This window comes from Streptomyces sp. x-80, from assembly GCF_046549095.1.
GTDB lineage: Bacteria > Actinomycetota > Actinomycetes > Streptomycetales > Streptomycetaceae > Streptomyces > Streptomyces celluloflavus.
On sequence record NZ_JAJPWM010000003.1, the window covers coordinates 1 to 55,308 of the forward strand.

A 55,308-nucleotide genomic window follows, 5' to 3' on the forward strand; every position below is an offset into this window, starting at 1 on the left:
GACCACGGCCTGCCACGGAGCGGTCAGCTCGACGACCAGATCCGCCAGATGCCGCCGCGAGATACCGGTCAGCATCCGATGGCTGAGGACCGCACGGTTCACCTTGATCGCCACACCGTCAGATCATGCCGTCCACAACACTGCTGGTCACATCGACACTGCAATCACGCACCAGGTCGTTAGGGCGAGCATCCTCGTCCTTGGCGGCATCCTCTGTGCGGTCCGTAGCCATGCTCTGCCTCCTTGGGCTGACTGGAGCCGGCTCGGTAGTCACTTCTGCTGACGGTGTATCAGGGAGTGTGCGGCCGAAGGGCTGTTCATCGGCTTCTGAGGTTCCCGAGCCGGTGACCGGTGGCAGCACATGAAACCGCCCTGGCGCGTGCGCTGGTGGCTCGTACCGGGGCCGGCGGGGCTGCGCTTTGCGGACGAGCCGCTGCAACTGGCGTCGTTCGGGCTGTGGAGTGAGCGACCGGTTCTCCCGCGGAACGAGGACACACTCGCCCAGAGCGCGGCGCAGGCTCTCGGTGTTGCCGCAACTCTCTTCTTGCTTGAGTGGTTCCGGGTCGCTCATCTGCCGGCGGCAGCCACCGCGCTCTTGATCACCTCGGGGATCTCGCGCTCTGGTCCGCCGTTGTACGGCATGGTGACCGGTCCGGCGCTGACCGTCGTCCTCTCAGCGCTGTTCGCCCAGTTGCCGGTGCCGGTGCCGGGTGTCCGGCGCCCGTCGGTGACGGGGTAGGGCAGACCCCCGCTCCGCTCCCTGCGCCCGTCAGCTTCCCCGCAGGTGGGCGGTACCGGCTCAGAGCACGTTCACGCGTCTCTCGTACGTCGCAGGAGAGCGGTTCTTGCGGCCTTGATGAAAATTCCGAAGCCGCAGGTCAGCGGCTTGCCTCAGAGGGCCGGGGGACGCCTCTCCCACTTTTGTGGGAGCGCGTGGAGCATTTTCGCAGGCCAACAGGGTTGCTATGTGTGGCTCATCGATGGCCGCCGCCGGTGGGGCGGGTTCTGCGTCCTTGGGCGTCGGCAGGGTACCGGCATACGGAAGCGCAGTCCGGCGGATGAGATTCGCCGCGAGCGAGCTGGTCACCTGCCGGTGAGGGCCTGGAGCGGTACGGCGACGCGTTGGTCGTGCTTGTCGACGAGCCAGCGGTCGATGTCCAGAAGCCACCACTGTGTCACCTCTAGCGTGTAGAAGCGTCGTGGTCCCTCGTCGCGGAACTCGGGTGGGGGAAGCAGCCACTGGCGGCGGTCGTTCTCGTCGGGGAAGTTGAGTGTGTAGTAGAGCTGGTGGTGTTCGGTCAGTGTGTTGGTCTCTATGGGGCGGCAGAGGCCGGTGAACTGTGCGCCGTCCAGTCCGAATCCGGGAAGGCCCGTCAGGAACATCGAGCCCGCTACCCGGGGGTGGTGCTCGATGTTCAGTGAGTGGCGGGCGGTGCGCAGGGAGTAGTAGAGGAGCCGCAGGGGGGCGTGGAGGGCGACGAAGTTGACTGTGGAGGCCCAGGGTGAAGTGCCGTCACAGGTGGCCAGGGTCATGAAGCGCGCGGTGGACAGCAGATGATGGCTGCGTTCGGCCAGCCGTTCCAGGTCGTCCATGGCTCATTCCCGTGGCCCGGCCGCGCGGTCGAAACCGAGGGGGACCGGGGGGTCGCTGAGCAGTGTGGCGTCGAGCAGTTGCCACCAGTGTCCCTGCTCGGTGCGGCGGTGTTCCCATGCCGGGTCGCGGCTGCGTTCGGAGAGCTGCCGGCGGTAGCGGCCCCAGGCGGCTTCGTCGGCGAAGGTGACGGTGTGCTCCAGGGTATGGACGTCCGCGCCGACCGTGCGTACGGCCCAGCGCGTGGCGAGCACGGTGTCAAGGCCCTCGTAGAACCATTGTTCACGTTCCTCCGCCCAGGCCCAGAACCCCGCGGGATCGCTTTCCGCGGCAGCGGTCAGGCGGATGCGGTAGACGAGGTGCAGCATGGCGGGTTCTCCTTTCAGGAGACGGCGTCCCAGATGTCCCACTCGGAGCCGGTGGCCCATGGCCGTGTGGGGTACCGGCCGCGCCATCGCCGGGCCGTTCGGGCGTTCACGGCAGCGGCGTGCTCGGGGGTGCACACCGCGGTGTCGAGCGGGAGCAGGACCGCGGCGAGAGGAGCGAGCGCGGCTCCCCGGCGCACCTTGATGTCCGGGGCCGAGACGGCCATGCGGTAGCGGCGGAAGCCGCAGGTCGCGGCGTAGTCGAGGGGAGCGCAGTAGGTGAGGACGAAGTATTCGCAGGCCGGCCTGGCCCGCTGGTAGTCGAATCCGTAGTACCGGGCGTAGAGCCGGTCGTAGTGGGTGTAGCAGATGGTGACGGCCACGGGTCGGCCGTTGCGGACGCCGAAACAGGCAACGGCCCGCCGCAGTGCTCCCGAGGCGAGCTGTGCGGCGAAGGACCGTTCCATCCGGCCGACGTCCGTGGTGCCGCCGTAGCGGGCCCGGTTCTGGGTGACCAGATGGGCCGCATGCCGGGTGTTCTGCCTGTCGAGCGGGAGCCATGCGATCTCGGTGCCACTGCGTGCGCAGGCCCGCAGTTCGGCACGGCGGCGCGTACGAGCGCGCTGACTCGAACGGGCCTGGTACTCCGCGAATCCGCCTACGGGGACGTCCATGTTGGCGTCCGCGTCGTGGAGCAGCACGCGCGCCCTGGGGTGCAGGAGCGCGAGCTCGCGGGCGTCGTCCGCCGACAGGTAGGGCATGACCACCCCGGCCGCGGCATGGGAGTCGGCGAGCCTGAGCGCACCCCTCAGCAGCGCGTCGAGCGTCGCCCTGCGGAGCTCCCCTCGTACGCAGAGGAGTTCGTTGAAAACTGAGCGCCTGGCTCCCAGCCACAGGTAATCCGCCGACCGGTCGACGGCCACGTCCGGAAACATCTGCGGCAGGCAGAACAGGCCGGGGGCGTCGCCCTCGCCCGGCCAGGTGGGCAGCGCGCCGAGCAATGTCCCGTCCCGGAAAGCCGTCACGATGTCTGCGGAGCCGAACGCGAGCTCCAGGCCGCGCAGCCATCTGTGGCTGTTGTAGAAGTTGTCCGGTCCGACGAGCGTGTCCCACTGTCCTGGTCCGATACGGCCGAGGGAGGGGATGACACGGAGCTCCGTGTCCCTCGCATCTGTCTCTGCTCTTGCGCACACAGTGGACCTTCACGTCCTGCGGCAGGTGACGATCGCGGCGTGCGGGCAGGTCAGGTACGGCTGCCAGAAGTCCTCCCCGTACCGCGTCATCCCTTCCTCGGACACACCGAACGGGGGCCAGGCGATCGCCTCGAACCCGGTCTCACGCAGCGCCTTTTCCACAGTGGGCCGGCTCCAGTAGCGGGCGGTGATCTGCTGGTCGTACCGGCCGAAGTGCAGGTGCAGCGTCACGCGTGAGCCGTCGCCTCTCGGCTCGGCGTCGAAGAGCCGCAGTCCGTAACGTTCGTAGTAGTCGTGCCGGCCGTCGAAATCCGGATTGACCGGCAGCGTGACGAACCGCCCTCCGGGCCGCAGCGCGCGAGCGGCTACGGAGCACAGCCCGACGAGGGCGGGGTAGTCCTCCGCGTACGGCAGGACGTACACGCCCAGGGCGACGCCGAAGGTGCCGGCCTCGGAGACGGGCGGGCTCGTCACATACTCGATGCCCAGCGGCTGTTCGGCTTCCGCCTCCCGGGCAACGGCCAGCATGCCCTCGGAAATGTCGTAACCGACCACGCGTGCGGCGCCCCGCCGCTTCATCTCCCGGCTGTACACGCCGGTGCCGCAGCCGATGTCAAGGACCTGCTCGCCCGAGAGATCGCCCAGAGCGCGCCACACACTGAACGTCTCCACGTGCGCTCGCCACGGCAGGCGGAACATCTCCTCGTACATGTCGCCGAAGTCGTTGAACCGACTGACCATCTCTCGCCCCTCCCGCTGCGAGTGCCCCGGCCGTCCCCGCTCCTTCGCTGTGCCTGGCCGCCACGCGCCTGCGGCTTCGCCGACCCTCAGGAGAGCGCCTCGTGGCGCAACGACGAGAGCGCTCCTCCTCACAGGAACGCAGGCACACCTTCAACGTAACCGTGGATGCGGAGCCGGGCCAACGGAAGCCCGGGGCCGCGGCAACTCGCCTTCGGCACTGAGGCACCCTCCGGGAGCAGTGCTGTGATCACGCTGAATGCTTCAGGCTCCCATGGCGAGTCGCCCTGGGACGGACCGGCCGGAGGGCAGCGGCGGACCGGAGGGAGCCCAGGATCTCGCTACGTGTGGATGGCGTCTCGCGCAGGGTATCCATCCACGTTTTCCGCAAGGCCCGTGCTCGTCAGCCGGGGGCGCGCTCTGTCCAGCCCAGCGGATAGGCATCCGGGCCGGTGGTGGGGGCGGCGGGTTCGCCGGCGGCGGCGGCGAAGGCGGTGAGGGCCTCGACCAGGGCCTTGCCCTGGGCCGGGTCCATGCGGCTGACGATGGTGGCGATCTCCTCCCCGCGGCGGGTGGTGACCTCGTCGACGATCCGGCGCCCGTCCTCGGTCAGTTCGACCAGGGATTCCCGCCGGTTGGCGGGGTTGGCGCGTCGTTCGGTCAGGCCGGCGGTGGTGAGCCGGTCGATCATGCGCATGGCGGTGGAGGGGTTGACGCCGAGGAGTTCGGCGACCGTGGAGAGGTTGGCGTCGCCGTGCATGGACAGCGCGACCAGCAGGCGGAACTGCGGCAGCGTGACCGTGTCCTCGGTGGCGGCCAGCGACCGTGCGGAGACGCCGACCAGGACCCGTGAGGCGGTCAGCACCGCCCGGGTGACCGCGTCCACTTCCGCCATGTCCCTTGCCTTTCCCGCGCGTTCGATCATGTTCCTTTCTACCCCGCCCGCGCGCACCCTTGACAGCGTTTGCGTAATGCAAAAAGAGCGAGGAGAGGAAAAGTGTGACTGGTTTACCTGCGATACCGGCTGCCGACGCCTCCTTGGGGACACCGGCCGTCGAGCCCCGGCCCGCTTCCCCGGCGGCGCGGCTGCGCGGGGCGCCGTGGGGCGTGCCGGCGCTCGCGGTCGTGGTGGGAGCCGGCGCCGGTCTGGGTTCGATCGCGTTCCGTTGGCTGATCGCGACGTTCACCCATCTCTTTTCCGGCCACCCCGACTACGCGGCTGCCGGCCACGCCGCCCACCCGGAATTCCCTTGGCTGGGGCCGTACTTCGTCCTGATCGCCCCGGTGGCGGGCGGGCTGCTGTACGGGCCGCTGGTCGACCGGTTCGCCAAGGAGGCCCGTGGCCACGGGGTCCCGGAGGTGATGCTCGCGGTCGCGCAGCGCGGTGGGCGGATCAATCCGCAGGTCTCCGTCGTGAAGGCGCTCGCCTCGGCCTTGTGCATCGGATCCGGCGGCTCTGTCGGGCGGGAGGGGCCCATCGTCCAGATCGGCTCGGCCCTCGGTTCGACGCTGGGGCGGGTGGCGAAGGTACCTGCGGACCGGCTGCGGTTGTTGGTCGCCTGCGGCGCGGCCGGTGGTATTTCCGCCACCTTCAACGCCCCGCTGGCCGGCGTCTTCTTCGCGATGGAACTGATCCTGGGAGCCTTCAGCGCCGAGGCGTTCGGCGCCGCCGTGCTGGCCAGCGTCACCGCCGGCGTCATCGGACGTGCGGCCTTCGGCAACACCGCCTTCCTCACCTTGCCGCCGTTCCACGTCGAACACCTGGGCCAGTACGGGCTGTTCGCGGTGCTCGGTGTGGTGGCGGGCGTCGTGGGCGTGGGCTTCACCCGCATCCTGTACTGGGTCGAGGACGCCTGCGACTGGGCCTGGCGCGGCCCGGAGTGGCTGCGGCCGGCGGCCGGCGGTCTGCCGCTGGGCCTGATGCTGCTGGCGCTGCCCGAGATGTACGGTGTCGGCTACTCCGTGCTGGAGAAGGCCACCCAAGGCGGCTACGCCGTCGCCTTCCTGCTGCTCCTGCTGGCCGGCAAGGTCGTGGCCACCAGCCTCACCATCGGCATCGGCGGATCCGGCGGTGTCTTCGCCCCCAGCCTGTTCATCGGGGCCATGCTGGGCGCCGCGTACGGGGCCGTCGCCGGTCACCTCATGCCCGGCACCGCGGGGGACGCCGGCGCCTACGCCCTGGTCGGTATGGGTGCGGTCTTCGCCGGCGCTTCGCGGGCACCGATCACCGCCGTCGTCATCCTCTTCGAACTCACCGGCCAGTACACGATCATCCTGCCCCTGATGCTCGCCATCGTCCTGGCCACCGCCACCAGCCGCCTGCTGTCCCACGACACCATCTACACCCTCAAACTCCGGCGCCGCGGCATCGACCTCCACGCCCCCGCGCCCCAGGCCCCCCTCGGCACGCAAACCGTGGACACGGTGATGGAAGCCGCCCCGCCACTCCTCTCCGTCAACACCGAACTCGGCACGGCAGCAGACCTGTTGACCCGCTCGGACCACGGCGCGCTCCCCGTCGTCGACGACCACGGCCACTGTGTGGGCACGCTCACCGCCCGCGCCGTCGCCGAGGCCCTCGCCGCCAGTCCCGACGCCCGGCCGACTCGGGTGAGCGACCTCGCCCAGCCCGCCCCGGCCATCACCGCGGACATGCCGCTGGCCACCGCTCTGCACGCACTGGTGACCGCCACGGGCACCGGCCTGCCTGTCCTCGACCCGGGCACCGGACACCTCGTCGGCTGGCTCACCCACCAAAGCGCCCTCCGAGCCCTGCATAGCGCCCCCACGCCAACGGCCACCATGACCTGATCCCCCGGCCCTGCGGCCCCGTCCCCGCTGAACCTCTGCAACCGGAAGGGGAATCGCCCGTACATGCAGGCCGTCATCCATGGCGCAGGCATCGCCCTCGTCCAGCGCCTGGACGCCCTGGGCCGGTCCGTCGTCGTCCTGAAGAACGTGTCCGGCCCGCGCACACGGGGCTGCGTGACCGACTTCTACGGCCCCGGATACGACCGGACGGGCTTCTACGGCCTGCGCGACGGACGGGTCGCCGCCTTCGCGGTGCACCACACCCCGGGCCCCGCGCTCCCCACCGATCCACGCGCCACACTCCCGCACCACTACTCCGGCCTCGGCTGGATCACCACCCGGGCACGCGGCCGATGCCCACCCTCCGGCTACGTCGACTACGACCAGGTGGCCCGAGCCGACCTGCCCGCCTGGAGCCGCGGCCGCGTCACCCTCGTCGGCGACGCCTGCCAGGCGGTGTACCTCCCCGCCGACCAGATGCCTCCCAGGCCCTGGCCGGCCCGGCCGGACTTACAAAGCAGGTGTCGGCGGTCCAAATCCGTCGGTGCCCACCAGCGCTACCAGTGCGAATGACACCGAAGGCCCAGGTCAGGACGTATCTCTGGCCTGGGCCTTCGTCATGCGCTCGCGCCCTGCGTACCGTCTCGGACGGCCCCCAGCACGTACTCGGCTCACCGCATGGCCCGTCCCTGCAAGGGGAGGGGCGCTGTCCCCGCCGAGCGCCGGCGAAGATGCCCCCTGCGCTGGAGCTCGGCCGACTTGATCCGCCCCGGGCGATCTTCTGTCTCGCCGTGCAGCCCCACGTGGAGATCGTGGCGCTGGGCGCGCTCCACGGCAACGTACGGACGGCCCAGACCGGGGAGAACGTGCTGCGGATCCCCGTCGTAGTCGGCCGGAAGAATGTTCCGGTGGCAGTCGGGCACCCCACACCCCTTGACCGGCCCGCTGTCCTCGCGGAGGCCGGTGGCGTGGGCAACTGGTACGGCCGGCCCGTGAACGGCCGGGCGAACTCACCGTGCCGGCGCTCGCGCCGTCGACGGACATCGCACCGGCGCTGCTACGGCGTGGAGCCCACGCTCCCCGCGCTGCTGCGCGGCATCGTCTGCATGGGCGGCGCATCCAGGGTCCCGGCCAACATGAGTGCCTGGGCGGACGCCAACACCTGGCACGCCCCCGAGGCCGGCGAGGAAGTTCTCCGCACAGGCTTCGCCATGACGATGGTGCCGCTGGACGTCACTGAACTCCGGCGTGGGTGGACGGAGACCGGTTGGACGATATCGCCACCACGCGCCCCGGCTGCCCGGTACGCGTCGCAGGTCCTGGATACCTAAGGGCTGTCCCGTAATACCTGGTGGATCAGCGCGCGGCGTCAGATGCGGTGCATCGCAAGGCGGAGGAGCGTCCGCATACTGGGTGTATGTGGACGTGCCGACAACGCGGCGAGGTGCCGTAGCTGTCGTCGCGCGCCCGCCAGGTATGACGGGACAGCCCTTACGTCTGGAAGACCTGACCGGCAGGCGTGCCGGAAAGACCGACTGCCGATAGGGCGGCGTGGGAGTGCCCGTCCCCTGGTGAGCGGGTACTCCCACATGCCTTTGCGGCGGTGAGTCGGTTGCGGTGAGTGCTTCGGCGGTCGTTCATTGGCGCGTATGCGTCGATCGCGTTCGTCACCCTCCTACTGGCGGTTCATCAGATAGCGCGAACTTGCGTTTGTCGGCTGGTTGGGCCGGAGGGGCGTGGATACGGTCGCTTGCGCCGTCCGGAGGGGGCGGCGCTCGTCGCGTGCTGCACGCGCCCAGGCGTCCCGGCCGTCATGCGCTGGTACGGGATCACGCTCGGGCGGTTCCATGGGAGTGGACATGAGCTTTGTAGGGCGTAAGACCGTCGCGGTGATGGCCGCGGCTTTGGCGTCGCTGGGTGCGGGGAGCGGTGTCACCGCGTCGGCGGCCACCCCATCGGCGTCGTGCAGCGGGGCGGAATGCCCCAGCCTGAAGCCGGCCAGGCTCACGACCAGCCAGGCCACCCTGAACGTCACCCAGATGCAACTGGAGAACATCCAGGCGATGGCGTCCGACGCGGTGACCGGGGAGCCCATCCGCGGTGCGAAGATCGTGTTCGCCACCATCGGCGGCCGGACGCTGGGGGCGGCCTACACCGACTACGACGGCGTGGCCGCGATCACCGCTCCGGAGAACCTGGGTCCCGGAACCCTCCAGGAGCTGCTGGGCGGCTACGAAGCCGCGATGGTCGGAGACGGCATCCATGCCCCGGTCGGGGCCCACGGAGCGATCACGGTAGGCACCGACCAGGGCCCCGGTGTCCCGAACTCCCCGTGCGCCATTTGCAGTGACCGCGGGCTCAAGCAAGACGTGGTCCCGGTCGACTGGAGCCGGTGAGGATGCGGATCTTCCACCGGCGGTCCCGGGCGGCCGACCGCGGTGCCCCGGCCCGTCGTCCGGCCGGTGCGCGGGAGAGCGGCGCGGTGGCCCCGGTCGGTGCGGTCAACGGCTACGCGGTCCTGGAGACCGTGGCCGCGCTGCCCGTCAGTACCTGGCGCTATCTCTGGGAGCCCGAAGGCGTCCGTCACCTCGGGCCCATGGCCCAGGACTGGCATGCAGCCTTCGGCTTCAACGAGGACGACACCACCATCCCCGTCGTCGACGGCCTCGGCGTCGCCCTGGTGTGCGTCCAGGCACTGCACCGCCGCGTGGCAGAGCTCACGGCCGAAGTGGATCGTCTGCGGGAAGCCGCGAGCGTGAACTCGCCCGAGGCCGCGTGATGACGCAAGACGGCCCGCTGTGACGCTCCAGCGGTCGGAGGGCCGGAGGGCCGGTGGCCACGGGCGCGTCCCAGGCCGAGCGTGGCCACCGGCCGCGGCCCACTCGGGGGAGCCGGCCCGGCGGAACACTCACCGCAATCCAGAAGGCAGGACACCATGACAGAGCGGGACACCTCGGCGCGACACGACACCGCGGTGGGACCGTCCGAGGCGGTGGATCAGCGGTCGCCGGTGTGTACGGACGCGATCTGGCGGCTTCCGGTGACGGTCTGCCGCATCACCCAGTTCCTGGGTGAGGAGACGGCCGGTGCCTTGCTGGAGCGCGCCATCGCCTCCGCCGGCGACACGTCGAAGCCCTCCATGATCCGAGACCGGGAGGTGATCCCCGACGTTCGCCGGTCCCGGTCGTGCCAGGACTTTGCCGCGCCGGAGTTGATGGCGGCCATCGATGAGGTGCTGGGGGCGGTCGAGCACACTCTGGGAGTCTCCTGCCGGTACACCGAACCCCACTACAGCCTCAACCTGCACAATGACGGCGACTTCTACCGGCCGCACCAGGACACCAGCGCCGAGTTCGCCCCCCGGCGTCTGCTCACGTTCGTGTACTACCTGCATCGCACACCCCGGCCTTTCGACGGGGGCGGGCTGCGCGTGTTCGACGTCGCCATGCCGCTGCACACCGAGACAACCGGAAAGTGGGAGGAGCGCACCTGGCGGGAGTGGGAGCCCGAGCACGACAGCATCGTGTTCTTCCGACCCACCGCCTGGCATGAGGTACGGCCGGTCAGCTGCCCGAGCAAGCAGCACGCGGACAGCCGCTTCGCCGTCAACGGCTGGCTGTGCAGCCCTGACCCCGCGAACCGCGGGAATGACGCGAGCCTGTGAGACTCGTCGTCCCCGACGCCGGCTGACGGGCGGATGCATCCCCCCGTCAGCCGGGCTCGTTCGAAGCGGGGCACGTGAGCTCCGGGGAGTGTGTGAACGTCCCGCCGGGCGTGTTCGGTTGGGTGTCTCTCCGTCGCGCGTGGGCAATCCGCGATGCCGGATCCGTTCCGCGCGGTGGGCCGTTGCCGGGCGGTGGGCCCGCTTCGGGCCGTCGGGGCCGGGCGCCGATAGAGTCGCGGGGTGAAGATTCCCCGCCTTCTGGACGGCCGGCTGAAGTTCCGCCATCTGGTGCTCGTCGATGCGCTCTGCCGGCAGGGGAGTGTCGTCGGTGCCGCCGCGGAGCTGCATGTGACGCAGCCGGCGGCGACGCGCAGTCTGCACGAGCTGGAGGACATCCTCGGGGTTCCGCTGTTCGAACGCGGGCCCCGGGGGATCACCGCCACGGTTTTCGGGGAGGCGTTCACCGAGCACGCCCGTGCCGTGCTCGCCCAGCTGGCGCAGGCCGGCCGTCATGTGGTCGAGCTGGCCGACGCCGACCGCGGAACGGTGATCGTCGGCACGCACCTGGCCGGATCCAATGTGCTTCTCCCACGGGCCATCGCCGCGCTCAAGAAGGAGCGCCCGTATCTGACGGTGGTCGTCCGGGAGGCGTCGCCCGAGGCGCTGCTGCTGGAGCTGGAAGCGGGCCGGGTCGATTTCATCGTCGGCCGGCTGACCGTCCCCTCCGACGAGCGGATCGTGCGCCGCAAGCTCTACGACGAGTCGGTCGAACTGGTGGTACGGGCGTCGCACGCCCTCGCCGGGCGGCCGAATGTGGATCTCGCGGATCTGGCGGACTATCCGTGGATCCTGCCGGGGGCGGAGACCGCCCTGCGGCGGGAGATCGAGGAGTTCTTCGCCCGGCACGGGATCGCGCTGCCGATGAACCGCGTGGAGACCACGTCGTTCCTGACGGTGCGCCAACTGCTGCTGGAGACCGATGTCGTCGCGGCGCTGCCCAGCCTGATCACCCGGGACGACACCCGGATCGCTCGCCTGTCGGTCCCGTTGGAGCCGATCGGGCACAGCGTCGGGCTGACCCTGCCGGCCGCCCGTACGCTGAGCCCGTCCGCCGAGGCCCTGATCCGGAGCCTTGAGGAGGTCGCGGCCGGGATGGCACCCCAGGACACGACCGCGGACGTACCCGGAGAGGCCCCCGGAGGAGCGTCCGGGAACGCGGGCGGAGGTGCCTCCGGCGGCGATTCCGAAGGCACCTCCCGTTAGCCCGTTGGCCTGTTGGACCGGCCAAGGCACCTGCCGTCAGCCCGGCGTTCCGTCAGCTCCCGGCAAGGCCCAGGAAGCGTTCCGCGTTGCCGCGGGTGATCAGTCGGCGGCCGGTGTCGTCGAGGAACCGGCTCTTGCGGACGACGTCGCCGACCGGGCGTTCGCCCAGCGGATACGGGTAGTCGCTGCCCACCATCACGCGGTCCGCGCCGACCGTGTCGACCAGCAGCCGCAGGGCGCGGTCGTCGAAGACGACCGAGTCGACGTAGAAGCGGCCCAGGTAGTGCGAGGGCGGGAACTCCGAGGTGCCGATGACGTCGTGGCGGCCGTGCCACGCGTTCTCCATCCGGCCGAGCCAGAAGGCGAAGGATCCGCCGCCGTGGGCGAAGCAGATCTTCAGGCTGTCGTCGATCCGGTCGAAGACGCCGCCCAGGATCAGGGCGAGGATCGACAGATGGGTCTCCGCGGGCATCGCGGTGAGCCACTGCGCCATCCAGCGGTCGAGCCGCGGCGAGCTGGCCATGTCCCACGGGTGCACGAACACCGGCACGTCCAGCGACGCGCAGTGCTGGAGGAACGTCACCACGCCCTCGCTGTCGAGGTCGAGATCGCCGACGTGGTTGCCGATCTCGACGCCGCGGTGCCCGTTGGCGACGCACCGCTCCAGCTCACGGCAGGCCGCGTCGGGGTCCTGCAACGGCACCTGGCAGAACGGGATGAGCCGGTCCGGCGCGGGCGCGACGATCTCCAGGGCGAGGTCGTTGAAGATCCGCGAGACCTTCGCCGCCTGCTCGCCGCTGCGCCCGTAGGTGAAGAACGCCGGTGTCGGGGAGACGACCTGGGTCTGTACGCCGTCGGCGTCCATGTCCCGCAGCCGCGTCCCGGCGTCCCAGCAGTCGGCCCGGATCCGGCGGAACTCCTTCGAGCCCATCATGATCATCGCTTCGGACTCGGACTCGATCCGCAGCCACGGTGCGTCGGGCCCGGCCTCGGCCCGCAGATCGGGCCAGCCGCGCGGCACATAGTGGGTGTGGATGTCGATCATGCGGTCCACGGTCAGCCTTTCCCCGGATGCAGGGCGCCGCACTGGGGGCAGACACGCGCCTTCTCGTTCTCGTAGAACTCGGTGAAGACCGGCGGCAGGTCCTCGACGATGTCCCGGACCTGCAACTCGATCTCGTGGATCAGCGTGGCGCAGTCGAGGCAGTACCACTGGAACTTCTCCAGGGTGCCCTCCTCCCGGACCCGCTCGATGACCAGTCCGATCGACCCGGCGTCGGGCCGTTGCGGGGAATGCGGGAGGTCACCGGGCAGCAGCCACACCTGGCCCTCCTCGATGTGCACGGTCTGCGGCCCGTCCGCGGTCATGACGTTGACGTGCATATCGCCCTTGACCTGGTAGAACCACTCCTCGTACGGATCGAGGTGGTAGTCGGTGCGCTGGTTGGGCCCGCCGACCACCTGGACGATGAAGTCCTTGCCCAGGAACATGGTCCTGTTGTTCACCGGGGGCTTGAGCAGGTGCTCGTTCTCGGTGATCCATCCCTGGAAATCGATGACCTGGGGAATGCCGGTCATGAGAGCACCTCCGTGCCGTTCGACGTGCCTGGCTGGTTGTTCCGCGGCAGATGGGCGACGGCCTGGATCTCGATCAGCAGGTGCGGGTGCGGCAGTTGGTGCACCGCGACGGTCGTCCGCGTCGGCCCCCGCTCGTCGAAGTACTCACCGTAGACCTCGTTGTAGCCGCCGAAGTCGTTCATGGACACCAGATAGGTGGTGATCTGGGCGACGTCGGAGAGGTCCGCGCCCACCTCGGCGAGGATGCCCCGGATGTTCTCGATCACCGCGCGGGTCTGCGCCCGGATGTCCAGGCGGGTGGTGCCCAGCTCGTCGGCCTCGACGCCCACGAAGGTGTTGTCGGGCCGGCGCGAGCTGGTGCCGGAGACGAAGACCAGGTCGCCGACGACCTTCACATGCGGGAAGCGTCCGCGTGGCGTGGCCCGCCCCGCCAGTACCCGTGAACCGCTCGGTGTCCCCGCGCTGTCCGGTGTCCCTGAAGCGCTCATCGGAGTCCCTTCATCGTGACGGATCCGATGCCCGCCACCTCGCACGTGGTGACCCCCGCCGTCAGTGGCACCGCCGCCGTCGCCGCGCCCGCGAGCACCACCTGTCCGGCGCGCAGCGGGATGCGCCGGCGCCGGCACATGTCCAGCAGCGCGTGCAGCGCGTGGACGGGGTCGCCGAGGATGGCGGCGGTCGAGCCGACCGCCTCCGTCTCACCGGTACGCAGCCGCACCGCCCGGTTGGCCACGCTCTCGACGGGGCGCCAGGGGCCGATGACGAAGCCGGCGGCCGAGGTGTTGTCCGCGACGACGTCGGTGTAGGTGAACCGGAAGTCCCGGTACCGCGAGTCGATGATCTCGATCGCCGGTGCCAGCGCGTCCACGCAGGACTCGATGTCCGTCAGGGGGTCGTCCAGGTCCACGTCACGGCAGAGCCGGTAGGCGACCTCGGGCTCCGCCTTCGGGTGGATGAAACGGGACAGGTCGACGTCGTCGCCGTCCGCGATGCGCATCCCGTCGGTGAGCCGGCCGACGATCACGTCGGAGACGCCCATCTGTGCCATCTTGGCCTTGCTGGTGAAGCCCAGCTTGACCCCCACGATCCGCTCGCCGCGGGCCTCCCGGCGCGCCAGCAGCGCCGCCTGGATCGCGTACGCGTCGTCGATGCCGAACTCATGGGTGTCGGCGAGGCTCGGGGTGTCGGTCCGGGACGTCTGCGCCGTGTCCAGCCGCGCCGCCAGGACGTCGATGGTTTCTGCCGGGGTCACTTGCCGCTCCCGTCGGTCGGGGCCGCGCCGCGCGCGGCCAGGTCCAGTGCGATGTCCACGATCAGGTCCTCCTGGCCGCCGACCATCTGGCGCCGGCCGGCCTCCAGCAGGATCTGCCGGGTGTCGAGCCCGTAGCGTTCGGCGGCGCGTTCGGCGTGCAGCAGGAAGCTGGAGTAGACACCGGCGTAGCCGAGGGTGAGGGTCTCGCGGTCCACCTGCACCGGGCGGTTGCGCAGCGGGCGGACGATGTCGTCGGCGGCGTCCTGCAACGCGAACAGGTCGCAGCCGTGCTCCCAGCCCAGGAGGTCGGCGACCGCGATGAACGGCTCCGCCGGACAGTTCCCGGCCCCGGCGCCCTGGCCCGCCAGCGCCACATCGACGCGGTACGCGCCGTGCTCCACGGCGGTCACGCTGTTGGCAACGGACAGGGAGAGGTTCTCGTGGGCGTGGATGCCGATCTCGGTGTCGTCGTCCAGCACCTGGCGGTAGGCGTCGACCCGCTCGGCGACGTCCCGCATCGTCAGGCGCCCGCCCGAGTCCGTGACGTACACGCAGTGGGCGCCGTAGGACTCCATCAGCGCCGCCTGCCGGGCGAGGTCACCGGGGGAGTTCAGATGGCTCATCATCAGGAAACCCGACACATCCATCCCGTTCTCACGGGCCCAGGCGATGTGCTGCGCGCTGACGTCGGCCTCCGTGCAGTGGGTGGCGACGCGTACGCTCCGTACGCCGAGGGCGTGCGCCCGGCGCAGATGCTCGATGGTGCCGATACCGGGCAGCAGGAGGGTGGTCAGCTTCGCGTTCCGTACGCAGTCGGCGGCGGCCTCGATCCACTCCTCGTCGCTGTGCGCGCCGAAACCGTAGTTCGCGCTCGATCCGCCGAGGCCGTCACCGTGCGCGACCTCGATGGCCGCGACTCCGGCCCGGTCCAGCGCGGACACGATCCGGCGCACCTGGTCGACGGTGTACATGTGCCCCATCGCATGCATGCCGTCGCGCAGGGTCACATCCTGCACATAGATCTTCATGCGTTCACCCATCCTCGGAGTGTGGCGATCTTCTCGGCGGTCCGGACCGCGGCGGAGGTCATGATGTCGAGGTTGCCGGCGTAGTCGGGCAGGTAGTGGCCCGCGCCGAGCACCTCCAGGAACACCGAGACCTTGACCCCGGTGAAGCGCCGTCCCAGGGCGGGGACGACGGTGTCCTCGACGGGGTCGAACTGCACGTCCTGCTTGAGCGAGTAACCGGGGACGTATTCCTGGACGGCCGCGGCCATCTGCCGTACGGAGGCCGCGATCCGCTCCCGGTCTTCGGGCGTCAGGGCGCCCTCCACGAGGCACAGCACCGTGTCGCGCATGGCGATCGGGGGCTCGGCGGGGTTGAGCACGATGATGGCCTTGCCCACCGAGGCGCCGCCGACCACGCGGATCGCCTCGCTGGTGGTCTCGGTGAACTCGTCGATGTTGGCCCGGGTGCCCGGCCCGGCCGACTTCGAGGAGATGGAGGCGACGATCTCGCCGTACGCCACCGGGGCGATCCGGGAGATCGCGGCGACGACGGGGATGGTGGCCTGGCCGCCGCACGTCACCATGTTGACGTCAGGGGCGGCCAGGTGCTCGTCCAGGTTGACCGACGGCACCACGAACGGCCCCAGGGCCGCGGGGGTCAGATCGACCATCAGCTTCCCGTGCTCCCGCGCGATCTCGGCGTTGCGCACATGGGCCTTGGCGGAGGTCGCGTCGAAGATCACCTTGATATCGGCGAACCCGGGCAGGCCGACGAGTCCGTCGATGCCGCGGTGGGTGGTGGCGATCTTCAGCCGGGCGGCGCGGGCGAGCCCGTCGGAGTCCGGGTCGATCCCGGCCATCGCGCCCATGCGCAGCGTCTTCGACAGCCGCATCACCTTGATCATCAGGTCGGTTCCGATGTTGCCGGAGCCGATGACGGCGACCGGGATGGTGCCGGATGCTGTGGAGCTCACTTGGTTTCCTCCTCGATGACTGCCTCGACCTCGCCCAGTCCGTCCAGTGCCAGCCGGAACCGCCCCGGTCCGGTGACCGGCACCATCGGCCCGAGCGCCCCGGACATGACCACGTCGCCGGCCCGCAACGGCCGCTCCCGCCGGACCAGTTCGCGTGCCAGCCAGGCCACGGCGACGACCGGCGACCCGAGACAGGCGTGGCCGGCGCCGAACGAGACCGGCTCGCCGTCCCGTTGGAGCGTCATACCGACCCGGGAGAGGTCGCGCCCGGTCAGCGGGTACGGAGTGGTGCCGAGGACGACCGCGCCGCTGGAGGCGTTGTCCGCGACGGTGTCGGTGATGGCCAGGTCCCAGTCCGCGATCCGGGAGTCGACGATCTCGATGGCGGGCAGCACGAACTCGGTGGCCCGCAGCACGTCCGCGACGTTCGCGCCGGGCCGGTCGAGGTCGCGGCCGAGCACGAAGGCGATCTCGCCCTCGGCGCGCGGCTGAAGGAACCGGCGCAGCGGCACCGGCTCGGTGTGGGCGAACGTCAGGTCGTCGAAGAGCACCCCGAAGTCCGGCTGGAAGACGCCGAACTGCTGCTGCACGGCGGGGGCGGTGAGCCCGATCTTGGCGCCCACCACCCGCGCTCCGGTGGCGGTCCTGGCCTCGGCGATCAGCCGCTGCACCTCATAGGCGGCGTCGATATCGGTGCCGCCCAGGAACTCCCGGACCGGTGCACACGGTGCCCCGGTGGCGGCGGCGGTGGTCAGCCGCGCCACGGCGGCGTCGATCCGCGCGGCGTGGGTGCCGGGGCGGCCGGTCGCGTCTGTCACATCAGGTGCATCGGTCACAGCTGTACGCACACATTCGTCGGCTCTGTGTAGAAGTGCAGCGAGGACGCGCCGCCCTCGCGGCCGATGCCGGAGAGCCCGACCCCGCCGAAGGGGGAGCGCAGATCACGCAGGAACCAGGTGTTGACCCAGGCCATGCCCACGTTCATCGCCTGCGCCACGCGGTGTCCGCGGCGCAGGTCGTTGGTCCATACCGAGGCCGCGAGGCCGTAGTCGGTGTCGTTGGCGAGGGCGATCGCCTCCGCCTCGGTGTCGAAGGGGATGAGCGCGGCCACCGGGCCGAAGATCTCCTCGCGGACGGCACGGTCGGCGTTGGTCAGCCCGGTCCACAGCGTCGGCTCGATCCACGAACCGCCGGCCAGTTCGGGCCCCAGCTGGGGTACGCCGCCGCCGGTGAGCACCTTCGCGCCGGCCTGTTCGGCCAGCTCGAAGTAGCCGAGCACCTTGTCCCGGTGCTGCTGCGAGATCAGCGGGCCGGTCGTCGTCCGCTCGTCCGTCGGGCGGTCCAGCCGGAGGCGCCGGGCGCGCTCCGCGAGGCCGTCGGCGATGTCGGCGAACACCGACCGCTGGACGTAGACCCGCTCGGTGCACAGGCACACCTGACCGGTGTTGGTGAAGACCGACTTGGTCAGCCCGGTGAGCGCCTCGTCGAGATCGACGTCGTCGAAGACGATGGCGGCGTTCTTCCCGCCGAGCTCGAACGACACCGGACGGACCCGGGGCGCGACGGTCTTCATGACGTGCGAGCCGGTCGCCGACGACCCGGTGAAGGTCACGCCGTCGATCCCCGGATGGGAGGTGAGGTACTCGCCCGCTGAGTCGCCCCCGAATCCGTGCACGACGTTGTACGCACCGGCGGGCAGCCCGACCTCGGCCAGCACCTCGGCCAGCAGGGTGGCAGTGGCGGGCGTCTCCTCGCTGGGCTTGACGACGATCGCGTTGCCGCAGGCCAGCGCCGGGGCGACCTTCCAGGTCAGCAGCAGGAGCGGCAGGTTCCACGGCACGATGACCGCGACCACGCCCAGCGGTTTGCGCACCGCGTAGTTGAGGGCCTGCCGGCCGCCCGCGAGGTCGGTGAGGAACGATTCCTGCCCCGCGGCGGCGACCACGTCGGCGAAGCTGCGGAAGTTCGCGACGGCGCGGGCGACGTCGAGTTCCCGCGCCTGGGTGACCGGCTTGCCGGTATCGGCGATCTCCGCGGCGACGAACTCCTCGAAGCGTTCCTCGATGCGGTCCGCGGCGCGGCGCAGCAGCGCGGCGCGCTCGCGCACCGGCGTCCTGGCCCACCCCTCGTCCAGGGCCCGCCGGGCCCCGGCCACGGCGCGGTCCACGAGGGAACTGTCCGCCTCGTGCACCCGGGCGAACACCAGCCCGGTGGCCGGATCGACCTTGTCGAAGCCACGGTCCTCATCGGGTTCTACGAACACTCCGTCAACGAAGTTGCGGATCCACCGCCCAGTTTCTGCCGTCATGGCTCCCACTGTGATCCGCGCCGCCATGCCGGACAAATGCACTTCCTGTGTGCAGCCATATCCGTATGGGCATACCTGCTCTCGGGAACGGTCACCGGGTCCGCCTGCAATTCCGCTATACCCGGATCGCTATATCGGGGCCCGGATTCGGCATTGGTGTGTGATGTCTCACGGGGTCAGGATCCACCGTTAACGACATATGAACGCCCGGTTCCGTCCGAGGACGTATGAATACCGGCCGTCGTCGCGGCGCTGTGGAGCGAATGCCCGCAGGCACCCAAGTGATAGGTCACCCCGTGAAAAATTCACCTCACGAAGAAACTCCGGGCGGTGCCGGATCCACGCCCGGCAGAACCGCCGTCGCGACGCTCGCCGGTACCACGCTTGAGTGGTACGACTTCTTTCTCTACGGCACGGCCGCCGCGCTGATCTTCAACAAGCAGTTCTTTCCCTCGCTGAGCCCCGCGGCCGGCACCCTGGCGGCATTCAGCACATTCGCCGTCGGCTTCATCGCCCGCCCGCTCGGCGGCCTGGTCTTCGGCCACTTCGGTGACCGCATCGGGCGAAAGGCGACCCTGGTGGTCTCCCTCGTGCTGATGGGCATCGGGTCCACCCTCATCGGCGCCATTCCGAACTACGACTCGATCGGATTCTGGGCGCCGGTACTGCTGGTCACCCTGCGGATCATCCAGGGCATCGGTCTCGGCGGCGAGGGTGCCGGGGCGACGCTGCTGTCGATGGAGCACGCGCCGGCGGGCAAACGGAATCTGTACGCGGGATTCCCGCAGATGGGCACGCCCGCCGGGCTGGTCCTGGCCAACGTCATCTTCCTGGTCACCAACGCGCTCCTGGGCGACGGCGCGTTCACCTCGTGGGGCTGGCGCATTCCGTTCCTGCTGAGTTTCGTCCTCGTCGCGGTGGGTCTGCTGATCCGGCTCCGCGTCACCGAATCCCCGTCCTTCAGCCGCGTACTCGCCCAGGAGAACGTGGTCAGATTCCCGCTGCTGGAATCCCTCAAGGTCGGCTTCCCCCGGCTGGCGCTCACCCTGCTCGCCGTGGTCGCGAACTCCGCCGTCGCCTATGTGTTCATGGTGTTCGCCCTGTCCTACGGCACCCAACAGCTCGGCTACGACAAGCAGTTCCTCATCCTGAGTGTGACCGCGGCCGCCGTGCTGTGGTTCGCGACCATACCGCTGTGGACGAAATTCGCCGACCGGCACGGCAGGCGCACGATGTTCATCGCCGGGTCCGCCGCGATTCTGGTGTGGTGCGTGGCCTTCTTCCCGCTGCTCAACACCGGCAATTCCGCCCTCGCGGTGCTGGCCCTGCTCGGTATGGGCCTCATCATTCCGGTGACGCACTGCGTACAGGGCGGCATCATCGCCGACACGTTCCCCGCCCATGTCCGGTATTCGGGATCCTCGGTGATTCTCCAGAGCGGCGCCATTCTCGGTGGCGGGCTGGCTCCCATGATCTCCACCGCGCTGCTGAATTCCGGCGGTTCGTCGACCGGCGTGACCTGGTACCTCGTGGTGATCTGCGCCATCAGCCTCGTCGGCGCCGTCGCGCTGTTCCGCCTGGTACCCGAAGGTGCGGACGAAACGGCCGCGGTCCGGGCGGAATCCCTCTCCGGGGTCTGAGCCGCGGGGGTGCCGGGGCGGCCGGCCCGTACGCCCGGTCCGCGCGTCCGAGTGGCGTGCCGGATCCGTATGCCGGATCCGCGCACCGGAGCCGCCCGCCTGACCCTCTGATGCATACGTCTGATCTGCGCGTTTGAACATACGTCGGCCCGCGTCGTCGCCCCGGGGACCGGGCCGTAGATTCACTGGGGTGCCGGCGTGTACCCGCGGCACCCGCGTGCCGCATCCGGCGTGCCGTGCCTCGCCGGTCCCGCCGACCGCGGGTCCCCGCACGCGGGAGTGGGGCCTGCCGACCTTGGAGGTAACGCATGACCGTCACCGACGCAGCGGTGGTCCGGACCGGGCCGATCCGCTATGCCACCGCGGAGCGCTTCGCCCGGCCCCGCCCGGTGGCCGCCGACGACTCGCGCCCGTCGAGCGGCGAGATCTGTCCGCAACCGCCCTCCAGGCTCGAAGCGGTGATGGGCCCCGCCCGCGACAAGCACCCCCAGGGCGAGGACTGTCTGAATCTGTCGATCACCACACCGGCCCGCGACGGCGGGGCCCGGCCGGTGCTCGTCTGGTTCCACGGCGGTGGGTTCAGCAGCGGCGCCGGCCTCCTGGACTGGTACGACGGAAGCGCGCTCAGCGCACAGGGCGATGTGGTGGTCGTCAGCGTCAACTACCGTCTGGGCGCGCTCGGATACCTGTATCTCGAAGGGGTCAGTGAGGGAAACCTCGGCCTGTACGACCAGCTCGAAGCGCTCCGCTGGGTGCGGGCGCACATAGCCGCGTACGGGGGCGATCCCGGCAACGTCACGGTCTTCGGGCAGTCCGCGGGAGGCGTGTCCATCCGGCTGCTGATGGAACTGCCCGAGGCCCGGGGGCTGTTCCACCGCGCCATCCTCCAGAGCGCTCCGCTCGCGCTCGCACTGCGGCCCCGCGCCGACGCCGCCGCCCTCGGCCAGATCTTCGCCGACCGGCTCGCCGCCGGTGCGGGCACCGGGGAGGGGCGCGCGGCCGAACCGCGTACCGCCGGTCTCGCCACGATCCTGGCGGCCCAGGCGGAGACCGCGGTGGCCAACCGGGAACGGTCCTCCGACGCGGTGGAACCGCCGTTCGCCCCTGTCGAGGGCGTCGGCCCCGCCGGCTCGCCGGGGGCGGCCTTCGACGAGAACGTGCGCGGCCTGGACGTGCTGTACGGCTGGAACGCCGACGACATGACCGCGTTCGTCGGCACCGACACGGACACGGCCGAGCTGACCCGGCACGTGTACGCCGTACCGCTCGCCGAATTCGGGGAACGGCTCGTGCGGGCCGGTGCCCGGGTGCACACGTACCGCCTCGACTGGCGGCCGGCCGGTTCGCCCTTCGGCGCCACCCACTGTGTCGAGCTGCCGCTCCTCCTGGGTTCCCGGGCGGCCTGGCGGGAATCCCCGATGCTCGGGGACACGCCCTGGGACGAGGCCGAGGCGCTGGGCAGCGCGCTGCGCGCCACCTGGATCACCTTCGCCCGTACCGGCGCCCCCGGCGCCCCCGGTGCCCCCGGGACCACGGCCTTGCCCTTGACCTGCGGCGAGGTGTCCGTTTGATCTGTGGCCGGGGGTCGGACCGACGGCGTGACGGAGCGCGCCACGGCAAGGGACCGCCGGCCGGTGCCGTCCGGGGCGGATCGCCGACCGGATCGCCGACCGGCCGGCGCCGATTTGGCCTGATGCGGCCGTTCCCGCCCTGACGTGGGCTGATGCGGGGCGAACCGGAGGGAACTCCTCGGGTTCGCCCCGCGCGTGGTTGTTCAGGGTTGAAGCACTGTGTATCGTCGTAAGCCGTGGCTTGAACTTTCAAGTAATTCACCCGGCCTGCCGGCCCAGACCCGAGACGGGAAAGAGCGCTTCTTATGACGTCCCCCCTCAGCACTCTCCAGCCCACCCGCACCGGTGCGCCGACGCACCACACCGCATCGCCGCACGGCTACGACACCGGGCTGTTCCTGTTGCGGCTCGTGCTCGGCCTGACCATGGCGGTGCACGGCGCCCAGAAACTGTTCGGCTGGTTCGGCGGCGGTGGCCTGGACGGAACCGCGCAGTTCTTCACGATGAGCGGCTATCCGTCGGGCAAGACGATGGCCGTCATCGCCGGTCTGAGCGAGACCCTCGGCGGGCTCGGCCTCGCGATCGGGCTGCTCACGCCGCTCGCCGGTGCTGCGGTCGTCGGCACGATGATCAACGCCCTCGTCGTGAAGTGGGGCGGTGGCTTCTTCGCCCCCGAGGGCGTGGAGTACGAGCTGCTGCTGACCGCCGGTGCGGCCGCGCTGGCGCTGACCGGCCCCGGCCGCTACGCCGTCGACCGCTTCGTGCCCGCCCTGCGCGCGCACCGGCTCGTCTACGGCGTGGCCGCGCTGGTGCTGGCCGTGGTGATCGCCGGGGGCGTGCTGCTGATCCGCAACTAGTGCACCTCGGCACCAGCGGGCGTGCCACCGGTCCGCGCGCGGCGGCCGGGCCGGTACCGGAGGAACGGAAGCGAGGTGGCGCCCTCCGGGGCGCCACCGCAGGAGATCGGAGAGCCCCATGTCCGTACGACGTCTCAACCACGCGGTGCTCTACATCCGCGAGGTGGCACGGTCCGTCGCCTTCTACACCGAGACCCTCGGGCTCTCGGTGGACGTCGAGATCCCCGGACGGGCCGCCTTCCTCAGCGCTCCCGGCTCGCTCAACGATCACGATCTGGGTCTGTTCGCGGTGGGCGCGCAGGCGCCCGGCCCCGCACCGGGCCGGGTGGGGCTCTACCACCTGGCCTGGGAGGTCGGCACCCTCGCCGAACTCACCGCGACCGAGGTGCGGCTCACCGCGCACGGCGCCCTGGTCGGCGCCTCCGACCACGGCGTCTCCAAGTCCCTCTACGCCAAGGACCCGGACGGCAACGAGTTCGAGGTGATGTGGCGGGTGCCCCGGGAGGACTGGCCGGCCGCGGACGCGGACCAGCCGGCCCGGCCGCGCCCGCTCGACCTGGCGGCGGCGCTGGACCGCTGGGGTCCGCACCGGGCGACGGGCGCGGCGGCGGGATCGGCCACCTGAACGGCCGCCCAACCGAGGGCGTGGCTACCCGGGCGGATGGTGACCCGGGCGCTCGTGAGGCGGCGGGGCGGCGGCCCCGTCAGTAGGGCAACGAGCTCAGGAATGCGTGCAGTTCCTGGTCGAAGAACGCGGTGTTCTCCAGATTCACCATATGGGCCGTGCCCGGTATGCGGACCCGTCGCGCGCCGGGGACGGCGAGGGTGATGGCGTGGGCGTTGGCGGAGATGTCCGTGCTGTCGAGGTCGCCGTCGAACACGACCGTCGGCACCCGGATCTCGCCGAGGCGGTCGAACGCCCCCATCTCAAGAGGAATTCCGGCGCCCAGGCCGTCGGCGTGCACCTCGACATTGGCCTCGGCCGAGGCGCGCAGGCGCTCGCGCATACCGGGGTGCACGGCGGACGGTTCGCGGTGCGGTCCGTCGACCCACATCCGCAGGAAGTGCTCGATGTACCGCTCCGCGCCGTCCGGTTCGCCGATCGCCGCCACCTGTTCCTTGATGTGTTCCAGGACGAAGGGGTCGGTGAAGGCGCGCCCACTGATCCCGGGGGAGGCCAGTGCGAGCGCCATCACCCGGTCCGGGTGGGCCAGGGCGGTGTCGAGGGCGACCCGGGCGCCGTGCGAGAGCCCGACGAGGACGGCGCTCGGGACGTCGAGTGCGTCGAGCAGGGCGCACAGGTCGTCGTGGTTGGCGTAGTCCCCGGACACGGTGGAGGAGAGGCCGTGGCCGCGGGCGTCGTAGCGGATCGCGCGGAGGCCGGAGTTCACGAGCCAGGAGAACTGCTCGTCCCACATGTGCTGGTCGAGCATGCCGCCGTGCAGCAGCACCACCGCGGGCCCCGCGCCGGCCACCTCGTAGAACAGCTCCCCGTCGTCGATCGGCACGAGGCCGTTGTCGATTTCGGTCCAGTCGCTGATTCCGTTGGTCATTCTCCGTGCCGTCCTTCGTGTGGCGGGTGCGGTGGGGGCAGGGTGGGGCGGGGGTCCGGCTACTGCCGGGGGGTACGGCGGCCGACGGGCCGCCCGGGGACTTCGGTCTCCCCGGGTCTTTCGGTTCTCTCCATGTCACCGGGGCCGGCGGGGCCTCGGCGACTGCTGCCGGGGCGGTCGTGACCCTCTGGTCCTTCCGGCCCGGTCGGCTGCTCTGACCCGGCCGGCCCGCCGGGTTCATCCGGTGGAACGCGCGAGTCGTCCGCGAGGTGCCGGAATTCCTCGCCGAGTCGGTCGAGTACGCGCAGTGCGGTGGTGACGTCGTCGGCGGACAGATCGGCCAGCCCGCGCCGCAGCTCCGCCGCCTCGAACTCCTGGATGCCGCGCATCACCTCGGCGCCCTCGATGGTGAGCTCGATCAGGGACGAACGGCGGTGCGCCGGATTCGGGGCCGTCACCACCAGCCCGAGCTGCGCCGCATGGTTCACCCAGCGCTGCACCGGCTGCCGGTCGAGACCCAGGGCGCGGGCCAACTGCGGCACCGTGCGCGGGCCCTCCTTACGCAACGCGTCCAGCAGGGCGTGTTCGCCGGCGGTCATGCCCGTGCCGACGAGCTCGCGTTCCACCGCGCGCACGATCGTGCGGTGCAGCGGCCACAGGCGTCGGATGACGCCGTACAGGAGGTCTTCGGTGGGGGCCGGGCCGCTGCCGCGATCCGCGCCACCATCCCCCTCAACGACACTCATGATGTCATGATGACATCGACAGTGTCGTTTGGGAAGGGGGCTGGTGTGGAAAGGAGTTGAGTGGCTCCACCGCGATCCCACGTGGCGGGCGGCGAGCCGAGGCGGCATGCGGCGGTGCGGTGTACCGCGAGGCGTGGCAGAGGGGGAAGGCGGGAGGAAGGACGGAATGGCGGATGAACGTCGGTCTCTTGCGTGCGGTCGGGGCGGCGACAGCGGTCTACGGAGTGGCGGTGGCCGCCCTGCCCGGCCTGCTGGCCCGTCCTTCCGGCCTGGTGAACGACGAGCGGCGGACCGAGCGGGCGACCCGGACCGCGCTGCGTCCGCTCGCCTGGCGCGACGCGGCGAGCGGACTCGCGATGGTCCTGGCCCCCGAAGGACCGGCCCTGCGCACCGCCGCGTATCTGCGTATCGCGGCGGACTTCGGCGACGCGGTGCTGCTCGGTGTGACGCTGCCGCACCGCGACCGGCGGGTGAAGGCCGTGGCGGTGTCCGTCGGATGGGGCGCGCTCTCCGTCGCGGGCCTGTTGGCCGGCGGCCCGTCGGCGGAGCGGTCCGGCGGAGAGCCGTTCAGCCGGCCGGGCCCAGCCGCCAGAGAGACGTGACCTCGGCCGCGCGGGCCGCGTGGAGCGGGTCGGAGATGTCGTGGGCGCGTGGATGGCGGGGAGCGATATCGAGCCGGTCGAGGACGGTGAGGCCGGCCGAGGCGAAGGTGCCGAGGAGTTCGGCGCGGGGCCGGAGCCCGAGGTGTTCGGCCAGGTCGGAGAGGATCAGCCAGCCTTCGCCGCCCGGTGACAGATGGTCTGCCAGTCCGTTCAGGAAGCCGCGCAGCATCCGGCTGCCCGGGTCGTACACCGCGTGCTCCACCGGGGAGGTGGGCTTGGCCGGTACCCAGGGCGGATTGCAGACGACCAGGGGCGCGCGGCCGGCCGGGAACAAGTCGGCCTCGACCACCTCCACCTGCCCGGCGACGCCCAGCCGTTCGGTGTTCTCGCGGGCGCACGCCAGGGCGCGCGGGTCCTGGTCGGTGGCGACGATCCGCCGCACGCCGCGCCGCGCCAGTACGGAGGCCAGTACACCGGTACCGGTGCCGATGTCGAACGCCAGGTCCTGCGACGGCAGCGGGGCCCGCGCCACCAGGTCCACGTATTCGCCGCGGGCCGGTGAGAAGACGCCGTAGTGCGGATGGATGCGGTCGCCGCCGAGCGCCGGGACCTCGACACCCTTCTTGCGCCATTCGTACGCGCCGATGAGGCCCAGCAGTTCGCGCAGCGAGACCACGGAAGCGGTGGCCGCGACGGGTGAACCCGCGCCCGGCTCCGGCGGGCCGTACGCCTGGGCGCAGGCCGCCCGGACGTCGGGGGCGCGGTGCAGCGGGACGGCGTGGGCCGTGTCGAGCGGGATGAGCAGCATGCCCAGGATGCGTGCGCGCTGGTTCTGCGCGGCGCGGTGCTGGTGGAACGCCAGGGCCGGGTCGGCGGGCGGCGCCTTGCGCGGGCGGCGGTCGATGCGGCGGGCCAGCGCCGTCATCAGCTGCCGCGCGTTGTGGAAATCGCCGCGCCACAGCAGTGCGGTGCCCTCACAGGCGAGCTTGTACGCGGCATCGGCCTTCATCCGGTCGTCCGCGATGACGATCCGGCGGGGCGGCGGCGCGCCGCTCTCGGAACGCCAACGGGCGGAGCGGACCTCGTCGGCCTCGGTCCATTCGACGACCGGCGGAGAATTCACCGAAATGTGCCTCGCGTTAGTGGTTCGAACCCTTCCCCCGGTCGCCGCCACGACGGGACGCCGGGCCCGGCCGCGGGCGGGCCCGGCGGCGCGGTGGGACGGTGGGGCGGGGAGATGACGGTTGACTCTACTCCGTACCGGGGTGGGACTTTCGTCCTTTGTCTCCGCACCCGGATGGGAGCAAGATGGAGATTGCTGATCAATAACGCACACTGCTGGTCGCATGGAGGCATACATGGACAACCTTCCGGTCATCGTTGCAGTGGACGGGTCCGCGGACAGCGAGCGGGCGTTGCACTGGGCGGCGGAGGCCGCCCGGCTGCGGTCCGCGCCGATGCAGGTGGTGCATGTCTGGCCGTACGTCACGTCGGCGCGGGCCGCGGCGGGGACCGGCGATCCGGTGCTGGACGAACTGCGGGCGAAGCTGGCGGCCGAGGCGGTGGATCTGCCGGAGACCGAGTTCCGCAGCCTCAGCGGACTGAGCGACACCCAGCTGCCCGCGCTCGGCGCCGAAGGGCAGCTGCTCGTACTGGGCTCACGCGGCCGCGGCGGCTTCACCAGTCTGCTGCTCGGCTCCAACGGTATGGCCTGCGCCGCCCAGTCCAGCTGCCCGGTCGTGGTCGTCCCGCGCCCGGACCGCGGCGGTACCGAGCGCGGTGCGGACGGCGAGGCGGTACGCCCGGCCGTCCGGCAGGTCACGCTCGGCGTCGACGCGACCTCGGACGAACCCGGCGCGATCAGCTTCGCGTTCGCCGAGGCGAGCCGCCGGGGCGCTCGGCTCAAGGTCGTCTCCGGCTACTCCTGGCCGATGCTGACGCCGCCCGCCTTCGAATACGTCGCGGTCTACGAGGCGTCGCAGCAGGAGTACGAGGACGCGCTCGGCAAGCAGCTGGCGGACGAGCTCGCACCGCACCGCACGCGGCATCCGGAGGTCGAGGTCGAGGTCGAACTGCGCAACGCCGACGCCGCCGGACAGCTGGTGGAGGCGTCCAGGACCAGCGATCTGGTCGTGGTCGCGCGGCACCGCCGCCGGCTGCCGGTCGGCCCGCGCCTCGGCTCGGTGGCACACGCCGTCCTGCTGCACGCGGTCTGCCCGATCGCCGTGGTGCCCGAGGGCACGGGGACGGGCGGCGACAAGCGGGGCGCCGGGAGCGCCGCAGGCTGAGGAGCGGCGACCCCGTACGCCCTTTCGACGCCCCCGCGTCACTCGATGCCGAACGCTCCCGCGTAGCGCACCGTGCCGCGCGGGGGCGTCGAGCCGTCCAGGGACAGGGCCAGGAACGCCTCGTCCGGCCAGGGCTGCGGCGGCAGGATGCCGAACCGGGGGGCGGCCGGTTCGAAGCCGAACCGCGGGTAGTACGCCGGATGGCCGAGCACGACGGCGGTCCGTTCGCCGGCTGCCCGCGCCGCCGCCAGCAGCGCCCGGATCACCGCACCGCCCGCACCCCGCTTCTGGTACTCGGGCAGTACCGCACACGGGGCGAGCGCGACGGCGGGTATGCCGTCGATACGGCAGCGCGTCAGCAGGGCGTGCGCGGCCACGGTGCCGTCCGGCGCGGTGGCGACGTACGACAGTCCGGGCAGCCAGGCCGCCGGGTCCTGGCGCAGCGCGTCGACGAGATCCGCCTCGTCGGCCGACCCGAAGGCGGCGAGATTGACCCGGCGGACGGCCGGGATGTCCTCGGCCGCCTCGGGACGGGGCTGCCAGGCGCCGATCCCGGCCACCGGACCGCCGAGGTCGCCCGGCGTGCCCGGGGCGCTCCGCTTGCGCTGTTCGCTCGGATCGGTCGGGTCGGGGGTGTCGCTCATCTCGTTCATCTCATGCATCGTCGCATCGGGGTCTGACAACCCGCCATGCGATTCTCCGGCTGACGGCTGACGACGTACGGACGACCGACGGCGTACGCGACGACTGCCGGCAGCAGGGGTGCCGCAGACGGCGGAAAAACCTGCCGCGGCCCTGCGCCACGACGACCTGCCGCGGCTCCGCGCGGTCAGTGGGCGGCGTGGCGGTCCGGGCGGCGCATCAGGAAGACCGCCGCGGAGCCGGCGGCGAAGAGGGCGAAGACCGAGAGAGCGGTGCTCACCCAGGAGGAGCCGAGCCACTGGCCACCGAAGTAGCCGAGGCTCACGCTGTAGGCGGCCCAGGTGACGCCGGCCAGCGCGGACCACGGCAGGAACTCGCGCACCGTACGGTGCGCGACACCGGCGCCCAGGCTGACCACCGAGCGCCCCGCGGGTGCGAAGCGGGCCAGTACGACGATGCCGCCGCCCCCTCGGGTGAGTGCCGTGCCAAGGCGCTGCTGGGCCGCGGTGAGGCGGCGGGAGCGGCCGATGGCCCGGTCGAAGCGGTCGCCGCCGCGCCAGGCCAGCCGGTAGGCGACCATGTCGCCGAGCACCGAGGCGGTGGCGGCGCACAGCACCAGGGAGAACATCTCCGCGAGATCGGCGCCGCCGTGTACGGACGTGCCGGCGCCGACGCCCCCCACGGCACCGACCGCACCGGCGGCCGTACCCGTGCCGGCCGCCGCGGTGGCCGCGGTGATCACGAGGACGCCGCTCGGCAGGATCGGGACGAATACGTCGAGAACGATCGAGACGCTGACGACTACATAGACCCAAGGAGTGCTACTAAGAGCCCCCAGGTTTTCCCACAACGTCCCACTCCAGGTCCGAACCCCGCCGCGACGTCGCTTGGGGCGGCAGGGGCGGCTGTACAGCCATACAGCGTACGCCGGGGTTTGTGGGCGGTATGTCCTGGGGTGGCAGGTGTAGTGCGCATCACGGCCCCCGAGCGATCACCGAACCACCTGGCGGCCAGGTATCCTCCCCGCCCTCTGCCTGCCCTTCTCCGGTCTCCCCGTCCCCCTCTTCCCTTCACCCTCGCCTCTCCCACTCACCCCTTCCGCACCAGGTCCGTCACCTTTCGTCCGTCGCTTGTCACCCGTCTGCGCGGTGCGGTGTGCCGGGCGAGCGGGAACGGTATGGGCGGCATGGTCGGAGGCGCCGCGCGAGGCGGCCCGGGACGGAGGACGGTCGATGGTGGCAGGACGGACAGCGATGCGGACAGTGGGGCCGGCAGCGGGAACGTTCGCCACCGCGCTGGCGATGGCGGCGGTGACAGCGATGACGGCCGTACCCGCGGTGGCGGCCGTGCCCACGGCGGGGACCGTGCCAGGGGACGCCGCCCCCGCGGCCGTGCGGAGCGACGACGGCCGGTCGCTCTGGTTCTTCGCACGCGGCCGCTTCGCGCCGCCCGGCGCGTTCGTCCGGCCCGACGCCGTCACGTACAACCGGGATCTGGTGCCCGCGGGGGCGCGGATCACGGTCTCCGAGTTCGCCGCGGGGCGGTCCACGCTGGTGGGGGTGAAGGTGGGCGGGCTGCGACCGGGGCACACCTACGGCGCGCATGTGCACACGAAACCGTGCGGTGTGCAGCCCGCGGACTCGGGGCCGCATTACCAGGACCGCAAGGATCCGCATCAGCCGTCCACCGACCCGGCCTATGCCAACGCGGAGAACGAGGTGTGGCTGGACTTCACCACGGACGGCGAGGGAAACGGCGCCGCGCTGTCCCGGCATCACTGGCGGTTCCGGGAGGGCGAGGCGCGGTCCGTCGTCATCCACGAGCACCGGACCGCTACGGGGCCCGGCGAGGCGGGCACCGCGGGCGACCGGCTCGCCTGCTTCACGGTGCCGTTCGAACAGCGCCGTGACGTGGGCGAGCGCTGACGGCAGGCCGCCGCGGAGACGCCCGCACGGCCCGTACGGCGAGTGCGCCGTACGGGCCGTGCGGGTGAGGGGAGGAGGAGGGTGGGGGAGAGGACCGGGAATGTACGAGGCGGTGGAGAGGCCCTGACGTCGCCGGATGCCGGGCGGCTGTCCGCGTCCGGGTGTCAGGCGGCCGTCGGCTGGCGGCTGTCGGCGGCGGTCTGCTCCGGCTCGCGCTGCCGGTCGCCGAAGAAGAGGCCGTCCAGCGACCAGGTGCCGGGGCCGATGAAGACGATCAGCAGGAAGGCCCAGCAGAACATCACGGACAACTCGCCGCCGTTCTGGATCGGCCACAGCGCTGTGCCCTGGTGGCTGGAAAAGTACGCGTACGCCATCGACCCGGAGCTGAGGAACGCCGCCGCCCGGGTGCCGAGGCCGAACATGACGAGGATGCCGCCGGCGAGCTGGATGACGGCGGCGTACCAGCCCGGCCAGCTGCCCGTCGGGACGGTGGAGCCGTTGCCCATGGCGCCGCCGAGGACGCCGAAGAGCGAGGACGCGCCGTGGCAGGCGAAGAGCAGGCCGATGACGATGCGGAAGAGTGCGAGCGCGTGCGGGGCGGCTTTCCCGGTGAGCTGGGCGCCGGGTGTGAAAGGAGCGGGCATGCGGGGACTCCTACGGTTTCTGGGGCGGACGGGAACCGCTGGAGCCCAAGGTTAGGTGAGCCTAATCTGTACTTGCAAGTTCAACTGTTGGCCATTTTGTGTCGCCCACCCGAAGAGAGCGCTGTCCGCGGTGGTACCCGCTGCCCGTCGCCCGCCGTCCGGGTGGTCCCGGCCGGCGGGCGCGCCGGATCGAATCGCCGGGGAGCGGGGCGGGCCCGCCCGGGGCCGGTTCGTCCGAGGTGCGGCCTCAAGGGAGGGCCGGCCGCTCAGCAGGCGTCGAGGATCTTCTTCAGTGCCGCCTTCTCCGCGGAGTCCGCGGTCAGGTCGTAGACATGCTTCACCCACACCCACATCCGGGCGTACTCGCAGTGGTACGAGGTCTTCGGCGGCAGCCACTTCGCCGGGTCCTTGTCGCCCTTGGCCCGGTTGACGCTGTTGGTGACGGCGATCAGCTGGGCGTGCGTCAGGTCGTTGGCGAACTCCCGGCGGTGCGCGGTGGTCCACTTCGAGGCGCCGGACTTCCACGCCTCCGAGAGCGGTACGACGTGGTCGATGTCCAGCTTCGAAGCCTCCGTCCAGGTCGCGCCGTCGTAGGCCGAGACCCAGGTGCCGCTCACCGCCGCGCAGTCGTCGTCCGTCTGCACATCGGTGCCGTCGCGCTGGAGCACCACCTCGCGGGTGTTGCAGTTGTCCCCCTGGTCGATCCAGTGCGGGAACTTGGCGCGGCTGTAGCCGTCGCCCGAGCCCTCGGGCTGCTCCGTGATCTCGGCGAGGTAGGTCCGGGCGGTGGCCGCGGACGGCGGGCTGGGCGGCGCCGCCTGGGCGGTCTGGCCGTTCAGCACCAGGGTGCCGATCAGGGCCACGGACGATCCCGCGGCGACCAGGACTCGACGCGCGTAGAGCCTTGCCATCGAAACTCCCTTGAAGTGGGGGGAAGTTGACGTGCGGTGGGAACCCATGCTGGCGATATGGGGTTGCCGGTGGATGGGCACCAGGTAACAGAGTGGCGACATGCTCACGTCAGTTCAAGGGGCTGACGTGGTGCCATGTGCGTGTCGGAGCACTTCGGTTGGGGCACTCCCGCGCGCACGCCCCCTTTAGAGTGAGTGAGTGCTGCTGCCGGTCAACGCCACCCTCGGAGTCGTCCTCGCCGTCCTGCTGGTCGTCGCCGTGGCCGTCGCGGCCGTGGCGCGGCTGGGCCATGCCCGTGCCATCGCGCTCGCCGGACTGCGCGCGGCCGCCCAGCTGGCCGCCGTCTCCTACCTCATCGGCTGGGTCGTCGGCGCGCTCCCCTGGCTGCTGTGTTTCCTCGCGCTGATGTTCACGGTGGCGGTACGTACCGCGGGCCGCCGGATCACCCGGAACCACACCTGGTGGTGGACCGCCGTGCCGATCGCCGTCGGTGTCGTCCCGGTCGTCGGTGCCCTGCTGCTGACCGGTCTCGTCCCGCCGCGCGGCATCAGCCTCATCCCCGTCGTCGGCATCCTCATCGGCGGCGCGCTGACCGCCACCGTGCTGGGCGGGCGGCGCTCACTGGACGAACTGGAGGCCCGGCGCGGGGAGGTGGAGGCGGGTCTCGCGCTCGGACTGCTGGACCGTGAGGCGCGGATGGAGGTCGCCCGCCCGGCCGCCTCGGACGCGCTGCTGCCGGGGCTCGACCAGACCCGGACGGTGGGGCTGGTCACCCTCCCCGGCGCGTTCGTCGGGATGCTGCTGGGCGGCGCCTCGCCCGTACAGGCCGGTGCGGTGCAGCTGTTCGTGCTCGTCGCCCTGCTGGTGGTGCAGGCGGCGGCGTGCGCCGTGGTATTGGAGCTGGTCGCGCGCGGACGGATCCACCGCGTACCCTTGGTGGCAGCAGAAGGGGAGTAGCTCTTCGCCGGACCGCCGACATCATGCCGACCGTCGCCCGACCACCGTTTCGGTGGAGCGCGTGCCACGCGCTGAGGCGTACGTGGTCGGCCGGCGCCCGGAGGCTCGGGACCGCGTTTCACGCGTGCGGGCCGGCGAGACCTTCGGCCGCAGTGTTCGACGCTGCCGTGCCGAAGTGAAACCTTCAGTCCCTCGGTGCGGCCCGATCGATCGAGGTATCCAGCCCCCGTGTTCAGCATTGCCGTCGCAGCCGTCGTCTTCGGCGTCGTCTTCCTGGCCGAGCTGCCCGACAAGACCGCCCTCGCCGGTCTGCTGCTCGGTACCCGCTACCGCGCGTCCTACGTTTTCGCCGGTGTCGCCGCGGCCTTCCTGATCCATGTCGTGCTCGCCGTCGCCGCGGGCAGTGTGCTGACCCTGCTCCCGCACCGGCTCGTCCAGGCGGTGGTCGGGGTGCTCTTCCTGGCCGGTGCGGCCGTCCTGCTCTTCAGGAAGGGCGACGGCGAAGAAGAGGTGAGGAAGCCCGCCGGCCAGAGCTTCTGGAAGGTCTCCGGGGCGGGCTTCACGATGATCCTGGTAGCCGAGTTCGGCGATCTGACCCAGATCATGACCGCGAACCTCGCCGCCCGTTACGACGACCCGCTCTCCGTCGGCGTCGGTGCCGTCCTGGCCCTGTGGGCCGTGGCGGGCCTGGGCATCCTGGGCGGCCGCGCGCTGATGCGGCGCGTACCGCTCAAGCTGATCACCAGGATCGCGGCCTGCGTCATGATCGTGCTGGCGGGCTTCAGCCTGTACGAGGCGATCGCCGGCTGACGGGCGGTCGCCGGTCCGGCAGGCGTACCTCGCCCCTCAGGCGGTGATGTGCAGCGCGATGGTGCCGTCGGGCAGTGCCTCGACGCGGATCTGGGTGAGGTCGCGTACGTGCGCGGTGGGCGCGAACTCCGCGGCGCGGTCGCCGACGCCGACGACGCGCATACCCGCGGCCCGGCCGGCCGCGATGCCCGCCTCGGAGTCCTCGAAGACGATGCAGTCCTCGGGGGTGTGGCCCAGCTCGGCGGCGCCCTTGAGGAAGCCCTCCGGGTCGGGCTTGCTGGCGCTCACGCTCTCCGCGGTGATCCGTACGGACGGCATGGCCAGCCCGGCCGCGGCCATCCGCGCGTCGGACAGGGCGATGTCGGCGGAGGTCACCAGGGCGTGCGGGAGTGCGGCGATGGCGTCCATGAAGGCGGGCGCGCCGGGGACCGGTACCACGCCGTCCGTGTCGGAGGTCTCCTGCTCCAGCATCAGGCGGTTGTCCGCCATGTTGAGCTCCATCGGGCGGTCGGGGAGCAGCGCGGCCATGGTGGCCCAGCCCTGCCGTCCGTGGACGACCCGCAGGACCTCGTCCGCCGGCAGCCCCTGCTCGTCCGCCCAGCGGCGCCAGCAGCGCTCGACGACGGCCTCGGAGTTCACGATCGTGCTGTCCATGTCCAGCAGTAGTGCGCGGGCGGTGAGCGTGGTGGTGGCCGTCATCGGCGGGCTCCTGGGCGCTACGAGCAGAAAGTGGCGTGGGACGAGCAAAAAGAAACAAGTGGCCCCGCCCGCCGGTCAGGGAGTACGGGCGGAACCACTTTGTTCCTACACGATACAAAAAGGTGAGGGGTCCCGACAACTGGGTACGTTTCGGCGGCCGACGACCGGGCTCGGCGGCCGACGACCGGGCTCGGCGGGCGGCGGACGGGTGACGCGGCACGGCGGCCGGGAGCGGCGCCCGACCGGGGCCGCCCGGCGCGGCCCGCCCGGCCGCCAGGAGCCTGGCCGGCGCCCCGCGACACCCGCACGGGCACTTCCGGGACGTCCGGCACCGTCCCCGCCTCGCGGATGTCCGGCGGGCGGTGCGGGCGCGCGGCACCTCTCGGCGGGCCGTTTCCGGCGGAAACATTCAGGATGGAAGGAAAACCTCGAAGGGCGGGCCGGCACCCGCCGGTGCTCCGGCACGGCGTCCGGCCGCCCGGAAGAGAGGGAGACGCACATGGCGCAGGACATCGGCGCTCCGGCCGTCCCCGGTGAGGGCCGGTCCCGGCGGACCGTCCTCGTCGCGATCGGCGCGCTGCTGCTCGGCTTGCTCATCGCGGCGCTCGACCAGACCATCGTCGCCACCGCGCTGCCCACGATCGTCAGCGATCTCGGCGGCCTCGACCACCTCTCCTGGGTCGTCACCGCCTACCTCCTGGCCTCGACGGCCGCGACTCCGCTGTGGGGCAAGCTCGGTGACCAGTACGGCCGCAAGAAGCTCTTCCAGACCGCCATCGTGATCTTCCTGATCGGCTCGGTACTGTGCGGTATCGCGCGGAGCATGCCGGAACTGATCGGGTTCCGGGCGCTCCAGGGCCTGGGCGGCGGTGGCCTGATCGTGCTGTCGATGGCGATCGTCGGCGACATCGTGCCGCCCCGGGAACGCGGTAAGTACCAGGGCCTCTTCGGCGCGGTCTTCGGCGCTACGAGCGTCCTCGGGCCGCTCCTGGGCGGCCTGTTCGTGGACCAGCTCAGCTGGCGCTGGGTCTTCTACATCAACGTCCCCATCGGCGCCGTCGCCCTCGTCGTCATCGCCGCCGTGCTGCACATACCGGTGCACCGCACCCCGCACCGGATCGACTACCTCGGCACGGTCCTGATCGCCGCCGTCGCCGCGGCCCTGGTCCTGATGACCTCGCTCGGCGGGGTCACCTACCCCTGGGGCTCCTGGCAGATCGTGGGGCTCGGCATCCTGGGCCTCGTCCTGCTCGGCGCGTTCATCCTGGTCGAGCGCCGGGCCGCGGAACCCGTACTGCCACTGCGCCTCTTCAGGCTCCGCACCTTCTCGCTCACCGCCGTCATCGGCTTCGTCATCGGCTTCGCGATGTTCGGCTCGATGACGTATCTGCCGACGTTCCTCCAGGTCGTCCAGCGGATCTCGCCGACGCTCTCCGGTGTGCACATGCTGCCGATGGTGCTCGGCCTGCTGATCGCCTCCACCGGCTCCGGCCAGATCGTCAGCCGTACCGGCCGCTACAAGATCTTCCCGATCGCGGGCACCGCCGTCACGGTCATCGGTCTGCTCCTGCTGCACCAGCTCGAACCGGCCAGCGGCGTGGGCGTGATGAGCATCTATTTCTTCGTCTTCGGCTTCGGGCTCGGCCTGGTCATGCAGGTCCTGGTGCTCATCGTGCAGAACGCCGTCAGCTACCAGGACCTGGGCGTGGCCACCTCCGGTGCGACGTTCTTCCGCTCCATCGGCGCCTCGTTCGGCGTCTCCATCTTCGGCACGATCTTCGCCGGCAAGCTCGGTCCCCGGATCGCGGACGCCCTGGTGGGGCAGCCGCTGCCGCCCGGCATCACCCCGTCGAGGATCGCCGAGGATCCGCGGCTCGTCGGGCAGCTCCCGCCCGGACCGGCGGCCGGCGTGCTCAACGCCTACTCCACCTCGATCACCGATGTCTTCCTCTACGCGGTCCCGGTCGTCCTCGTGGCCTTCGCGCTGGCCTGGTTCCTCAGGGAGGAACCACTGCGCGGCAGCGTCACCACGCCCGACACCACCGAAGTGCTCTCCTCCAACCCCGTCGAACGCTCCTCCCGCGACGAATGCGCCCGCGCGCTGTCGCGACTCGGCAGCCTGGAGGGCCGCAAACACATCTACGAGAAGATCACCGAACGGGCCGGTCTGGACCTCAGACCGGCCGCGAGCTGGCTGCTGCTGCGCATCCACCGCTACGGCTCGGTGGAACCGGGGCTGCTCGCCGAGCGCACCATCGTGCCGCTCGGCGTGATATCCGAGGGCGTCCGCCAGATAGAGGAACGCGGCCTCGCCGTACGGGAAGGGCTGCCGCTGGTGCTCACCGACAGCGGCCGGGAGACGGCGGCGCGACTCTCGCTCGCCCGCCAGGAGTCGCTGGCGGCCATGCTGGGCGACTGGTGGACCGAGGAGCGGCCCACGGACCTGACCGAACTCGTCCAGGAACTGTCGGCGGAGCTGTGCGGCTCGGACGAGGAGGAACCGCACGACGGGGACGCCCGCCGCCCCGCGCCCCGCGCGCCGAACCCGCCCGGATCCCGCGAAGTGAGGTGAGGCGGCTACCCCCGCCGCCGCTCCCCGCCGAACGTCTCCTGCCCGGTCCCCGATCCGGTCTGCACCGAGGTCTCCGTCCCGCGCTCGCTCCCGTTCTCCCGCGCGATCCGCTTCTCGAAGAAGATCTCCGCGTACGGGTCGTCGTCGTGGTACGGAGCGATCTCCTGGTAGCCGTGCCGCCGGTACAGCGCGACGGCCTCCACCAGATCCAGCCGGGTGTCCAGCCGGATCCGGTCGGCGCCCATCCCGGCCGCGGCCGTCTCGGCGGCGCTCAACAGCCCGCCCGCGCCGCCGAGTCCACGCCTGGCGGCCCGCAGGAACACCTGCTTGAGCTCCGCGGTCCGCGCGTCCAGCAGCCGCACCCCCGCGCACCCGGCCGCCACCCCGCCGTACCGGGCCACCAGCAGCACGCCATGGGGCGGTGCCAGGTGGCCGCTCGGATACTCCGCCACGCCCTGTTCGATCTCCGCCGCGGTCGAGCGCCGCCCCTCGTACAGCTCGTAGTAACGGTCGGCGACCTCGGTGTAGTACTCGCGCAGCAGGTCCCACGCCTCCGGCGAGTCGAACGGCTCGGCGGCGACGGTCCAGGGGGGAGGGAGGGCGGCGGCGACATTCATGGCGACATTGTGGGCGGGGGCGAGGCGCCGCGGGCAAGCGGATTTCGGCGACCGGCCGCGGCACCCGCTGCGAGATCACTTCCTCGCGGGCGACGTGGCTGCACGCCCCTCGTGTGCCTGGCCGTCCGGACCTTGGGCGGGTAGCGGAAGAACGCGTAGCGCCGTACCGGATCGCCGGGCACACAGCGGGCCGGGGCGGCAGGAAACCCTGCCGCCCCGGCCCGTCGTGAGGTGCTCAGCCCTGCTTGGGGCCCGCCTGCTGCACGACCTCGAACGACCACAGCGTGGAGCCGGACGCGGCGGGTTTGGGACGCTCACCGCCCTCGGCACCACCCTGGTGGGCGGCCTTCATCGGGCCCTCCATCCACGCCTGGAAGGACTCCTCGTCGCGCCAGCGGGTGTAGACCAGGTACTGGTCGGTGCCCTCGACGGGCCGCAGCAGTTCGAACCACTCGAAGCCGTCGGAGCTGTCCACCGATCCGGCGCGCGCCCCGAAGCGCTTCTCCAGGACCTCCCGCTGCTCGGCGGGGACGGTCAGTGCGTTGATCTTCACGATGCTCATGACGACCATCGTGCCGTATGGGCGAAACGGATGCCGGACCGGCGTCCTGATCTCGATCGCGCGTCTCGCGCGACAAGGGCCGGACCCGAATTCCGCGCACATCACTGCCACGAATGACGCGCTTCGCGGCGCGGGTGCTCAGGTAGCCGGCCTCGCCCCTCCGGCGCAATCCGGCCGGAGCATAAGGTGAAAGCGTGCAAATGATCGAATACCGTGCCACATCCCGCGCGTGGCAATGGGGCGCCGTGGCCTTCGTTGTCATCGGGGGGATACTCCCGACGTGTTTCCTGTTCTTCGGCCTCGGCTGGGATGAATACCTCCACGGCATGGGGGAGCCACGCAGTAGCGCGGCCAGGCAGTGGACCTTTCTCTGCACCGGGGGGCTGGTCATGCTGCCCGTCTCGCTCGTGGCCTACCACTGCACCTCCGGGCGGACATACGTCAGCGCCGAAGGCATCCGGACCAGGACGCTGCTACGGCGGCGCTTCATCCCCTGGCGCGAGATCAAAAGCATCTATGTCGATGACGACACCAACGTCAACTACGGCAGAGGCCACCGTGGTTCCACGTACCGGATCAGGCTGGATCTGGCGAATGACACGTACGTCTACTTGCCCGCACCGCTACGCCAGGATTTTGACTCCGCGCTGGAGGCGGTGAAGGGCGAACTCATTCACCGCTGGAAAGCGGCGAATGCTTCTGTTCCGCTGCCGACCTCGCGGAGTTGACCGTCCACGGTGCCCGCGCGCTCATCGCGGCGGAAATCGGCTCTCTCGGGTGAGCGCGCACCAGTTCGCGCGAGTTCGTCGAGGCCAACTGGCCAGCACAGGGGATACGGCCCACCACCCGGCGGCCCACCGCCCTCAGGCCACCGGTCCGGCCCCGGTGGCGCCGCGTGACGCGCGGATGAGCTCGCGGGCCTCCGCCTCCGTCTCGACGGCCGGCGGCGATCCCGGCAGCGGTTTGCGGGCGCTCTCGGACATCAGCAGGACGGCGATACCGCCGATGACGGCCGCGGCCATCATGTAGTACGCGGGCATCATCCGGTTGCCGGTCGCCCCGATCAGCGCCGTGACCACCAGCGGCGTCGTACCGCCGAAGAGCGAGACCGAGATGTTGAAGCCGATCGACAGCGAGCCGTAGCGCACCTTCGTCGGGAAGAGCGCGGGCAGCGCGGACGGCATCGAGGCGGTGAAGCAGACCAGCAGCAGGCCCAGCGCGGCCATGCCCAGTCCGATGGCGAAGAGCGACCCCTGCCGGATCAGCAGCAGCGCGGGTACGGACAGCAGCAGGAAGCCGGCGCAGCCCGCCGCGATCACCGGGCGGCGCCCGACGCGGTCGGTCAGCCGCCCCATGAACGGCTGGACGCACATCATCAGGACCATCACCGCGAGCACGACCAGCAGCCCGTGTGTCGCGTCGTACTTCAGCTCCGAGGTCAGATAGCTCGGCATGTACGACAGCAGCATGTAGTCGGTGACGTTGAAGACCAGCACCAGCCCGACGCACAGCAGCATCGCCCGCCACTGGCCGAAGATCATCTCGCGGATACCGATCCGCCGCTCGGCCTCCCGGCGCTCCTTCTCCTTCGTCCGCGCCTCCTGCTCCAACCGCGCGAACGCCGGGGTCTCTTCGAGCCGCAGCCGCAGATAGAGGCCGATGATGCCCATCGGCCCGGCGATCAGGAACGGGATGCGCCAGCCCCAGGAGTTCAGGGCGTCGGTGGAGAGCAGCGCGGTCATCAGGGTGACCAGGCCGGCGCCGCCGACATAACCGGCCAGCGTGCCGAACTCCAGCCAGCTGCCGAGGAATCCGCGCTTCTTGTCGGGCGCGTACTCGGCGATGAAGGTGGAGGCGCCGCCGTACTCACCGCCCGTGGAGAAGCCCTGCACCAGCCGGGCGGCCAGCAGCAGGATGGGCGCCCCGACACCGATCGAGGCGTAGGACGGGATCAGGCCGATGGCGAAGGTGCCCGCCGCCATCATGATCATGGTGATCGCAAGGACCTTCTGCCGGCCGATCCGGTCGCCGAGCGGCCCGAAGAACATGCCGCCGAGGGGACGTACGAGGAAGGCCGCCGCGAACGCTCCGAACGTCGACAGCAACTGCGCGGTCGGGTTTCCGGACGGGAAGAAGACATGTCCGAGGGTGACCGCGATGTAGCTGTAGACGCCGAAGTCGAACCACTCCATCGCATTGCCGAGGGCGGCCGCCGACACCGCGCGCTTGACCATCGCGGGATCGACGACGGTGACCTCGCCGGACGTCCGCTCCTCCAGGCCGGGTGCGGTGTTCTCGGTACGGCTGCCACCGTGGGTACGGGGCCCGGGTGCGACAGGGGACTTCGTCGGCACGTGTTCGCTCGCCTGCGCTCTCTTGGACGACTGCATGACGTTGCCCGCCATGGCGCGGCGGGGCAAAGGACGACCATAGGGGCAGACCGGTTCATCACGGACAGTATCCGGCTGACCGCGCAATCATCCGTATGCCCGCTCCTTACAGGGCAAACGTCCCTTCGCAAGGGTTTCCGCGGAACTCGCGCCTGTGACCCTTATCGCGGTGGCGGCCCGCAACCGTGCCCCGCTGTGACCGGCCGCACACGCCTTCGTGCGGTTGCCCGGCGGCGCCGCTGCCGACGGCTGAGCACGGCCGTCGGCAGGGAAATCAGCACGGAGGACGGTACGGAAAGCGGTACGGAGGACGACACGGAAAGCGGCACGGAAGCCAGCACGGAAACGGCACGAAGAACGGCACGGAAGCCAGCACGGAAACGGCACGGAAAACGGCGCGGCGGTCCACTGCACCGCCGCGCCGATGGATCGTCGCGTTCCTCAAGGATCGGGCACCCCGGCCCGCCCCGCCACTCGGACACCGCCCGTGCCCCGGCCCCACGCCCCCGCTCATGGGCGTCGCTCCCCACCGTCCGCGGCAGGGACCGAACCGTACGAGCTCCCGCCCGCCGCGCCGGCGAGTACAGAAGCTGTCGCTGCGTGTCGCTACCTGTCGTGCAATCGCCAATCCGCTCAAATCCGGGGCGCGTTCGCTCCGTTACGCTCACCTCCACGTCAGCGTTCTGTCTCTTTCACAGCTCTGTCGCTGTCGCTGTCGCTGTACGGAGCATGTGGGGAAGGAAGGTCATGGGGAGCACAGCTGAACCGGTCGGTGTCCGCCGGCGCAGGCCCGGTGTCCGCGGCAGCGAGGGCGGTGGCCGGTGAGGACGCGGCGGCTCGGACGCGCCGGTTCGGCGGAGGTGTCCGCGATCGGCCTCGGCTGTATGGGGATGTCGGTCGCGTACGGGCCCGCCGACGCGGACGAGGCGCGGCGCACCCTCGACCGCGCCGCCGCGCTGGGCGTCACCTTTCTCGACACGGCGGACGCCTACGGGCGCGGCGCCAACGAGGAACTCCTCGGCGGCTGGCTGCGTGACCGGGGGCGCCGGGCCGATGTCTTCCTGGCGACGAAGTTCGGCCTGCGGCACGACGCCGCCTCGGGGCGCGTGGGCGAGGTCGACACGTCACCGGAGTATGTACCGGTCGCCTGCGACGCCTCCCTGCGGCGGCTCGGTGTCGAGCGCATCGATCTCTACTACGCCCACCGCCGCGACCCCGGCACCCCCGTCGAGGACACCGTCGGTGCGATGGCGGACCTGGTGGCGGCGGGCAAGGTCGGGCATCTCGGCCTCTCCGAGGTGAGCCCCGCGACGCTGCGGGCGGCGCACGCCGTGCACCCCATCAGTGCGGTGCAGCTGGAGTACTCGCTGTTCACCAGGGAGGTGGTGGAGGGCGAGATGCTCGCCACCTGCCGGGAGCTGGGGATCTCCGTCGTGGCGTACTCCCCGCTCGGCCGCGGCATGCTCGCCGGGGCGCCGGCCTCCTGGGACGAGCTCACCGAGGCGGACAACCGTCGGCGCTGGCCGCGTTTCTCGTCCGACAACATCGAGCGCAACCTCACGCTGGTACGCGAGGTGCACCGCATCGCCGCGGACATCGGCTGCACGCCCGCGCAGGCGGCGCTCGGCTGGCTGCTGGCCCAGGGGGACGACATCGTGCCGATCCCGGGGACGAAACGGGTGCGGTACGCCGAGGAGAACGCCGCGGCGGTCGAACTGGCACTGACGGCCGCGCAGACCGGCCGGCTGCGGGCGGCGGTGCCGGGCGCGGCGGTGGCCGGGGAGCGCTATCCGGCGCAGGCGCTGCGCCGACTGGGCCACTGACCTGCGGCCGGTCCCGGCGGCGAAGGCACCGCCGGGACCGGCCGTACGGTCTCTCGCGCCACCTCGCGTACGGCCTCACTCACGGCATCCACGCCTCGTACGACAGCACCTCGCCCGACGTGATCCGGAAGTCGGGGAGGTCCTTGGTGAAGGTGACCTCGCTGCCCAGGAGCCGGCCGGTGGCCGCGTCGAGGATCACCATCTGGCGGGTGGCGTCCATGGGGCCGTCGGGGCCGTTGTAGACGTACGCCTGGCCCGGCCGGCCGAGCCGGTCGGTGACGGTGCCGACCGGGCGCAGGCCGTCCGCGTCGGCGAGCATCCGGACGATGGCGGCGGTTTCACGTGGCCCCGGGGTCCACTCCTGGAGGAGTGAGGAGAGCGCCAGGAGGAGCTGCGGTGTCTGCCGGTCGGCGCCTCCGTAGAGCGTCGCGAGGTGTGCGCGCAGCGCGACGGGGTCGGCCGGCGGCTTCGTACGGGAGGACAGGCCGCCGTGCCGGGCCTCCGAACCCGCCGGGTAGGTCTTGCGGTGCAGGATCCTGCCGTCGTTGACGGTGCTCCAGTGGCCGCCGGAATCGTGGATCACCGGGCGGCCGGGGTGCCGCGGGTCGGTGGCCACGACCAGTTCCCAGCCGCTGCCGTCGGGGTTCCAGCGAGTGAGGCGCTCCTCGGGCACGGTGACCGGCGGCGCGGCACCGGGGCCCGTCGCCATGGTCATGTACCAGGTCTGGAGGTGGCTGCCCCGCCGCGGCCCGGCCTGGGGACCGGCCGTGCGGGCGCGCGCCTCGGCCCGTCGCGCGAGGGTGTCCAGCGATACCGCGGGAGCGTCGCTGCGCGGGGTGAGCGGTGCGGGCGCGGCGACCGCGGGGCCGGTCGCGGCGCCGGAGAGGGTGAAGGCGAGCACGGCGACGAGCGCCAGTACCGCGGCTTCGGCGCGCACGACGAGGCGGCGCCGGGCCCGCTGTGTGCGCCTGCTGTGCAGCAGGCGGGTGAGGGCGTGTTCGGCGCGGGCGTCCAGCGGGCGGTCCCGCCACGGACCGTCGTCGGCCGGTACGGGGTTGGCCGCGCGCAGCAGGTCCAGTTCATCGGTCACTACGGCGGCCTCCTGCTCGTGCGGGTACGGTCACGGTCGTCTGCATCCGGTCGATCTGGGTACGGAGGCGGCCACGGGCCCGGTGCAGCCGCATGGCCGCCGCGCTCTGGCTGCACCCCAGCGTCACGGCCAGTTCGTCCAGCGTCAGCTCCTCCCAGGCCGTCAGCCGCAGGACTTCCCGGTCGGTGGGGGAGAGACGGGCCAGTGCCTCGTGCACCCAGTCGCCCGGCCGGTCGGCGTCCGGGCTCGGTACCGTCTGCCGGCTGCGGGTGGTCTCATGATGGCCCAGCCGGTTCAGCAGCCGCCGGTAGCGGCCGAGCCCGCGCACCGTGTTGGCCAGGCAGTTCCGGGCCACCCCGTACAGCCAGGGCAGGGGGGAGTCGGGCAGTTCGGCGCGGCGCCGCCAGGCTATGGAGAAGACCTCCGCGACCACTTCCTCGACGTCGTGTGCCTGCCCGTCCAGCCGTCGTGCGACGAAGCGGCTGACCGCCCAGTAGTGCGCGCGATAGGCATCGGCGAAGGCGTCGTCCGTGCTCATGAATCATTGGTGTCCGGCATGGTCCGAATCTTCACACCCGGGACCTGTGAAGATTTCCGGGGCCCCGGACACCTACCGGGCATGAAGTTGTCCAAGGACCCCAAGTCGCCGAAGCCGTCCGAGCCGTCGGCCGAACCGTCCACCGCCTCCCCGCACCCCGCTGCTGCCGGGTCCCCCGGGGGCTCCCGGCGGGGCTCGTCGGCGGTGAAGTGGCTCACGACCACCGACCACAAGACCATCGGCACGATGTATCTGGTCACCGCGTTCGCGTTCTTCTGCGTCGGCGGGCTGATGGCGCTCCTGATGCGCGCCGAACTGGCCCGGCCCGGCCACCAGATCATGTCGAACGAGCAGTTCAACCAGGCGTTCACGATGCACGGCACGATCATGCTGCTGATGTTCGCGACGCCGCTGTTCGCCGGATTCGCGAACTGGATCATGCCGCTCCAGATCGGCGCGCCGGACGTGGCGTTCCCGCGGCTGAACATGTTCGCCTACTGGCTCTACCTCTTCGGCTCGCTGATCGCGGTGGCCGGCTTCCTCACCCCCCAGGGCGCCGCCGATTTCGGCTGGTTCGCCTATGCGCCGCTCTCCGACGCCGTGCATTCGCCTGGAATAGGCGGCGATATGTGGATCATGGGTCTGGCCTTCTCGGGCTTCGGCACGATTCTCGGTTCGGTCAACTTCATCACCACGATCATCTGCATGCGTGCCCCCGGCATGACGATGTTCCGGATGCCGATCTTCACGTGGAATGTGCTGCTGACCGGTGTGCTGGTCCTGCTGGCCTTCCCGGTGCTGGCCGCCGCGCTGTTCGCCCTGGAGGCGGACCGTAAATTCGGTGCGCATGTCTTCGACGCGGCCAATGGCGGGGCGCTGCTCTGGCAGCACCTCTTCTGGTTCTTCGGGCATCCGGAGGTGTACATCATCGCGCTGCCGTTCTTCGGCATCATTTCCGAGGTCATTCCGGTGTTCTCCCGGAAGCCGATGTTCGGTTACATCGGTCTGATCGCGGCGACGATTTCGATCGCGGGTCTTTCCGTCACGGTCTGGGCGCACCACATGTATGTGACGGGCGGCGTGCTGTTGCCGTTCTTCTCCTTCATGACGTTCCTGATCGCGGTGCCGACGGGGGTGAAGTTCTTCAACTGGATCGGCACGATGTGGAAGGGCTCACTGTCCTTCGAGACGCCGATGCTGTGGGCGGTCGGCTTCCTGATCACCTTCACGTTCGGTGGTCTGACCGGTGTGATCCTGGCGTCGCCGCCGATGGACTTCCACGTCTCGGACTCGTACTTCGTGGTGGCGCACTTCCACTACGTCATCTTCGGCACGGTCGTCTTCGCGATGTTCTCCGGATTCCACTTCTGGTGGCCGAAGTTCACCGGCAAGATGCTGGACGAGCGGCTCGGCAAGATCACGTTCTGGACGCTGTTCGTGGGCTTCCACGGCACCTTCCTCGTCCAGCACTGGCTCGGCGCCGAAGGCATGGTGCGCCGTATCCCCGACTATCTGGCGGCCGACGGATTCACCGCGCTGAACACCGTGTCGACGATCTTCTCGTTCCTGCTGGGCCTGTCGATCCTGCCGTTCTTCTACAACATCTGGAAGACCGCGAAGTACGGCAAGAAGGTCGAGGTCGACGACCCGTGGGGCTACGGCCGTTCGCTGGAGTGGGCGACGTCCTGCCCGCCCCCGCGGCACAACTTCCGCACGCTGCCGCGTATTCGTTCCGAATCCCCGGCGTTCGACCTGCACCACCCCGAGATCGGATCGCAGGAACTGGAGCCCGGAGACGAGAAAGGCGCCCTCGTATGAGCAGCGATATGAGTACCGGAGCGGCCATCAACGAGATTGAGGGATTTCTGCTCTGGGAGGCGGAGAAGGACCGGGCACGCACCCGCGCGGACGCCTTCTGCGCGGGCCTGCCCTGGCTCACCGACTCCCAGCGCAGGGAAGTGGAACTCTGCTACCGCCAGGACCACAGGGATGTGTCGCGGGCCTATCTTGAGCGCATCGCGACGCGCAGCACCGCCCTGCGGGCCGAGTACGAAGGCGTCTACCGGGTGCTGCGCCGGCGCCTGGTCACGGGGTTCCTGATGGGGACGGTCGCCGTGGTGATGCTGGTGACCGTGGCGGCCGTTGGCCTCACCGCGCGCTGAGTGTGGCGTGGTGAGCGGGCGTGGAGGCCAACGGCTGCCACGCCCGCTCAGCCGGTGACGGTGATCTGTGACGACGGGTCGGTGGCGTCGGTGACCTGGTAGGTGGCGTTGAAGAGGGAGGTGGTCGCGCTGGTCGGACAGCCGAAACCGCCCTCCACCGTGACCGGCACCGACGCATTGGCGAAGGCGAGGGTGGACGGTGCGCCGTTGGTCCAGGTGCCGCTCACCGTCGCCGCCCCGGTGGGGGCGGCGGTCACCGTGCAACTCGCCAGCCCGCTGGTCTGGAGGACGAACCCGCCGGTGGGGATGGTCAGTCCGGCGGTCACCGGCGACCCGTTCTGCATCGAGACACCCCAGTCGCCCGAGGTGCTGACGGTCGCGGTGACGCCGGGCAGGCTCGTGGTGCAGGAGCTGTAGGTCGCCGCGGAACTGGTGCTGTTGACCGGGCCGGACGCGTTCTGGTTGCCGGGCGCGGCCGGGACCTGCCCGGTGGCGCTGGACACGGCGCAGGTGACGGTCACCGAACCGGCCTTGAAGGTGGCCTTGCCGCTGAGGGCGGCGGCGAAGCTGTGGCCGGCCGGGGTCACGGTCGTGGACGCCGCGGCGACGGACGCCGTCCCGGCTTGCGCTCCGGCGGGCTGCGCCGCCGCCGAACCGGTCACCGCCATCGACAGCCCGGCGGCCGCGATGATTCCCGTGCCGGCGGCGAACAGCGCACGAGCGCGCGGATGGCGTGCGGAGTACGTCCGCTGTGCCTTACCGGTCACCGTGGTTGGCTGGGTCATTTCGGGTCTCCTTCTGGGGCGATACGGGTGCGTGTGGTGTGAGTGCGGTGGTGCGTGTGCGGGTGGTGCGGCTGTGGGTGGTGCCGGTGGTGCGGCTGCGGTCCTCGGCACGCGCTGCGGGGCGTGCGCCGTGGTGGGCGGGGCCGGCAGAGGGGCAGGCCGAAAGACAGGCAGGCGGCCAGCCGGCCGGACGCGCGCGGGCCGGTCCGTGTACGTACGTTTCAGGGGCGCGGCGGTACGCGTACGGCGCGGGGTGCGCGGACGAACGGCCGTCGGCCGAGCGGGTGGTACGCGTACGCGCGGGGCGCGGGCGCCGGCCCGAGCCGTGGACGAGCCGTGGCGGGCCGCTCGTTACTGCTCGGTGACGGCGGGCGAGGGTGCGGGCGCGGGCGTGGCGGTGTCCGGCTCACCGGGTGGGGCGTCGGCGGAACCGGCGGCCGCCGCGGGCTCGGGTGCCGGGACCGGCTGCCAGGCGAAGATCATCGCGCCGCCGAGGATGCCGATGACTGTGCCGATCAGAAAGCCGCCGAGATTGGACATCACCAGCGAGGCCACCGCGCACAGGACGGTGAGGATGCCCGCGAGGCCCCGGTAGTGCGGCGCGAACCACGCCGAGAGCCCCATCAGGATCATCACCAGCCCCATCAGCACGGACGGGATACCGGCGATGCCCTGCTGAAGCATGATCTTCAGCGGCGCCAGCGGGATGGCACAGATCTCCGCCCCGGCGATGACGGCAGCCAGGCCGCCCCAGAACGGACGGCCCTTCCGCCAGCGTCGCCATCGGCGCCACGCCCCGGGACGGGTGTCACTGTCCGTCAGGCTCCTGGAGTCCCGGTGGGTGGCGGCCGCCATATCAGTAGCATTCCTTCTTGCCCTTGGAGACCTTCATGCTCAGGCCGGTGAGATTGAAGGTGCCCGCGTTGGTCGCCCAGGCGGTCTGCCGGAGCTGGGTGATGGTGACGTTGTCGGCCTGCTGGGAGAAGAGATCCTGCATGCCCTGGGCGGTGGACGGGCCCTTGTCCAGCGTGGAGGCGTCCCGGCCGATCTCGATGTTGCGGAAGGACGCGTTACCGGAGAGCTGGGTGGCGTCCACGAAGAGGTCGGCCGCCTTGACCGGTGTGCTTCCGGTGCCGGCGCTGAGGTTGAGCGAGATGTCGCCGATGACGGGCAGGTGGGTGACGACCGACTGGCAGAGGTTCCGCAGCTCGGCCGTCTTGATGGCGGTGACCGCGACCGGCAGGAGTTCGCCCCTGGCGTTCGCGTCCACGCTGCCGTACTGGGCGAATCCGTCGCCCTTGAGGCTGTCGGCGGACACCTTGAACTGCTGCCCCGAGACGGCGAACGACGCCGCGAGCGCCCCGTTGGCCAGGGCGATGCCCAGCGCCGCGGTGCCGGCCAGGGCCGGGACGGACAGCACGGCGAATTTCCGCCAGCTGATGCGCCCCGTGACGTGTCTGCCGTTTGCGTCCTTCATGACGTGTGTCCCCTTCGAAGAGCGGTGGATCGCGCTGTCGAAACGTGTGGGGGGAGTGCGTGGCGCTGCGGACGGACCGTACGGATGCACCGGCCGACCGGGCAGGCGAGCCGAGCGCATCAGCACATGAGGAGAGCGTGCGGCTCTGTCCCACGCAGGGACCGACCATCCATACGCTGTGATCGACTGTGCGACTCTCTGTGCCGAACTCGTACTGAACTCGTGCTGAACTCATGCGGCATGCGTACCGACTGCGTACGGATCGCCTGCCGACCAGTGCCGAACTCGTGCTGTGCGTCTGGTGAACGTGCCTGGAACGTGTAGTTAACCGCCGGGTGTTACTGGCGAGTTGGAATGTGAGTTGAATGTAAGACGGCCGATGACCGCGGGCAAGGTTGAGGGGACGACCGTTTTCGGACTACTGCGCGCCGCGGCCCTTGTCGTGGCCGGGCGGTCCGCCTTGTCCGGCCCCGCGCCGGTGCTCCGCGGCAGGCGCGCATGCGGCGCTGACCACGTCATGTGCCATCGGACGAGGCGATTCCACCGTCCGGGTGGTGGGCGCCGAACTGGCTGGGAGTGTTGTTCCAGGCCCGCCGGGCCGATCACATGTGTGCGGATATCGGACGTAAATGGTCGGCGAGCGTACTCGCCCGGGACCGGGCCTACGCGTCGGCCGACCGCACCGCCGGTGCCACCGCCCGTCGCGCACCCTCCTTGACCAGGCTGGGCCTGCCGGCCGGCGGGTGCCGGCCGGGGCGCGTGGCGGTGTGCCCGTCGTTGTCGGGGCGGCCGGACTCGACGGCGCGGCGGATGGCGGTGTCCGTAGCCGCATGGCCGAACATCGCCGTCGAGCCATCGGGGGCGATCTCCACGGCCTCTTCACAGGACCCTTTCCGGGCCATCGCCTGCGTCGGGCCGAGGGAGTTGAGGGGGCCGAGCGGGCCGAGCGGGCCGAGGGATCCGCCCACCGGGCCGGTCCGGCCCGCGGTCCGGCCCCCGGTCAGCCGTACCGGACCTGAAGTTCCTTGACGCCGTTGAGCCAGGAGGAGCGCAGCCGGCGCGGGTCGCCCGCCAGGGAGATATCGGGCATGGCGTCCGCGATGGCGTGGAAGATCAGGTTGATCTCCAGGACGGCGAGGGACTTGCCGAGGCAGAAGTGCGGTCCGCCGCCGCCGAAGCCCAGATGGGGGTTGGGGTCGCGGGTGATGTCGAAGACCTCGGGGCGGTCGAAGACCTCGGGGTCGTGGTTGGCGGAGGAGTAGAAGATCCCGACACGCTGGCCCTGCTTGATCTCCGCGCCGCCCAGCTCGGTGTCCTGCGTCGCGGTGCGCTGGAAGGACACCACCGGCGTCGCCCACCGCACGATCTCCTCGGCCGCCGTCGCGGGCCGCTCGCGTTTGTAGAGCTCCCACTGGTCGGGGTGGGTGAGGAAGGCGTGCATTCCGTGCGTGATGGCGTTACGCGTCGTCTCGTTGCCGGCGACCGCCAGCAGCAGGACGAAGAACCCGAATTCGTCGGAGCCGAGATTTCCCTCGTCCTCCGCCGCCACCAGCCGGCTGACGATGTCCTTCGCCGGGCACTCCTTGCGCGCCGCGGCGAGGTTCATCGCGTACGAGATCAGTTCCATGGCCGCGTTGGTGCCGACCTCTTCGGTGATGGCCAGTTCGGGATCGTCGTACGCGATCATCTTGTTCGACCAGTCGAAGATGCGGGCCCGGTCGTCCTGGGGGATGCCGATGAGCTCGGCGATCGCCTGGAGGGGGAGTTCGGAGGCGATGTCCGTGACGAAGTTCCCGGTGGGCCGCTGCCGTGCCTCGGCGACGATCCGCGCCGCCCGGTGGCGCAGGGTGTCCTCCAGGGCGCGGACGGCGCGCGGGGTGAAGCCGCGCTGCACGATCTGGCGGACCCGGGTGTGCTCGGGCGGGTCCATGTTCAGCATGATCAGCTTCTGTACGTCGATCTGGTCGCGGGTCATGGACGCGTGGAAGCGGATGATCGAGGTGTTGAGATTCGCGGAGAAGATCTCCGGTTTGGTGGATACCTCCTTGACGTCCTCGTGGCGGGTGACGGCCCAGTAGCCGTCGTCCCCGAACCCGGCGATGCCGTGCGGCTGGGCGTTCCACCAGACGGGCGCGGTCCGCCGCAGCCGCGCGAACTCCGGCAGCGGTACGCGGGACTGGTAGACATCGGGGTCGGTGAAGTCGAATCCTTCGGGCAACGCTGGGCATGGCATCGGCGACTCCTGGTCCGCTCCGGGTCCGGTGGATGTCCTGCGGCCTGACAGTCCTGGGGCGGTCCGACAGTCCTGTGGCCTGAGGGTTTGATGGGATGGGGGTTCGGCGGTCCGGCCACCGGCGATCGGTGGTCCGGCCGTACGGCAACCTGATGGATCATCAGATCTCAGATGTCGCGGTGAAGGTAGTGACGAGCCCGGCAAGTGGCAAGGGGCAAGCCGGTCCCGAGCGGACAAGGACGGTGCGCGCCCCTTGCGCCCCGGGGTGCCGCTCATGAGACTGTTCGCAGAACTAGAACGCGTACTAGTTCTTCTGCTGCGGGTGCCGCGACACCCGCGGGCGCGAGGAGAGGACACGTCAGCCATGGCCGCGGAACCCGTCATCGTCGAAGCCTTACGCACGCCCATCGGCAAGCGCGGCGGCGCGCTCGCCAACCTCCACCCGGCCTACCTCCTGGGCGAGACCTACCGCGAACTCCTCGCCCGTACGGGCATTCAGCCCGACTGTGTCGAGCAGATCGTCGGCGGTACGGTCACGCACGCCGGCGAACAGTCCATGAACCCGGCGCGCAACGCCTGGCTCGCGATGGGCCTTCCGTACGAGACCGCGGCGACGACGGTGGACAGCCAGTGCGGCTCCTCCCAGCAGGCCAACCACATGGTCGCCAACATGATCGCGGCCGGCGTCGTCGACGTCGGCATCGGCTGCGGCGTCGAGGCGATGTCCCGGGTGCCGCTCGGCAGCGGCTCCAAGCACGGCCCCGGCAAGCCCTGGCCCGACGAGTGGAACGTCGACCTGCCCAACCAGTTCGAGGCGGCCGAACGCATCGCCCGCAACCGGGGGCTGACCCGCGAGAACGTCGACTCGCTCGGACTGATCTCCCAGGAGCGGGCGGCCACCGCCTGGGCCGAGGAACGCTTCAAGCGGGAGACCTTCGCCGTCCAGGTCCCCACCACCGAGGAGGAGCAGGCCGCGGGGCAGGGCATGTGGCGGCTGGTCGACCGCGACGAGGGACTGCGCGACACCAGCATGGAGGCGCTGGGCGGCCTCAAGCCCGTGATGCCGGACGCCGTCCACACGGCGGGCAACTCCTCGCAGATCTCCGACGGCGCGAGCGCGGTGCTGTGGGCCTCCAAGCGGATGGCGCGCGCCCTCAAGCTCAAGCCGCGTGCCCGCATCGTGGCCCAGGCGCTGGTCGGCTCCGATCCGCACTTCCACCTGGACGGCCCGATCGACGCGACCCGCGCCGTACTCGGCAAGGCCGGTATGTCCCTCAAGGACATCGACCTCGTCGAGATCAACGAAGCCTTCGCGTCCGTGGTCCTCTCCTGGGCGCAGGTCTTCGGACAGGACCTGGAGAAGGTGAACGTGAACGGCGGCGCGATCGCCCTCGGCCACCCTGTCGGGGCCACCGGCGCCCGCCTCATCACCACCGCGCTGCACGAACTGGAGCGCCGGGACAAGGAGTTCGCCCTGATCACCATGTGCGCGGGCGGCGCACTGGCCACCGGAACGATCATTCAGCGGCTGTAGGACACTCGACGGTGCGGCCGCGAGCCCCTCCCAACCCGTGGAAAACCACAGTCGAGTTGGGTGGGAAACCGCATTCTGCCCGGCCCGGAACCCCCGTACGGTCGCAGACATGACGAGAGATCAGCGGAATTCAACGGTGCCGGAGCCAATGTCGGGGCCGATGCCGAGGCCGGACGCGGATTCGATGCCGGGAGCGGGCGCGAGGGCGGGACGTGGAGCGGGCGGGAGCGAGGGGGCCCGGCACGAACGGCGGGTGCGGGGCGGGCGTCGGGCGCATCGGGTGCGCGGCGGGCTGGCCGCCGGCACCGCCCTCCTCCTGGCGGCGCTCACCGCAGCTCCGGCGCTCGCCGCCGCGCCGCCCGCCGCGGGGCGGCCGGCCGGTACGCCGGCCGCGCGGGCCGTCACCGTCCCGGACGCCTCGCACACCGGACGGGGACGCGGTGCGCTGCTGTCCCTCACCCCCCTCGGCATACAGGACCGTGCCGAGATCGTGGCCCAGGCCGAGAAGGAGGGGCTGGACGCAGCCACCGCACGGTACGGCGTCGCCGCGTACCGGCTGACCTACCGCACGATCACCCCGGACGGCAGACCGACCACCGCATCCGGACTGCTCGCCCTGCCGACCGGCGGCAGCCGCAAACTACCGCCCGTGGTCCACACCCACGGCACCCTGTCCTACCGCGGATACGCACCCTCGGCAGGGGAGGGGGCGGACCGGGCGGTATCGGTGCTGTACGCCTCGGCGGGCCGGGCCGCCATAGCCCCTGACTACCTCGGCCTCGGTACGGGCCCCGGCCGCCACCCCTATATGGACACCCAGTCCTCGGTCTCGGCTTCGCTCGACATGCTCCGGGCCGCTCGCTCCGCCGCCCCGGGACTGGGCGCGGCCTTCGACCGCGACGTCGCCGTCACGGGCTTCTCGCAGGGCGGGCAGGTGGCCATGGCGCTCGGCCGGGAGCTGGCCCGGGGTGCCGATCCGCGCTTCCGGCTGGGCATGCTCGCACCGATCGCCGGACCGTACGACCTGGAGCACGCCGAACTGCCCGGTATGTTCGACGGTCGCATCGGTGCGCAGTCCGCCGTCTTCTATGTCGCCTTCTTCCTCACCGCGCAGAACCGTCTGCACCCGCTCTACCGCGACCCGAGCGAGGTGTTCCGCGCCCCGTACGCGGACCGTGTCGAGGATCTCTTCGACGGCGACCACCCGGCGGAGGAAATGGCCGGCAAACTGCCCGCCCGCCTCGAAGACCTGCTGACGGACAGCTGGTACCAGAAGCTCCAGCACCCCTCCGGAGTCCTGCTGCACCTGCTGCGCGCCAACGACCACACCTGCGACTGGACACCGGACCGGAATGTCCGGATCACTCTCTACACCGCGACCGGAGACCGCGACGTCCCCATGGCCAACACCCTCGGCTGCGCACGGCAGTTGGCGCACCACGACGCCACGCCCACGGTCGTCGACCAGGGCCCCGACGCGAACCACTACACCTCATTCCGCCGCTCGGAGCCGTCCATAGCCCGCACCCTCCCGGTGGCCCGCTGAGCCGGGCCCGGGGGAGCGCCGGCGAGTCCGGGTGAGCGACGGCGGGTCTTACGGGGAGAGCGATGGCGGGCTCTACGGAGCGGGCGGGCCGGGCGCGAAGGAGACGGGGACATCGAAGGCGGCGCGGCGGGTGGCACGGCGCAGGGCCTTGAGGACCGTGCCGCCCAGGACGAACGTGAGGACGACGGTGATCAGGGCTCGGGGGAGGTCCCAGCCGAGGGAGGTGGCCAGACAGTAGGCGACGAAACGGGCGAGGTTCTCGTGGAGCGGATCGCCGGGCACGAAGGACACCCCGGAGGCCATGCCGCCGATGTAGGGCCAGCCCTGGAGGTTCATGATCAGGCCGTACAGGCAGGCCGCGAGGGCCCCGTAGCCGGCCAGCATGGCCAGTTCGCAGCGGCCGCGCAGCCGGTCGGGGCCCGGCAGCAGGCCCGCGCCCATCGACACCCAGCCCATCGTCAGCATCTGGAACGGCATCCAGGGGCCCACACCGCCGGTCAGCAGTGCCGACGCGAACATCGCCACGGAGCCCAGCACGAAGCCGAACCCGGGGCCCAGGACCCGGCCGGCCAGCACCATCAGGAAGAACATCGGCTCGATGCCGGCGGTGCCGGCGCCGAGTGGCCGCAGTGCGGCTCCCGCTGCGGCCAGTACCCCGAGCATCGCGATGGCCTTGGCGTCCAGCCCGGTGTCGGCGATGGTCGCCACGACGACGGCGAGCAGCATCGGCAGCAGTGCGGCGAAGAACCAGGGAGCGTCCTTGGAGTGGGCGAGCCCGGCGGCGGAGTCGGCGAGCAGCGGCCAACCGAACGCCATGACGCCGATGGCCGAGATGAGAACCAGGGCGCCGATCGACCGGGGCCCGAGCCGGACGGCGCGGGCCTGCCGGCCACCGGAGGTACCGGCCTGCGGGCCAGGCTGCGACGGGGGGCGGCCCTGCGGTCCGGGACGGTGCCGTGGTCCGGAGCGGTGCTGTGGTTCGGGACGGTCGGGGGTCATGCGCCGGCCTCCAGGGCGCGGGCGACCTGGGAGACGGTCAGCCAGGGCAGCGGAGCGAGGACCTTGGAGACCTGTGGGGCGAAGGAGGGAGAGGAGACGACGACCTCGTCGGTGGGACCGTCGGCGACGATCTCGCCGTCCGCGAGGATGACGACACGGTGGGCGAGTTCGGCGGCCAGTTCCACATCGTGCGTGGCCAGGACGATGGCGTGTCCTTCGGCGGCCAGTGCGTGGAGCAACTCGATCAGGCGGGCCTTGGCCGCGTAGTCCAGACCGCGGGTGGGCTCGTCGAGGAGAAGCAGTGGCGGGCGGGCGGTGAGGACGACGGCCAGGGCGAGCGCGAGGCGCTGGCCTTCGGACAGATCGCGGGGGTGGACGGAGTCCGGGACA

At 70.9% G+C, this 55,308-nt stretch carries 57 protein-coding genes (1 of these 57 only partly in view); 24 read left to right on the forward strand and 33 right to left on the reverse strand.

All coding sequences use genetic code 11. The features are described from left to right. The first annotated feature begins 361 nt into the window (after positions 1–361). On the forward strand, positions 362–739 hold the full coding sequence (locus tag ACLJWH_RS05525; protein WP_411140438.1) for a hypothetical protein: 378 nt from the start codon (positions 362–364) through the stop codon (positions 737–739). 344 nt (positions 740–1,083) lie between these two features. On the opposite strand, the gene ACLJWH_RS05530 is transcribed toward ACLJWH_RS05525, so the two are convergent. From ACLJWH_RS05530 to ACLJWH_RS05550, 5 genes are all read right to left on the reverse strand, one after another. Next, positions 1,084–1,593 carry a pyridoxamine 5'-phosphate oxidase family protein gene (locus tag ACLJWH_RS05530; protein ID WP_411140439.1) on the reverse strand — a complete coding sequence of 170 codons (510 nt, stop codon included), beginning with the start codon at positions 1,591–1,593 and terminating at the stop codon, positions 1,084–1,086. A 3-nt stretch (positions 1,594–1,596) separates the two neighbouring features. Then, positions 1,597–1,959, reverse strand: coding sequence for a hypothetical protein (locus tag ACLJWH_RS05535; protein WP_411140440.1), 363 nt, complete (start codon positions 1,957–1,959; stop codon positions 1,597–1,599). 14 nt (positions 1,960–1,973) lie between these two features. Then, positions 1,974–3,149, reverse strand: coding sequence for a peptidogalycan biosysnthesis protein (locus ACLJWH_RS05540; protein WP_411140441.1), 1,176 nt, complete (start codon positions 3,147–3,149; stop codon positions 1,974–1,976). 9 nt (positions 3,150–3,158) lie between these two features. Beyond that, on the reverse strand, positions 3,159–3,890 hold the full coding sequence (locus ACLJWH_RS05545) for a class I SAM-dependent methyltransferase (RefSeq protein ID WP_411140442.1): 732 nt from the start codon (positions 3,888–3,890) through the stop codon (positions 3,159–3,161). Between the two features lie 400 nt (positions 3,891–4,290). Next, positions 4,291–4,812, reverse strand: a complete 522-nt coding sequence (locus tag ACLJWH_RS05550; RefSeq protein WP_411140443.1) for a MarR family winged helix-turn-helix transcriptional regulator — start codon at positions 4,810–4,812, stop codon at positions 4,291–4,293. A 182-nt stretch (positions 4,813–4,994) separates the two neighbouring features. Between ACLJWH_RS05550 and ACLJWH_RS05555 the strand changes: the two genes are divergently transcribed. From ACLJWH_RS05555 to ACLJWH_RS05585, 7 genes are all read left to right on the forward strand, one after another. After that, complete coding sequence (locus ACLJWH_RS05555) at positions 4,995–6,698, forward strand: chloride channel protein (protein ID WP_411140874.1); 1,704 nt, start codon at positions 4,995–4,997, stop codon at positions 6,696–6,698. A 63-nt stretch (positions 6,699–6,761) separates the two neighbouring features. Continuing rightward, entirely contained in the window at positions 6,762–7,271 is a 510-nt protein-coding gene (locus tag ACLJWH_RS05560; protein ID WP_411140444.1) for a hypothetical protein, read from the forward strand. Positions 7,272–7,489: 218 nt separating this feature from the next. Beyond that, complete coding sequence (locus ACLJWH_RS05565) at positions 7,490–8,029, forward strand: nucleoside hydrolase (protein WP_411140445.1); 540 nt, start codon at positions 7,490–7,492, stop codon at positions 8,027–8,029. A 528-nt stretch (positions 8,030–8,557) separates the two neighbouring features. Beyond that, complete coding sequence (locus ACLJWH_RS05570; protein ID WP_411140446.1) at positions 8,558–9,094, forward strand: hypothetical protein; 537 nt, start codon at positions 8,558–8,560, stop codon at positions 9,092–9,094. Positions 9,095–9,096: 2 nt separating this feature from the next. Next, positions 9,097–9,477 (forward strand): tail fiber domain-containing protein, encoded by a 381-nt coding sequence (locus tag ACLJWH_RS05575; protein WP_411140447.1) that lies wholly within the window; start codon positions 9,097–9,099, stop codon positions 9,475–9,477. A gap of 156 nt (positions 9,478–9,633) precedes the next feature. Then, positions 9,634–10,362 (forward strand): 2OG-Fe(II) oxygenase, encoded by a 729-nt coding sequence (locus ACLJWH_RS05580; protein ID WP_411140448.1) that lies wholly within the window; start codon positions 9,634–9,636, stop codon positions 10,360–10,362. Between the two features lie 240 nt (positions 10,363–10,602). Further along, positions 10,603–11,625 carry a LysR substrate-binding domain-containing protein gene (locus tag ACLJWH_RS05585; protein WP_411140449.1) on the forward strand — a complete coding sequence of 341 codons (1,023 nt, stop codon included), beginning with the start codon at positions 10,603–10,605 and terminating at the stop codon, positions 11,623–11,625. 52 nt (positions 11,626–11,677) lie between these two features. Here the strand turns inward: ACLJWH_RS05585 and ACLJWH_RS05590 are convergent, their stop codons facing one another. Genes ACLJWH_RS05590 through ACLJWH_RS05625 form a run of 8 tightly spaced genes read right to left on the reverse strand, consistent with a single transcriptional unit; the run spans position 11,678 to position 18,744 of the window. Then, the gene (locus ACLJWH_RS05590) at positions 11,678–12,670 is read right to left on the reverse strand and encodes an amidohydrolase family protein (RefSeq protein WP_411140450.1); all 993 of its coding nucleotides are present in this window, start codon (positions 12,668–12,670) and stop codon (positions 11,678–11,680) included. An 11-nt stretch (positions 12,671–12,681) separates the two neighbouring features. Further along, entirely contained in the window at positions 12,682–13,203 is a 522-nt protein-coding gene (locus ACLJWH_RS05595) for a 3-hydroxyanthranilate 3,4-dioxygenase (protein ID WP_411140451.1), read from the reverse strand. Beyond that, positions 13,200–13,691 (reverse strand): RidA family protein, encoded by a 492-nt coding sequence (locus tag ACLJWH_RS05600; protein WP_411140452.1) that lies wholly within the window; start codon positions 13,689–13,691, stop codon positions 13,200–13,202. The genes ACLJWH_RS05595 and ACLJWH_RS05600 overlap by 4 nt, the downstream gene beginning before the upstream one ends. After that, positions 13,688–14,455: a 2-keto-4-pentenoate hydratase gene (locus ACLJWH_RS05605; protein ID WP_411140453.1), complete on the reverse strand. Its 768-nt coding sequence runs from the start codon at positions 14,453–14,455 to the stop codon at positions 13,688–13,690. The genes ACLJWH_RS05600 and ACLJWH_RS05605 overlap by 4 nt, the downstream gene beginning before the upstream one ends. Continuing rightward, positions 14,452–15,483, reverse strand: coding sequence for a 4-hydroxy-2-oxovalerate aldolase (dmpG, locus tag ACLJWH_RS05610; protein WP_367437672.1), 1,032 nt, complete (start codon positions 15,481–15,483; stop codon positions 14,452–14,454). Before dmpG ends, ACLJWH_RS05605 begins: the two co-directional genes overlap by 4 nt. Next, positions 15,480–16,436: an acetaldehyde dehydrogenase (acetylating) gene (locus tag ACLJWH_RS05615; protein ID WP_411140454.1), complete on the reverse strand. Its 957-nt coding sequence runs from the start codon at positions 16,434–16,436 to the stop codon at positions 15,480–15,482. The genes dmpG and ACLJWH_RS05615 overlap by 4 nt, the downstream gene beginning before the upstream one ends. Further along, positions 16,433–17,272 (reverse strand): 2-keto-4-pentenoate hydratase, encoded by an 840-nt coding sequence (locus tag ACLJWH_RS05620; RefSeq protein WP_411140455.1) that lies wholly within the window; start codon positions 17,270–17,272, stop codon positions 16,433–16,435. Before ACLJWH_RS05620 ends, ACLJWH_RS05615 begins: the two co-directional genes overlap by 4 nt. Then, positions 17,269–18,744 carry a 2-hydroxymuconic semialdehyde dehydrogenase gene (locus ACLJWH_RS05625; protein WP_411140456.1) on the reverse strand — a complete coding sequence of 492 codons (1,476 nt, stop codon included), beginning with the start codon at positions 18,742–18,744 and terminating at the stop codon, positions 17,269–17,271. Before ACLJWH_RS05625 ends, ACLJWH_RS05620 begins: the two co-directional genes overlap by 4 nt. Before the next feature lie 296 nt (positions 18,745–19,040). On the opposite strand from ACLJWH_RS05625, the gene ACLJWH_RS05630 reads away from it, so the two are divergent. From ACLJWH_RS05630 to ACLJWH_RS05645, 4 genes are all read left to right on the forward strand, one after another. Continuing rightward, entirely contained in the window at positions 19,041–20,384 is a 1,344-nt protein-coding gene (locus ACLJWH_RS05630) for an MFS transporter (RefSeq protein ID WP_411140457.1), read from the forward strand. A 308-nt stretch (positions 20,385–20,692) separates the two neighbouring features. Then, entirely contained in the window at positions 20,693–21,955 is a 1,263-nt protein-coding gene (locus tag ACLJWH_RS05635; protein ID WP_411140458.1) for a carboxylesterase family protein, read from the forward strand. Between the two features lie 305 nt (positions 21,956–22,260). Further along, positions 22,261–22,812 carry a DoxX family protein gene (locus ACLJWH_RS05640; RefSeq protein ID WP_411140459.1) on the forward strand — a complete coding sequence of 184 codons (552 nt, stop codon included), beginning with the start codon at positions 22,261–22,263 and terminating at the stop codon, positions 22,810–22,812. 118 nt (positions 22,813–22,930) lie between these two features. Continuing rightward, a complete protein-coding gene (locus ACLJWH_RS05645) occupies positions 22,931–23,437 on the forward strand; it encodes a VOC family protein (RefSeq protein ID WP_411140460.1) in 507 nt (168 codons plus the stop codon). 79 nt (positions 23,438–23,516) lie between these two features. Here the strand turns inward: ACLJWH_RS05645 and ACLJWH_RS05650 are convergent, their stop codons facing one another. Further along, positions 23,517–24,365, reverse strand: coding sequence for an alpha/beta fold hydrolase (locus ACLJWH_RS05650; RefSeq protein ID WP_411140461.1), 849 nt, complete (start codon positions 24,363–24,365; stop codon positions 23,517–23,519). A gap of 59 nt (positions 24,366–24,424) precedes the next feature. Beyond that, positions 24,425–25,111, reverse strand: a complete 687-nt coding sequence (locus ACLJWH_RS05655) for a MarR family winged helix-turn-helix transcriptional regulator (RefSeq protein WP_411140462.1) — start codon at positions 25,109–25,111, stop codon at positions 24,425–24,427. A 173-nt stretch (positions 25,112–25,284) separates the two neighbouring features. Between ACLJWH_RS05655 and ACLJWH_RS05660 the strand changes: the two genes are divergently transcribed. Continuing rightward, complete coding sequence (locus ACLJWH_RS05660; RefSeq protein WP_411140463.1) at positions 25,285–25,713, forward strand: hypothetical protein; 429 nt, start codon at positions 25,285–25,287, stop codon at positions 25,711–25,713. Here the strand turns inward: ACLJWH_RS05660 and ACLJWH_RS05665 are convergent. After that, on the reverse strand, positions 25,679–26,836 hold the full coding sequence (locus tag ACLJWH_RS05665) for a methyltransferase (protein WP_411140464.1): 1,158 nt from the start codon (positions 26,834–26,836) through the stop codon (positions 25,679–25,681). The genes ACLJWH_RS05660 and ACLJWH_RS05665 overlap by 35 nt on opposite strands. 235 nt (positions 26,837–27,071) lie before the next feature. On the opposite strand from ACLJWH_RS05665, the gene ACLJWH_RS05670 reads away from it, so the two are divergent. Further along, a complete protein-coding gene (locus ACLJWH_RS05670; protein ID WP_411140465.1) occupies positions 27,072–28,001 on the forward strand; it encodes a universal stress protein in 930 nt (309 codons plus the stop codon). A 38-nt stretch (positions 28,002–28,039) separates the two neighbouring features. Here ACLJWH_RS05670 and ACLJWH_RS05675 read toward each other — a convergent pair whose 3' ends face one another. Together ACLJWH_RS05675 and ACLJWH_RS05680 are read right to left on the reverse strand one after the other, a co-directional pair. Then, entirely contained in the window at positions 28,040–28,645 is a 606-nt protein-coding gene (locus tag ACLJWH_RS05675) for a GNAT family N-acetyltransferase (protein WP_411140875.1), read from the reverse strand. A 185-nt stretch (positions 28,646–28,830) separates the two neighbouring features. Next, positions 28,831–29,493, reverse strand: a complete 663-nt coding sequence (locus tag ACLJWH_RS05680) for a DedA family protein (protein WP_411140466.1) — start codon at positions 29,491–29,493, stop codon at positions 28,831–28,833. Between the two features lie 403 nt (positions 29,494–29,896). On the opposite strand from ACLJWH_RS05680, the gene ACLJWH_RS05685 reads away from it, so the two are divergent. Continuing rightward, complete coding sequence (locus ACLJWH_RS05685; RefSeq protein ID WP_411140467.1) at positions 29,897–30,568, forward strand: superoxide dismutase family protein; 672 nt, start codon at positions 29,897–29,899, stop codon at positions 30,566–30,568. 164 nt (positions 30,569–30,732) lie between these two features. Here the strand turns inward: ACLJWH_RS05685 and ACLJWH_RS05690 are convergent, their stop codons facing one another. Beyond that, the gene (locus tag ACLJWH_RS05690; protein WP_411140468.1) at positions 30,733–31,212 is read right to left on the reverse strand and encodes a DoxX family protein; all 480 of its coding nucleotides are present in this window, start codon (positions 31,210–31,212) and stop codon (positions 30,733–30,735) included. A gap of 266 nt (positions 31,213–31,478) precedes the next feature. Next, a complete protein-coding gene (locus ACLJWH_RS05695; protein ID WP_411140469.1) occupies positions 31,479–32,123 on the reverse strand; it encodes an HNH endonuclease family protein in 645 nt (214 codons plus the stop codon). 199 nt (positions 32,124–32,322) lie between these two features. Between ACLJWH_RS05695 and ACLJWH_RS05700 the strand changes: the two genes are divergently transcribed. Both ACLJWH_RS05700 and ACLJWH_RS05705 read left to right on the forward strand, forming a co-directional pair. Beyond that, positions 32,323–33,081: an ABC transporter permease gene (locus ACLJWH_RS05700; protein WP_411140470.1), complete on the forward strand. Its 759-nt coding sequence runs from the start codon at positions 32,323–32,325 to the stop codon at positions 33,079–33,081. A gap of 228 nt (positions 33,082–33,309) precedes the next feature. Next, on the forward strand, positions 33,310–33,891 hold the full coding sequence (locus ACLJWH_RS05705) for a TMEM165/GDT1 family protein (RefSeq protein ID WP_411140471.1): 582 nt from the start codon (positions 33,310–33,312) through the stop codon (positions 33,889–33,891). 36 nt (positions 33,892–33,927) lie between these two features. On the opposite strand, the gene ACLJWH_RS05710 is transcribed toward ACLJWH_RS05705, so the two are convergent. Continuing rightward, positions 33,928–34,590, reverse strand: coding sequence for an HAD-IA family hydrolase (locus tag ACLJWH_RS05710; protein ID WP_411140472.1), 663 nt, complete (start codon positions 34,588–34,590; stop codon positions 33,928–33,930). Positions 34,591–35,089: 499 nt separating this feature from the next. Here ACLJWH_RS05710 and ACLJWH_RS05715 point away from each other — a divergent pair, with 499 nt between their 5' ends. Then, complete coding sequence (locus ACLJWH_RS05715; RefSeq protein WP_411140473.1) at positions 35,090–37,162, forward strand: MFS transporter; 2,073 nt, start codon at positions 35,090–35,092, stop codon at positions 37,160–37,162. Positions 37,163–37,167: 5 nt separating this feature from the next. On the opposite strand, the gene ACLJWH_RS05720 is transcribed toward ACLJWH_RS05715, so the two are convergent. Both ACLJWH_RS05720 and ACLJWH_RS05725 read right to left on the reverse strand, forming a co-directional pair. Next, a complete protein-coding gene (locus ACLJWH_RS05720) occupies positions 37,168–37,779 on the reverse strand; it encodes a GNAT family N-acetyltransferase (protein WP_411140474.1) in 612 nt (203 codons plus the stop codon). A gap of 235 nt (positions 37,780–38,014) precedes the next feature. After that, positions 38,015–38,341, reverse strand: a complete 327-nt coding sequence (locus ACLJWH_RS05725; RefSeq protein ID WP_411140475.1) for an antibiotic biosynthesis monooxygenase family protein — start codon at positions 38,339–38,341, stop codon at positions 38,015–38,017. A 200-nt stretch (positions 38,342–38,541) separates the two neighbouring features. On the opposite strand from ACLJWH_RS05725, the gene ACLJWH_RS05730 reads away from it, so the two are divergent. Next, positions 38,542–39,069 carry a PH domain-containing protein gene (locus tag ACLJWH_RS05730; RefSeq protein WP_411140476.1) on the forward strand — a complete coding sequence of 176 codons (528 nt, stop codon included), beginning with the start codon at positions 38,542–38,544 and terminating at the stop codon, positions 39,067–39,069. A 135-nt stretch (positions 39,070–39,204) separates the two neighbouring features. Here the strand turns inward: ACLJWH_RS05730 and proP are convergent, their stop codons facing one another. Next, positions 39,205–40,731, reverse strand: a complete 1,527-nt coding sequence (gene proP, locus ACLJWH_RS05735) for a glycine betaine/L-proline transporter ProP (RefSeq protein ID WP_411140876.1) — start codon at positions 40,729–40,731, stop codon at positions 39,205–39,207. An 821-nt stretch (positions 40,732–41,552) separates the two neighbouring features. Here proP and ACLJWH_RS05740 point away from each other — a divergent pair. Further along, positions 41,553–42,554: an aldo/keto reductase gene (locus tag ACLJWH_RS05740; RefSeq protein WP_411140477.1), complete on the forward strand. Its 1,002-nt coding sequence runs from the start codon at positions 41,553–41,555 to the stop codon at positions 42,552–42,554. A gap of 79 nt (positions 42,555–42,633) precedes the next feature. On the opposite strand, the gene ACLJWH_RS05745 is transcribed toward ACLJWH_RS05740, so the two are convergent. Beyond that, the gene (locus ACLJWH_RS05745) at positions 42,634–43,644 is read right to left on the reverse strand and encodes a CU044_5270 family protein (RefSeq protein WP_411140478.1); all 1,011 of its coding nucleotides are present in this window, start codon (positions 43,642–43,644) and stop codon (positions 42,634–42,636) included. After that, on the reverse strand, positions 43,634–44,182 hold the full coding sequence (locus tag ACLJWH_RS05750) for an RNA polymerase sigma factor (protein ID WP_411140479.1): 549 nt from the start codon (positions 44,180–44,182) through the stop codon (positions 43,634–43,636). The genes ACLJWH_RS05745 and ACLJWH_RS05750 overlap by 11 nt, the downstream gene beginning before the upstream one ends. An 81-nt stretch (positions 44,183–44,263) precedes the next feature. Here ACLJWH_RS05750 and ctaD point away from each other — a divergent pair, with 81 nt between their 5' ends. Both ctaD and ACLJWH_RS05760 read left to right on the forward strand, forming a co-directional pair. After that, positions 44,264–46,000 (forward strand): cytochrome c oxidase subunit I, encoded by a 1,737-nt coding sequence (gene ctaD / locus ACLJWH_RS05755; protein ID WP_411140480.1) that lies wholly within the window; start codon positions 44,264–44,266, stop codon positions 45,998–46,000. Continuing rightward, positions 45,997–46,344: a hypothetical protein gene (locus tag ACLJWH_RS05760; RefSeq protein WP_411140481.1), complete on the forward strand. Its 348-nt coding sequence runs from the start codon at positions 45,997–45,999 to the stop codon at positions 46,342–46,344. The genes ctaD and ACLJWH_RS05760 overlap by 4 nt, the downstream gene beginning before the upstream one ends. Before the next feature lie 47 nt (positions 46,345–46,391). On the opposite strand, the gene ACLJWH_RS05765 is transcribed toward ACLJWH_RS05760, so the two are convergent. From ACLJWH_RS05765 to ACLJWH_RS05785, 5 genes are all read right to left on the reverse strand, one after another. Further along, positions 46,392–47,129, reverse strand: a complete 738-nt coding sequence (locus ACLJWH_RS05765; RefSeq protein WP_411140482.1) for a hypothetical protein — start codon at positions 47,127–47,129, stop codon at positions 46,392–46,394. Positions 47,130–47,480: 351 nt separating this feature from the next. Then, positions 47,481–47,984: a DUF6114 domain-containing protein gene (locus ACLJWH_RS05770; protein WP_411140483.1), complete on the reverse strand. Its 504-nt coding sequence runs from the start codon at positions 47,982–47,984 to the stop codon at positions 47,481–47,483. Position 47,985: 1 nt separating this feature from the next. After that, on the reverse strand, positions 47,986–48,606 hold the full coding sequence (locus tag ACLJWH_RS05775) for a DUF6230 family protein (RefSeq protein ID WP_411140484.1): 621 nt from the start codon (positions 48,604–48,606) through the stop codon (positions 47,986–47,988). A 662-nt stretch (positions 48,607–49,268) separates the two neighbouring features. Beyond that, positions 49,269–49,574, reverse strand: a complete 306-nt coding sequence (locus tag ACLJWH_RS05780) for a hypothetical protein (RefSeq protein WP_411140485.1) — start codon at positions 49,572–49,574, stop codon at positions 49,269–49,271. Positions 49,575–49,606: 32 nt separating this feature from the next. Continuing rightward, positions 49,607–50,839, reverse strand: coding sequence for a cytochrome P450 (locus tag ACLJWH_RS05785; RefSeq protein WP_411140486.1), 1,233 nt, complete (start codon positions 50,837–50,839; stop codon positions 49,607–49,609). Positions 50,840–51,203: 364 nt separating this feature from the next. Between ACLJWH_RS05785 and ACLJWH_RS05790 the strand changes: the two genes are divergently transcribed. Continuing rightward, positions 51,204–52,373: a steroid 3-ketoacyl-CoA thiolase gene (locus ACLJWH_RS05790; RefSeq protein WP_411140487.1), complete on the forward strand. Its 1,170-nt coding sequence runs from the start codon at positions 51,204–51,206 to the stop codon at positions 52,371–52,373. 253 nt (positions 52,374–52,626) lie between these two features. Further along, a complete protein-coding gene (locus ACLJWH_RS05795) occupies positions 52,627–53,919 on the forward strand; it encodes an alpha/beta hydrolase family protein (protein ID WP_411140488.1) in 1,293 nt (430 codons plus the stop codon). A gap of 72 nt (positions 53,920–53,991) precedes the next feature. On the opposite strand, the gene ACLJWH_RS05800 is transcribed toward ACLJWH_RS05795, so the two are convergent. Both ACLJWH_RS05800 and ACLJWH_RS05805 read right to left on the reverse strand, forming a co-directional pair. Beyond that, positions 53,992–54,918, reverse strand: a complete 927-nt coding sequence (locus ACLJWH_RS05800; RefSeq protein WP_411140489.1) for an ECF transporter S component — start codon at positions 54,916–54,918, stop codon at positions 53,992–53,994. Beyond that, positions 54,915–55,308: the 3' portion of an ABC transporter ATP-binding protein gene (locus ACLJWH_RS05805; protein WP_411140490.1), read on the reverse strand. It continues 1,361 nt past the right edge of the window; 394 of the gene's 1,755 nt are visible here — the last part of the coding sequence; its start codon lies off the right edge, out of view; the stop codon is at positions 54,915–54,917. Before ACLJWH_RS05805 ends, ACLJWH_RS05800 begins: the two co-directional genes overlap by 4 nt.

Coding starts and splice junctions, on each gene's coding strand:
- ACLJWH_RS05580 (WP_411140448.1), top strand. CDS start 9,634: ATGACAGAGCGGGACACCTCGGCGCGACACGACACCGCGGTGGGACCG.
- ACLJWH_RS05710 (WP_411140472.1), bottom strand. CDS start 34,590: ATGACGGCCACCACCACGCTCACCGCCCGCGCACTACTGCTGGACATG.
- dmpG (WP_367437672.1), bottom strand. CDS start 15,483: ATGAAGATCTATGTGCAGGATGTGACCCTGCGCGACGGCATGCATGCG.
- ACLJWH_RS05660 (WP_411140463.1), top strand. CDS start 25,285: ATGAACGTCGGTCTCTTGCGTGCGGTCGGGGCGGCGACAGCGGTCTAC.
- ACLJWH_RS05685 (WP_411140467.1), top strand. CDS start 29,897: ATGCGGACAGTGGGGCCGGCAGCGGGAACGTTCGCCACCGCGCTGGCG.
- ACLJWH_RS05525 (WP_411140438.1), top strand. CDS start 362: ATGAAACCGCCCTGGCGCGTGCGCTGGTGGCTCGTACCGGGGCCGGCG.
- ACLJWH_RS05625 (WP_411140456.1), bottom strand. CDS start 18,744: ATGACGGCAGAAACTGGGCGGTGGATCCGCAACTTCGTTGACGGAGTG.
- proP (WP_411140876.1), bottom strand. CDS start 40,731: ATGCAGTCGTCCAAGAGAGCGCAGGCGAGCGAACACGTGCCGACGAAG.
- ACLJWH_RS05695 (WP_411140469.1), bottom strand. CDS start 32,123: ATGGCAAGGCTCTACGCGCGTCGAGTCCTGGTCGCCGCGGGATCGTCC.
- ACLJWH_RS05715 (WP_411140473.1), top strand. CDS start 35,090: ATGGCGCAGGACATCGGCGCTCCGGCCGTCCCCGGTGAGGGCCGGTCC.
- ACLJWH_RS05595 (WP_411140451.1), bottom strand. CDS start 13,203: ATGACCGGCATTCCCCAGGTCATCGATTTCCAGGGATGGATCACCGAG.
- ACLJWH_RS05670 (WP_411140465.1), top strand. CDS start 27,072: ATGGACAACCTTCCGGTCATCGTTGCAGTGGACGGGTCCGCGGACAGC.
- ACLJWH_RS05530 (WP_411140439.1), bottom strand. CDS start 1,593: ATGGACGACCTGGAACGGCTGGCCGAACGCAGCCATCATCTGCTGTCC.
- ACLJWH_RS05775 (WP_411140484.1), bottom strand. CDS start 48,606: ATGAAGGACGCAAACGGCAGACACGTCACGGGGCGCATCAGCTGGCGG.
- ACLJWH_RS05640 (WP_411140459.1), top strand. CDS start 22,261: ATGACGTCCCCCCTCAGCACTCTCCAGCCCACCCGCACCGGTGCGCCG.
- ACLJWH_RS05590 (WP_411140450.1), bottom strand. CDS start 12,670: ATGATCGACATCCACACCCACTATGTGCCGCGCGGCTGGCCCGATCTG.
- ACLJWH_RS05785 (WP_411140486.1), bottom strand. CDS start 50,839: ATGCCATGCCCAGCGTTGCCCGAAGGATTCGACTTCACCGACCCCGAT.
- ctaD (WP_411140480.1), top strand. CDS start 44,264: ATGAAGTTGTCCAAGGACCCCAAGTCGCCGAAGCCGTCCGAGCCGTCG.
- ACLJWH_RS05645 (WP_411140460.1), top strand. CDS start 22,931: ATGTCCGTACGACGTCTCAACCACGCGGTGCTCTACATCCGCGAGGTG.
- ACLJWH_RS05800 (WP_411140489.1), bottom strand. CDS start 54,918: ATGACCCCCGACCGTCCCGAACCACAGCACCGCTCCGGACCACGGCAC.
- ACLJWH_RS05600 (WP_411140452.1), bottom strand. CDS start 13,691: ATGAGCGCTTCAGGGACACCGGACAGCGCGGGGACACCGAGCGGTTCA.
- ACLJWH_RS05575 (WP_411140447.1), top strand. CDS start 9,097: ATGCGGATCTTCCACCGGCGGTCCCGGGCGGCCGACCGCGGTGCCCCG.
- ACLJWH_RS05720 (WP_411140474.1), bottom strand. CDS start 37,779: ATGAATGTCGCCGCCGCCCTCCCTCCCCCCTGGACCGTCGCCGCCGAG.
- ACLJWH_RS05635 (WP_411140458.1), top strand. CDS start 20,693: ATGACCGTCACCGACGCAGCGGTGGTCCGGACCGGGCCGATCCGCTAT.
- ACLJWH_RS05760 (WP_411140481.1), top strand. CDS start 45,997: ATGAGCAGCGATATGAGTACCGGAGCGGCCATCAACGAGATTGAGGGA.
- ACLJWH_RS05790 (WP_411140487.1), top strand. CDS start 51,204: ATGGCCGCGGAACCCGTCATCGTCGAAGCCTTACGCACGCCCATCGGC.
- ACLJWH_RS05765 (WP_411140482.1), bottom strand. CDS start 47,129: ATGACCCAGCCAACCACGGTGACCGGTAAGGCACAGCGGACGTACTCC.
- ACLJWH_RS05725 (WP_411140475.1), bottom strand. CDS start 38,341: ATGAGCATCGTGAAGATCAACGCACTGACCGTCCCCGCCGAGCAGCGG.
- ACLJWH_RS05560 (WP_411140444.1), top strand. CDS start 6,762: ATGCAGGCCGTCATCCATGGCGCAGGCATCGCCCTCGTCCAGCGCCTG.
- ACLJWH_RS05730 (WP_411140476.1), top strand. CDS start 38,542: ATGATCGAATACCGTGCCACATCCCGCGCGTGGCAATGGGGCGCCGTG.
- ACLJWH_RS05570 (WP_411140446.1), top strand. CDS start 8,558: ATGAGCTTTGTAGGGCGTAAGACCGTCGCGGTGATGGCCGCGGCTTTG.
- ACLJWH_RS05690 (WP_411140468.1), bottom strand. CDS start 31,212: ATGCCCGCTCCTTTCACACCCGGCGCCCAGCTCACCGGGAAAGCCGCC.
- ACLJWH_RS05550 (WP_411140443.1), bottom strand. CDS start 4,812: ATGATCGAACGCGCGGGAAAGGCAAGGGACATGGCGGAAGTGGACGCG.
- ACLJWH_RS05770 (WP_411140483.1), bottom strand. CDS start 47,984: ATGGCGGCCGCCACCCACCGGGACTCCAGGAGCCTGACGGACAGTGAC.
- ACLJWH_RS05655 (WP_411140462.1), bottom strand. CDS start 25,111: ATGAGTGTCGTTGAGGGGGATGGTGGCGCGGATCGCGGCAGCGGCCCG.
- ACLJWH_RS05535 (WP_411140440.1), bottom strand. CDS start 1,959: ATGCTGCACCTCGTCTACCGCATCCGCCTGACCGCTGCCGCGGAAAGC.
- ACLJWH_RS05650 (WP_411140461.1), bottom strand. CDS start 24,365: ATGACCAACGGAATCAGCGACTGGACCGAAATCGACAACGGCCTCGTG.
- ACLJWH_RS05750 (WP_411140479.1), bottom strand. CDS start 44,182: ATGAGCACGGACGACGCCTTCGCCGATGCCTATCGCGCGCACTACTGG.
- ACLJWH_RS05675 (WP_411140875.1), bottom strand. CDS start 28,645: ATGAGCGACACCCCCGACCCGACCGATCCGAGCGAACAGCGCAAGCGG.
- ACLJWH_RS05545 (WP_411140442.1), bottom strand. CDS start 3,890: ATGGTCAGTCGGTTCAACGACTTCGGCGACATGTACGAGGAGATGTTC.